Origin of the sequence: Metapseudomonas otitidis, assembly GCF_011397855.1 — a bacterium.
In the GTDB taxonomy this organism is placed as follows: domain Bacteria; phylum Pseudomonadota; class Gammaproteobacteria; order Pseudomonadales; family Pseudomonadaceae; genus Metapseudomonas; species Metapseudomonas otitidis.
Window position 1 is genome coordinate 4,470,093 of sequence record NZ_AP022642.1, and the last position, 56,717, is coordinate 4,526,809.

47 protein-coding genes and 1 tRNA gene (2 of these 48 cut by a window edge) are annotated in these 56,717 nt (G+C 65.0%); 30 read left to right on the top strand and 18 right to left on the bottom strand.

Going from position 1 to position 56,717, the window contains the following annotated elements:
* Positions 1-383, bottom strand: partial view of a DNA-3-methyladenine glycosylase I gene (locus PotMrB4_RS20605; RefSeq protein ID WP_172434353.1) — the 5' portion only. Its footprint begins 289 nt before the window's first position; the window shows 383 of its 672 coding nt (coding positions 1-383); its start codon is at positions 381-383; its stop codon lies beyond the left edge, outside the window.
* A gap of 12 nt (positions 384-395) precedes the next feature.
* Positions 396-1,220 (bottom strand): tRNA 2-thiocytidine(32) synthetase TtcA, encoded by an 825-nt coding sequence (ttcA, locus tag PotMrB4_RS20610; RefSeq protein WP_044412573.1) that lies wholly within the window; start codon positions 1,218-1,220, stop codon positions 396-398.
* A 143-nt stretch (positions 1,221-1,363) separates the two neighbouring features.
* On the opposite strand from ttcA, the gene PotMrB4_RS20615 reads away from it, so the two are divergent.
* The 4 genes from PotMrB4_RS20615 (at position 1,364) to PotMrB4_RS20630 (ending at position 4,032) form a co-directional block, all read left to right on the top strand.
* Entirely contained in the window at positions 1,364-1,957 is a 594-nt protein-coding gene (locus tag PotMrB4_RS20615) for a DNA-J related domain-containing protein (RefSeq protein ID WP_044412576.1), read from the top strand.
* Positions 1,958-2,110: 153 nt separating this feature from the next.
* Complete coding sequence (locus PotMrB4_RS20620; protein ID WP_172434354.1) at positions 2,111-2,710, top strand: Yip1 family protein; 600 nt, start codon at positions 2,111-2,113, stop codon at positions 2,708-2,710.
* A 150-nt stretch (positions 2,711-2,860) separates the two neighbouring features.
* A complete protein-coding gene (locus PotMrB4_RS20625) occupies positions 2,861-3,457 on the top strand; it encodes a Yip1 family protein (protein WP_044412579.1) in 597 nt (198 codons plus the stop codon).
* An 80-nt stretch (positions 3,458-3,537) separates the two neighbouring features.
* Positions 3,538-4,032: a SprT family zinc-dependent metalloprotease gene (locus tag PotMrB4_RS20630; protein WP_074973557.1), complete on the top strand. Its 495-nt coding sequence runs from the start codon at positions 3,538-3,540 to the stop codon at positions 4,030-4,032.
* A gap of 13 nt (positions 4,033-4,045) precedes the next feature.
* Here PotMrB4_RS20630 and PotMrB4_RS20635 read toward each other — a convergent pair whose 3' ends face one another.
* A complete protein-coding gene (locus PotMrB4_RS20635; protein WP_044412584.1) occupies positions 4,046-4,384 on the bottom strand; it encodes a hypothetical protein in 339 nt (112 codons plus the stop codon).
* 93 nt (positions 4,385-4,477) lie between these two features.
* Positions 4,478-19,447, bottom strand: a complete 14,970-nt coding sequence (locus PotMrB4_RS20640) for a retention module-containing protein (RefSeq protein WP_172434355.1) — start codon at positions 19,445-19,447, stop codon at positions 4,478-4,480.
* A 472-nt stretch (positions 19,448-19,919) separates the two neighbouring features.
* Here PotMrB4_RS20640 and PotMrB4_RS20645 point away from each other — a divergent pair, with 472 nt between their 5' ends.
* From PotMrB4_RS20645 to PotMrB4_RS20655, 3 genes are read left to right on the top strand one after another with little or no spacing between them, the layout of a single operon-like run.
* Positions 19,920-21,275: a TolC family outer membrane protein gene (locus PotMrB4_RS20645; RefSeq protein ID WP_142015571.1), complete on the top strand. Its 1,356-nt coding sequence runs from the start codon at positions 19,920-19,922 to the stop codon at positions 21,273-21,275.
* A gap of 19 nt (positions 21,276-21,294) precedes the next feature.
* Positions 21,295-23,454, top strand: a complete 2,160-nt coding sequence (locus PotMrB4_RS20650; RefSeq protein ID WP_044412592.1) for a type I secretion system permease/ATPase — start codon at positions 21,295-21,297, stop codon at positions 23,452-23,454.
* A 9-nt stretch (positions 23,455-23,463) separates the two neighbouring features.
* The gene (locus PotMrB4_RS20655) at positions 23,464-24,822 is read left to right on the top strand and encodes an HlyD family type I secretion periplasmic adaptor subunit (RefSeq protein ID WP_074973563.1); all 1,359 of its coding nucleotides are present in this window, start codon (positions 23,464-23,466) and stop codon (positions 24,820-24,822) included.
* Between the two features lie 587 nt (positions 24,823-25,409).
* Here the strand turns inward: PotMrB4_RS20655 and nahK are convergent.
* The 4 genes from nahK to pqqF all read right to left on the bottom strand — a co-directional run bounded on the left by nahK (position 25,410) and on the right by pqqF (position 33,561).
* Positions 25,410-27,983 carry a hybrid sensor histidine kinase/response regulator NahK/ErcS' gene (nahK, locus tag PotMrB4_RS20660; RefSeq protein WP_172434356.1) on the bottom strand — a complete coding sequence of 858 codons (2,574 nt, stop codon included), beginning with the start codon at positions 27,981-27,983 and terminating at the stop codon, positions 25,410-25,412.
* Complete coding sequence (nosP, locus tag PotMrB4_RS20665; RefSeq protein WP_044411632.1) at positions 27,970-29,133, bottom strand: nitric oxide-sensing protein NosP; 1,164 nt, start codon at positions 29,131-29,133, stop codon at positions 27,970-27,972. Before nosP ends, nahK begins: the two co-directional genes overlap by 14 nt.
* 588 nt (positions 29,134-29,721) lie before the next feature.
* A complete protein-coding gene (locus PotMrB4_RS20670) occupies positions 29,722-30,903 on the bottom strand; it encodes a porin (RefSeq protein ID WP_172434357.1) in 1,182 nt (393 codons plus the stop codon).
* A gap of 243 nt (positions 30,904-31,146) precedes the next feature.
* Positions 31,147-33,561, bottom strand: coding sequence for a pyrroloquinoline quinone biosynthesis protein PqqF (pqqF, locus tag PotMrB4_RS20675; RefSeq protein ID WP_172434358.1), 2,415 nt, complete (start codon positions 33,559-33,561; stop codon positions 31,147-31,149).
* 294 nt (positions 33,562-33,855) lie between these two features.
* Here pqqF and PotMrB4_RS20680 point away from each other — a divergent pair, with 294 nt between their 5' ends.
* Together PotMrB4_RS20680 and PotMrB4_RS20685 are read left to right on the top strand one after the other, a co-directional pair.
* Positions 33,856-34,365 carry a DUF2165 family protein gene (locus PotMrB4_RS20680; RefSeq protein ID WP_142015553.1) on the top strand — a complete coding sequence of 170 codons (510 nt, stop codon included), beginning with the start codon at positions 33,856-33,858 and terminating at the stop codon, positions 34,363-34,365.
* A gap of 229 nt (positions 34,366-34,594) precedes the next feature.
* On the top strand, positions 34,595-35,830 hold the full coding sequence (locus PotMrB4_RS20685) for a site-specific integrase (protein WP_172434359.1): 1,236 nt from the start codon (positions 34,595-34,597) through the stop codon (positions 35,828-35,830).
* On the opposite strand, the gene PotMrB4_RS20690 is transcribed toward PotMrB4_RS20685, so the two are convergent.
* Positions 35,803-36,285: a hypothetical protein gene (locus PotMrB4_RS20690; RefSeq protein WP_197939497.1), complete on the bottom strand. Its 483-nt coding sequence runs from the start codon at positions 36,283-36,285 to the stop codon at positions 35,803-35,805. The two genes, PotMrB4_RS20685 and PotMrB4_RS20690, sit on opposite strands and share 28 nt — an antisense overlap.
* A 193-nt stretch (positions 36,286-36,478) precedes the next feature.
* Between PotMrB4_RS20690 and PotMrB4_RS20695 the strand changes: the two genes are divergently transcribed.
* From PotMrB4_RS20695 to PotMrB4_RS28525, 7 genes are all read left to right on the top strand, one after another.
* Entirely contained in the window at positions 36,479-36,688 is a 210-nt protein-coding gene (locus PotMrB4_RS20695; protein WP_172434360.1) for a helix-turn-helix domain-containing protein, read from the top strand.
* Entirely contained in the window at positions 36,685-36,969 is a 285-nt protein-coding gene (locus PotMrB4_RS20700) for a hypothetical protein (protein WP_172434361.1), read from the top strand. The genes PotMrB4_RS20695 and PotMrB4_RS20700 overlap by 4 nt, the downstream gene beginning before the upstream one ends.
* Positions 36,966-37,235 carry a hypothetical protein gene (locus PotMrB4_RS20705; protein WP_172434362.1) on the top strand — a complete coding sequence of 90 codons (270 nt, stop codon included), beginning with the start codon at positions 36,966-36,968 and terminating at the stop codon, positions 37,233-37,235. Before PotMrB4_RS20700 ends, PotMrB4_RS20705 begins: the two co-directional genes overlap by 4 nt.
* A complete protein-coding gene (locus tag PotMrB4_RS20710; protein WP_172434363.1) occupies positions 37,222-37,614 on the top strand; it encodes a hypothetical protein in 393 nt (130 codons plus the stop codon). Before PotMrB4_RS20705 ends, PotMrB4_RS20710 begins: the two co-directional genes overlap by 14 nt.
* Positions 37,611-37,928 (top strand): DUF3077 domain-containing protein, encoded by a 318-nt coding sequence (locus PotMrB4_RS20715; RefSeq protein WP_172434364.1) that lies wholly within the window; start codon positions 37,611-37,613, stop codon positions 37,926-37,928. The genes PotMrB4_RS20710 and PotMrB4_RS20715 overlap by 4 nt, the downstream gene beginning before the upstream one ends.
* 50 nt (positions 37,929-37,978) lie before the next feature.
* Positions 37,979-38,371: a hypothetical protein gene (locus tag PotMrB4_RS20720; protein ID WP_172434365.1), complete on the top strand. Its 393-nt coding sequence runs from the start codon at positions 37,979-37,981 to the stop codon at positions 38,369-38,371.
* A 373-nt stretch (positions 38,372-38,744) separates the two neighbouring features.
* Positions 38,745-39,017 (top strand): HGGxSTG domain-containing protein, encoded by a 273-nt coding sequence (locus tag PotMrB4_RS28525; protein WP_394354006.1) that lies wholly within the window; start codon positions 38,745-38,747, stop codon positions 39,015-39,017.
* Positions 39,018-39,049: 32 nt separating this feature from the next.
* On the opposite strand, the gene PotMrB4_RS20725 is transcribed toward PotMrB4_RS28525, so the two are convergent.
* Complete coding sequence (locus PotMrB4_RS20725; protein ID WP_172434366.1) at positions 39,050-39,403, bottom strand: hypothetical protein; 354 nt, start codon at positions 39,401-39,403, stop codon at positions 39,050-39,052.
* Positions 39,404-40,179: 776 nt separating this feature from the next.
* Here PotMrB4_RS20725 and PotMrB4_RS20730 point away from each other — a divergent pair.
* The 7 genes from PotMrB4_RS20730 (at position 40,180) to PotMrB4_RS20760 (ending at position 45,876) form a co-directional block, all read left to right on the top strand.
* Positions 40,180-40,431 (top strand): hypothetical protein, encoded by a 252-nt coding sequence (locus tag PotMrB4_RS20730; RefSeq protein ID WP_172434367.1) that lies wholly within the window; start codon positions 40,180-40,182, stop codon positions 40,429-40,431.
* 467 nt (positions 40,432-40,898) lie between these two features.
* Positions 40,899-41,069 (top strand): hypothetical protein, encoded by a 171-nt coding sequence (locus PotMrB4_RS20735; protein ID WP_172434368.1) that lies wholly within the window; start codon positions 40,899-40,901, stop codon positions 41,067-41,069.
* 12 nt (positions 41,070-41,081) lie between these two features.
* Complete coding sequence (locus tag PotMrB4_RS20740) at positions 41,082-41,882, top strand: hypothetical protein (RefSeq protein WP_172434369.1); 801 nt, start codon at positions 41,082-41,084, stop codon at positions 41,880-41,882.
* Positions 41,883-41,885: 3 nt separating this feature from the next.
* On the top strand, positions 41,886-44,528 hold the full coding sequence (locus PotMrB4_RS20745; RefSeq protein WP_172434370.1) for a phage tail tape measure protein: 2,643 nt from the start codon (positions 41,886-41,888) through the stop codon (positions 44,526-44,528).
* The gene (locus PotMrB4_RS20750) at positions 44,529-45,104 is read left to right on the top strand and encodes a hypothetical protein (protein ID WP_172434371.1); all 576 of its coding nucleotides are present in this window, start codon (positions 44,529-44,531) and stop codon (positions 45,102-45,104) included.
* Between the two features lie 178 nt (positions 45,105-45,282).
* Complete coding sequence (locus PotMrB4_RS20755) at positions 45,283-45,474, top strand: hypothetical protein (protein ID WP_172434372.1); 192 nt, start codon at positions 45,283-45,285, stop codon at positions 45,472-45,474.
* A gap of 60 nt (positions 45,475-45,534) precedes the next feature.
* A complete protein-coding gene (locus tag PotMrB4_RS20760) occupies positions 45,535-45,876 on the top strand; it encodes a DUF4224 domain-containing protein (RefSeq protein ID WP_232060746.1) in 342 nt (113 codons plus the stop codon).
* Positions 45,877-45,920: 44 nt separating this feature from the next.
* On the opposite strand, the gene PotMrB4_RS20765 is transcribed toward PotMrB4_RS20760, so the two are convergent.
* The 3 genes from PotMrB4_RS20765 to PotMrB4_RS20775 all read right to left on the bottom strand — a co-directional run bounded on the left by PotMrB4_RS20765 (position 45,921) and on the right by PotMrB4_RS20775 (position 47,263).
* On the bottom strand, positions 45,921-46,403 hold the full coding sequence (locus PotMrB4_RS20765) for a hypothetical protein (protein WP_172434373.1): 483 nt from the start codon (positions 46,401-46,403) through the stop codon (positions 45,921-45,923).
* Positions 46,404-46,405: 2 nt separating this feature from the next.
* Positions 46,406-46,705: a hypothetical protein gene (locus PotMrB4_RS20770; RefSeq protein ID WP_172434374.1), complete on the bottom strand. Its 300-nt coding sequence runs from the start codon at positions 46,703-46,705 to the stop codon at positions 46,406-46,408.
* A gap of 348 nt (positions 46,706-47,053) precedes the next feature.
* Positions 47,054-47,263, bottom strand: coding sequence for a hypothetical protein (locus PotMrB4_RS20775; RefSeq protein WP_172434375.1), 210 nt, complete (start codon positions 47,261-47,263; stop codon positions 47,054-47,056).
* Positions 47,264-47,425: 162 nt separating this feature from the next.
* Here PotMrB4_RS20775 and PotMrB4_RS20780 point away from each other — a divergent pair, with 162 nt between their 5' ends.
* Entirely contained in the window at positions 47,426-48,082 is a 657-nt protein-coding gene (locus PotMrB4_RS20780) for a recombinase family protein (protein ID WP_172434376.1), read from the top strand.
* Positions 48,083-48,165: 83 nt separating this feature from the next.
* On the opposite strand, the gene PotMrB4_RS20785 is transcribed toward PotMrB4_RS20780, so the two are convergent.
* Positions 48,166-48,242: transfer RNA gene (locus PotMrB4_RS20785), tRNA-Arg, on the bottom strand.
* Between the two features lie 93 nt (positions 48,243-48,335).
* Between PotMrB4_RS20785 and PotMrB4_RS20790 the strand changes: the two genes are divergently transcribed.
* Complete coding sequence (locus PotMrB4_RS20790; RefSeq protein WP_044411612.1) at positions 48,336-48,812, top strand: GNAT family N-acetyltransferase; 477 nt, start codon at positions 48,336-48,338, stop codon at positions 48,810-48,812.
* A gap of 15 nt (positions 48,813-48,827) precedes the next feature.
* Here PotMrB4_RS20790 and PotMrB4_RS20795 read toward each other — a convergent pair whose 3' ends face one another.
* Both PotMrB4_RS20795 and PotMrB4_RS20800 read right to left on the bottom strand, forming a co-directional pair.
* Complete coding sequence (locus PotMrB4_RS20795; RefSeq protein ID WP_044411608.1) at positions 48,828-49,883, bottom strand: Leu/Phe/Val dehydrogenase; 1,056 nt, start codon at positions 49,881-49,883, stop codon at positions 48,828-48,830.
* 86 nt (positions 49,884-49,969) lie between these two features.
* Entirely contained in the window at positions 49,970-53,437 is a 3,468-nt protein-coding gene (locus PotMrB4_RS20800; protein WP_172434377.1) for an indolepyruvate ferredoxin oxidoreductase family protein, read from the bottom strand.
* Between the two features lie 198 nt (positions 53,438-53,635).
* Here PotMrB4_RS20800 and PotMrB4_RS20805 point away from each other — a divergent pair, with 198 nt between their 5' ends.
* From PotMrB4_RS20805 to PotMrB4_RS20820, 4 genes are all read left to right on the top strand, one after another.
* On the top strand, positions 53,636-54,103 hold the full coding sequence (locus PotMrB4_RS20805) for an Lrp/AsnC family transcriptional regulator (protein ID WP_044411602.1): 468 nt from the start codon (positions 53,636-53,638) through the stop codon (positions 54,101-54,103).
* A gap of 204 nt (positions 54,104-54,307) precedes the next feature.
* Entirely contained in the window at positions 54,308-54,547 is a 240-nt protein-coding gene (locus tag PotMrB4_RS20810; protein ID WP_074971828.1) for a hypothetical protein, read from the top strand.
* A 10-nt stretch (positions 54,548-54,557) separates the two neighbouring features.
* A complete protein-coding gene (locus PotMrB4_RS20815; RefSeq protein ID WP_044411596.1) occupies positions 54,558-54,737 on the top strand; it encodes a hypothetical protein in 180 nt (59 codons plus the stop codon).
* A gap of 16 nt (positions 54,738-54,753) precedes the next feature.
* Positions 54,754-54,939, top strand: a complete 186-nt coding sequence (locus tag PotMrB4_RS20820; RefSeq protein ID WP_044411593.1) for a PA3371 family protein — start codon at positions 54,754-54,756, stop codon at positions 54,937-54,939.
* Here the strand turns inward: PotMrB4_RS20820 and phnN are convergent.
* Entirely contained in the window at positions 54,936-55,496 is a 561-nt protein-coding gene (gene phnN / locus PotMrB4_RS20825; RefSeq protein ID WP_172435132.1) for a phosphonate metabolism protein/1,5-bisphosphokinase (PRPP-forming) PhnN, read from the bottom strand. The two genes, PotMrB4_RS20820 and phnN, sit on opposite strands and share 4 nt — an antisense overlap.
* Positions 55,497-55,947: 451 nt before the next feature.
* Between phnN and PotMrB4_RS20830 the strand changes: the two genes are divergently transcribed.
* On the top strand, positions 55,948-56,274 hold the full coding sequence (locus PotMrB4_RS20830) for an Arc family DNA-binding protein (RefSeq protein ID WP_044411587.1): 327 nt from the start codon (positions 55,948-55,950) through the stop codon (positions 56,272-56,274).
* Between the two features lie 99 nt (positions 56,275-56,373).
* Here the strand turns inward: PotMrB4_RS20830 and mgtE are convergent, their stop codons facing one another.
* Positions 56,374-56,717: the 3' portion of a magnesium transporter gene (gene mgtE, locus PotMrB4_RS20835; RefSeq protein WP_044411585.1), read on the bottom strand. It continues 1,099 nt past the right edge of the window; the window shows 344 of its 1,443 coding nt (coding positions 1,100-1,443); the start codon falls outside the window, past its right edge; its stop codon occupies positions 56,374-56,376.

Genomic DNA, 56,717 nt, shown 5'->3' on the forward strand with positions numbered 1-56,717 from the left:
GCGATCAGCGCCCCGAAGCTGCCCTTCTCCCGCACCACGTCCAGCACGAACTGGGCGTTGCGCGGCACGCTCTTGAGCTTGCCCAAGTGGCGGATCAGCCGGGTGTCCTGCATCAGCCGCTCCAGGTGCTCGGCGCTCATCAGCACCACCTTCTGCGGGTCGAAGCCGAAGAACACCTCTTCGAAGGCCGGCCACTTGGCATCCACCAGGCTGTGCTTGAGCCCGGCACGGAACACCCGCAGCGCCAGCAGCGACAGGTAGCGGTCATCGGGGATCGAGCGCAGCTCCCCATCGGAGCGGGGCTGCGGCAGGCGCGCCTCCAGCGCCTCGGCGGAGCCGAAGCGGTTCAGGCAGTACTCGTGCAGCCAGCGATAGTCACGCATGCAGGCGCTCCGTCAGAGGTTCACCAGGTCGAGGGTACGGGGCGTGGCGGTCTCGTCGATGCGCAGGTTGACGAAGTCGAACAGGTTGCGGTCCGCCAGCTGCGACGGCACCACGTTCTGCAGGGCGCGGAACATGATCTCGGTACGGCCCGGCGACTTGCGCTCCCACTCGTTGAGCATCTCCTTCACCACCTGGCGCTGCAGGTTCTCCTGGGAGCCGCACAGGTTGCACGGGATGATCGGGAACTCCTTCAGGCGCGAGTAGGCCTCGATGTCCGCTTCGTTGCAGTACGCCAGCGGACGGATCACCACGTTGCGCCCGTCGTCGGCCAGCAGCTTCGGCGGCATCGCCTTCAGGGTGCCGCCGTAGAACATGTTGAGGAAGAAGGTCTCCAGGATGTCGTCGCGGTGGTGCCCCAGCGCCATCTTGGTCGCCCCGATCTCGTCGGCGTACGTATAAAGAGTGCCCCGGCGCAGGCGCGAGCACAGCGAGCAGGTGGTCTTGCCCTCCGGGATCTTCTCCTTCACCACCGAGTAGGTGTCCTTCTCGATGATGTGGTACGGCACGCCGATGGACTCCAGGTACTGCGGCAGCACGTGCTCGGGGAAGCCCGGCTGCTTCTGGTCCATGTTCACGGCGACGATCTCGAACTTGATCGGCGCGACCTTCTGCAGGTACAGCAGCACGTCCAGCATGGTGTAGCTGTCCTTGCCGCCGGACAGGCAGACCATCACCTTGTCGCCGTCCTCGATCATGTTGAAGTCGGCGATGGCCTCGCCGGCCTGGCGACGGATGCGTTTCTGCAGCTTGTTCTGGTTGACCGAAAGGGTGCCCATGGTGCTCTGGAGTCCGGGTGCGATGCGAAAAGCTGGCCATTTTACGCACAAAGCACGCGCCGCCCCAGCCCCTCCAGAGCCCGGGCGACCACCTGCGGCCCGCGTCGCATTCCCCGTGCAGCACAACCTGCTAGGCTCGCCCGATGAATCACGACCTCGACCCCACCCAGGACCTCGCCGACCAGGTGCTCGACCTGCTGCGCGCCGCCCCCGACGGCCTCGGCGAGTTCGAGCTGATCAAGCGCCTCAAGGCCGGCCACAGCACCCACATCCCCCAGCTCGGCCTGAACGACCACCTGGTGCTGTTCCGCACCCACTTCCTGCTGTTCAACGCCCTCTATCGCCTGCGCGACCGCCTGCTGGCCGAGCGCAGCGGCTGGCTGGCCATCGGCGCCCTGCACATCCAGCTGCTGCCCTACCAGGCCGGCGAGGCCGCCCTGGAGGCACCCGACCCGCTGCGCGCCTACTACCTGGACATGAACCAGCTGCGCGACACCACCGAGCGCGACGTCGACCGCCTGCTGGCCAGCTTCTGGACGCGCATGCAGGGCGGCGAAGAGAAGCGCGCCGCCCTGGAGCTGTTCGAGCTGGACACCGAGGCCCCGCTGGACCTCGCCGTGATCCGCCGCCGCTACCGCCAGCTGGTCAGCCTGCACCACCCCGACCGGGGCGGCAGCACCAGCCGCCTGCAGTCGATCAACAAGGCGATGGAAATATTGCAACGCTATTACCACTGAGGATTAAGCGCGATTTGCTCTAAAGCCCCGAGCTGCGTGGCCTCCAGCCTGCCCTATACTGCGACACAAGGTCGCAGGCCCAGCCCACCGGCAGGCCCGCACCCCGCGCCCCGAACAGGGGGCGGTCTCATAAAAAGAGAGGAGGTGTTCAGCATGATCCATCACGTCTGGGGGCTCTTCACCCATCCCGATCAGGAATGGCAGGACATTCGTGGCGAAGAAGAAAGCATCAGCCACATGTACCTCACCCACATCCTGATCCTCGCCGCCATCCCTGCAGTCTCCGCCTACATCGGCACCACCCAGGTCGGCTGGGTGATCGGCAAGGGCGACCCCGTGCTACTCACACCCGCCAGCGCCCTGCAGATGACGGTGCTGTCCTACCTGGCCATGCTCGTCGGCGTCGCCGTCATGGGCGCCTTCATCCACTGGATGGCGCGCACCTACGACGCCTCGCCCAGCCTCACCGAGTGCATCGTGTTCGCTGCCTACACCGCCACCCCGCTGTTCATCGGTGGCCTCGCCGCGCTCTACCCGCACCTGTGGCTGGGCATGGTCATCGGCACCGCTGCCATCTGCTACACGGTGTACCTGCTCTACGTGGGCATACCGACCTTCATGAACATCCCGCAGGACGAAGGCTTCCTCTTCTCCAGCTCCGTGCTGGCAGTGGGCCTGGTGGTGCTGGTGGCGATGATCGCCGCCTCCGTCATCTTCTGGGGCATGGGTGTCGGCCCCGTCTACATCCGCTGACCGTCTTACCGTGAACCGGGCCACCCCACGGGGTGGCCCTTTGCTGTGCGCCATACCATTCGCCGGAAACGTTGAAACCTCCCCCGCCGCCGTCCTCCAACCCTTCGAGACCGGGCCCGTGCCCGACCACCGGAACAGAAGGAGACGGACATGGCCCCGCACCTGCTCACCCTCTTCACCCGCCCCGAACAAGCCTGGCAGGACATCCGCGCCCAGGAGACCCGCAACCCGCTGCACTACCTCGGGCACCTGCTGCTGCTCGCCCTCATCCCTGCCATCAGCCTCTACATCGGCACCACCGTGGTCGGCTGGAGCCTGGCCGAGGACGAAGTGGTGCGCCTCGACACCGCCAGCGCCCTGGAACTGTGCGCCGGCCTGTACCTGGCCGCCGTACTCGGCACCCTGCTGATGGGCGCCTTCGTGCGCTGGATGGCGCGAGCCTTCGAAACCCGCCCCGGCTTCAACGAATGCGTCGGCTTCGTCGCCTACACCGCCACCCCGCTGTTCATCGCCGGGCTCGCCGCGCTCTACCCCACCCGCTGGCTGGCCGTGCTGGTCCTGGGCCTGGCCGGCGCCTACGCCAGCGTCCTGCTCTACCTGGGCACCCCGGTGTTCATGCGCCTGAACCGTGAGCAGGCCTTCCTCTACGCCTCCTCGATCTGGGGCGTCGGGCTGCTGGTGCTGGTGAACGTGCTGGTCTCGGTGATCCTCCACTGGCACCTCTACCTGACCCCGGAATACCGCTGACCCGGTCGCACCACTCGGCAGGAGAACGCAGCGGGCGTCCACCGCTTTGGGCATAATCGCCGCACTCTGGAGTGCCCCTTATGCCCGAGCAGTTACACGCCCGCGTCGAAGCCTGCTACCAGCAGGCAGAAGCCTTCTTCCAACGCCCGTTCACCCGCCCCGAGGTCAGCTTCAAGCTGCGCGGCCAGAAGGCCGGCGTCGCCCACCTGACCGAAAACCGCCTGCGCTTCAACCTGCAGCTGTACCGGGAGAACCGCGAGGACTTCCTGCGCCAGACCGTCGCCCACGAAGTCGCCCACCTGGTCGCCCATCAACTGTTCGGCCCGCGCATCCAGCCCCATGGCGAGGAATGGCAGCTGATCATGCGCGGCGTCTACGAACTGCCGCCCAACCGCTGCCACAGCTACGAAGTGCAGCGCCGCACGGTGAACCGCTTCATCTACCTGTGTGCCTGCCCCGACGGCGAATTCCCCTTCTCACCCCAGCGCCACGCCCTGGTCGGCCGAGGGCGCCGCTACTTCTGCCGGCGCTGCCGGGCCACCCTGCGCTTCAGCGGGGAGCAGCGGCAGGAATAGACCGTTCCTGCCCTCAATACGGCAGTGCCCCATCATCCGGCACCAGCCCCGACAACCCCTCCACCTGCGCCCGGGTGTTGGCCCGGTGCTGCAGCTTGTTGCGCGCGGCCTCGGGCAGGTCGGTGAAGCGCATCACCCCACGGTCCACCAGCACGTTCACCAGGTCCTCGATGACCCGCACCAGCTCCAGGTCCGAATGCTGCAGCGACAGCAGGTGCTCGTGCAGCGAGCGGCTCGCCAGCCAGCTGCGCACCTCCGGGTCGGCTTCCGGCACCCGGTGGGTCATCCCCGGGAAGGCCTCGTGCTCCACCCGCAGCACCCGGCCCCGCTCGTCTCGTTGTACGTAGACCATCGACTTCACCCTCTGTAGCCCAGGAAGGAACAGCCACCGCCCCTCCACACGTGAAAAGGCCCGCCTCCTAAAGGAGGCGGGCCCTGCGCCGCATCAGACCGTATCGGTCTTCAGCGTGCCGTCACCCAGCATCCCGCTGATCACCCCCGCCGCGTCGGCTGCGCCGTAGGCTGCCTGCAGGTTGATGCCATCGAGCACGATGGTCGGCCCGCCCGTACCGCTGCCACTGCCGTTGCTGTCCACCGTGATGGTGGTGTTGGTGCCGAAGCTGAAGGTCAGGTACTGGCTCAGGCTACCCAGATTGGCCTGTTCCCCGGTCAGCAGCTGCGACAGGTCCAGCGCATCCACACCCTTGGTGAAGTCGGTGATGTGGGTGGTACCGGTGTCGCCCAACAGCCACTTGAAGGTGTCGGCGCCGTCGCCGCCGGTGAGGGTGTCGTTGCCGCCCGCGCCGATCAGCGTGTCATTGCCGGCCAGCCCGCTGAGCACGTTGGCCCCGCTGTTGCCAGTGAGGGTGTCGTTGAAGTTCGAGCCCGTCAGGTTCTCGATGTTCACCAGGGTGTCCAGCCCTGCCCCGCCGGTGTTTTGCTGCCCGGTGATGCCCAGGCTGACGTTGACCCCGGCCGTGGCGTCCTGGTAGCCGGCGGTGTCGGTGCCACTGCCGCCGTCCAGGTAGTCATTGCCGGAACCGCCCACCAGCAGGTCGTTGCCGGCCCCGCCGTTGAGGGTGTCATCGCCGTCGTTGCCCAGCAGCACGTCGTTGCCGCCGTTGCCGTTGAGGGTGTGCCCACCCGCCAGGCCGTCCACCAGCAGGTTGTCGCTGCTGGTGCCATCGAGGATCCCGTCGGTGTCACGGGTCAGGCTGACCGAGGCAGTCGTCGACTCGGCGATGTAGCTGAAGGAGCCCCCCAGCGTGCCGGTGTCGGTGACGCTCACCACCCCGGCCGCCAAGGTCGCGGTCATGCCGCTGGCACTGCCCACGGTACTGATGTGCAAGGTGCTGGTGTCCGGGTCGGTGTCGTTGTACAGCAGTGCCCATTCCGGCACCGGCACCGTGACCCCCGAGGCCACGTTGGTGATCAGCGAATCACTGGTCAGCGTCGGTGCATCGTTCACCAGGGTGACGTTGATGGTCGCCGTGTCCACCGCCGTCAGCGCGCCACCTCCGATGGCGCCGGCGTCGTTGATCATCAGCATCAGCGCCACCGCAGCCGCCGTGTTGGTGCTGGCCAGGAAGGAAATGCTCCCCGCCGAGCCGGCCCCTGTATCGATCCCTCCCAGCAGGTTGTTCAGCTGGGTCAGGGTTCCGCGGAAGGTCACCTGCGACGTGCCGTTGCCGGTGATGTTGGTCACCCCGCTGTTCCCCGCCGAGACGGTCAGCGCGCCCTGGGCCACCGCCAGGGTCACGGTGCGCAGGTCGCTGCCGCCGTCCACGTCACCCACGCTCATGCCGGTGCCGCTGAGGGTCAGGCTGCTCTTCTCGCCGATGCTGTAGGTGAGCCGGCTGATGTCGGCGGTCGGCGCATCGTTCACCGGGGTGACGTTGAAGGTGATGGTGTTCGGGTTCGGGTCGAGGTTGACCCCGCCGTTGGCCGTCCCACCGTTGTCCTGCACCTGGAAGGTGAACGTCGCATAGCCGTTGCCATTGGCGTTGGCCGCCGGGCTGAACACCAGCTTGCCGGCTGCCAGGTCGGCGGCCGAGACGAAGGTCCCGGCGCTGATGGCGCTGCCGTTGAGCAGCAGCGTACCGGCCGTGGGCAGCGTGGTGATCTTCACCGCCGCCAGGCTGTTGCCGTCGCTGTCGGAGAAGCCGAAGTTGGCCGCCGTCAGCACATGGCTGGTGTCCTCCAGCAGGCTCAGGGTGGCGTCGGCACCAGCCGGCGGGCTGTTGGCGTCGATCACGTTGATGGTCAGGTTGGCGCTGTCAGGGGTGCCGTCACTGTCCACCAGGGTGTAGCTGAAGTGCTCGGTGACGTTGGCGGTGAGCCCTTCCGGCGCCACGTAGCTCCAGGCCCCGGTGGCGAAGTTGAAGGTCAGCTTGCCGTGCAGCGGCGTGTCGATCCCGGTGAGCTGGTTGCCGCTGATGGGCGAACCGCTGCTCGGGGTGATGGTGCTGCTGCCGTTCCAGGTGTAGGTGATGCTGCCGATGGTGATGGACTTGATGTAGCCCGCGCCGTCCGGCCCGTAGCTGTCGTCGTCGGCGGTGCCGGCCGCGCCATCGGAGCCCTTGAGCACGTTGCCGGTCACATCGCCGCCAACCACCTGCCCCAGCAGCGCATCCACCAGTTGGCCGAAGCCGGAGACGCTCAGCGGCGAGCCCTGGCCGTCGAGGTCGACGTCCTGCAGGCGCGCGGTGTTGATGCCGTCGCCGATGCCCACCGTGGTGACGTTGATGCCGTTGTTGTCGACGAAATTGTTCCAGGCCGTCGACGTGGCATCGGTCAGCGAGTTGCCACCGCTGCCGGTCTGCTCGTTGGGGTTGCCGTCACTGATGAACACCACCTGGTTGCTCCAGCCGGCAATCGGCTGGTACACGCCCATGGTTTCCTGGATGCCCGCGGTGAAGTCGGTGCCGTCGGCGAACGGCCGGGTGCCGCCCTCGGCGGGGTTGAGGCTGGCGATCAGCGCCGAGAACGCCTCCACGCTGGTGACCGGCGCATAGGAGGTGGCCGTCGAGGAGAAGGCCACGATCTGCAGTTGCACATGCCCGCTGGTGCCGTCGAACAGCTCGCTGCCGGCCTGGCGCACCGCACTGAGCATCTGGTTCAGCTCGGTGTTGTCGATGCTGCCGCTGAAGTCCAGCACGAAGACCACGTTGAAGTCCTGGCCGTGCCCTTCCACCACGCTGGCCACGTCGTCCTTCGCATCCGGCCCGTTGTCCACGGCCACCACGTTGATGGTGGTGTGGGCGGTGTTGGAGTCGGTGGCGCCGTCGTTCACCGTCACCGTCACGTCACGCGGGGTGGTGCTCGGCGTGTTGCTGGTGTTGGAGAAGCGGATCGCCTCCAGCGCCGTCTCGTAGGTGGCCTGGCTGGCCACGCCGGTGAGGGTGACGGTGATCTTGCCGGCCACGCTGGTGTCCACCACCGCCGTAATGCCGGCCGGCATGCCGGTGGCACTGAGCACATCGCCCGCCTGGGCGTTGGTCAGCACCACCTTGGCCGAGGCGATGGTACTGCCGTCGACGTCGGTGATCTGACTGTCCAGGTCGGCGATGGCCACCGCCGGCTGGCCTTCGGTGAAGGTGGTGCGGTAGTCGGCCCCGGTGGCGCCGCTGCTGTTGTTGGCGTCCAGGTCCAGCACGGGGGCGTCGTTCACCGCCGCCACATTGATGGTCACGGTGGCGGTGTTGCTGTAGAGGCTGCCGTCGCTCACCTGGTACTGGAAGGTGGCATAGGGCGCGCCGTTCTCGTTGCCATCGGGCACGAACACCAGCTTGCCGGCGGCGATGTCGGCGATGGTGATCACCTGGTTCAGGGTCACCGCCACGCCATCGAGCTTCAGCACACCGTCGGTGGCCAGCTGGGTCACCTTGATGTTGGCGAAGCTGCCGGAATCGACGTCGCTGTCGTTCAGCGGGCCGGTGCCGTCACTGCCGAACAGCCCGGCACTGGTGATGGTCACGGCGTTGTCTTCAGTGGTGCTGAAGGTGTCGTTGACCGCCACCGGCGCATCGTTCACCGCCGCCACATTGATGGTCACCGTGGCCACGTTGCTGTAGGCGCTGCCATCGCTGACCTGGTACTGGAAGGTCGCGTAGGGCGTGCCGTTCTCGTTGCCATCGGGCACGAACACCAGCTTGCCGGCGTCGATGTCCGCCGCGCTGATCACCTGGTTCAGGGTCACCGCCACACCGTTGAGCTTCAGCACGCCGTCGCTGGCCAGCTGGGTGATGCGGATGGCGGTGAAGCTGCCCGAATCGATGTCACTGTCGTTCACCGGGCCGGTGCCATCGCTGCCGAAGAGGCCGGCGCTGGTGATGGTCACCGCCGTGTCCTCGTTGGTGCTGAAGGTGTCGTTGACCGCCACCGGCGCATCGTTCACCGGGGTCACGGCGATGGTCACCGTGGCGATGTTGCTGTACAGGCTGCCGTCGCTCACCTGGTACTGGAAGGTGGCATAGGGCGAGCCGTTCTCGTTGCCGTCCGGCACGAACACCAGCTTGCCGGCGGTGATGTCCGCCAGGCTGATCACCTGGTTCAGGGTCACCGCCACGCCGTTGAGCTTCAGCACGCCGTCGCTGGCCAGCTGGGTGATGCGGATGGTGGTGAAACTGGCCGAATCCACATCGCTGTCGTTCAGCGGGCCGGTGCCATCCGCGCCGAACAGGGCCGTGGTGGTGATGGTCAGCGAGGTGTCCTCGGCAGTGGTGAGGTTGTCATCCACGGCCACCGGCGCATCGTTCACCGCCGTCACGTTGATGGTCACCGTGGCCGCGTTGCTGAAGGTGGCGCCGTCGCTCACCTGGTACTTGAAGGTGGCGTAGGGCGCACCGCTCTCATCGCCATCAGGGACGAACACCAGCTTGTTGGCGTTGATGTCGGACAGCGAGATCACCTGGTTCAGGGTCACGGCCACGCCATTGAGGGTAAGCACGCCGTTGCTCGCCAGCTGGGTCACCTTGATGGCGGTGAAGCTGCCGGAGTCGCCGTCGCGGTCGTTCACCGGCCCGGTGCCGTCGCTGCCGAACAGGCCATCGGCGGTGATGGTCAGCGGGCTGTCCTCGGCGGTGGTGAAGGTGTCGTTCACCGCCACCGGGGCATCGTTGGTGGCCGTCACGTTGATGGTCAGTTGGCCGTTGGTGCCGTCCTTGTCAGCGTCGCTGATGCTGTAGCCGACCACTTCCGAAACATTGCCGGTCAAGCCCGAGGGCGCGGTGTAGCTCCAGTCGCCGGTCTTGAAGTTGAACTGCAGCTTGCCGCCCAGGGCGGTGTTCACCGACAGCTGGGCGGTAGCATCACTGCCGTTCCAGGTGTAGGTCACGCCGCTCACGGTCACCGAGTTGATGCCGCCCTTGCCGTCGGCGCCGAAGCTGTCGTCATCGGCGGTGCCGGCCACGCCATCGGAGCCCTTGAGCACGTTGCCGCTCACCTGGCCGGCACTGACGCCGGTCAGCAGCGCATCCACCAACTGGTCGAAGGTGCCGACGCGGATCGGCGAACCGCTGCCGTCGAGGTCGACGTTCTGCAGCTTGCTATCGTCGATGCCGTTACCCACGCCCACGGTGGTGACGTTGAGGCCGTTGTTGGCGATGAACTGCGCCCAGGCGGTGGCCGTGGCATCGGCCAGGGCGTTGCCGCTCGTGCCGGTCTGCTCGTTGGGGTTGCCATCGCTGACGAACACCACCTGGTTGCTCCACCCCGCCTGCGGCACGTAGTTGGCGATGGTGGCCTTGATGGCATCGGTGAAGTCGGTGCCACCGTCGAACGGCCGGGTGCCGCCATCCAGCGGGTTGAGCGAGTTGACCAGCGACTCGAAGGCCGCATAGGAGGTGACCGGTGCATAGGCCTGGGCGGTAGAGGAGAAGGCCACCACCTGCATCTGCACATCACCCGGGGTGCCCTGGAACAGCGCCTGGGCGGCGGCTTTCACGGCATCCAGCATCTGGTTCAGCTCGGTGTTGTCGATGCTGCCGCTGAAGTCCAGCACGAACACCATGTTGATGTCCGGCGCGTTGGACTCGGCCACCGTGGCCACGTCGTTGCGTGCCACCGGGGTGTCGTCGTCCACGCTCAGGCTCAGGGTGCCGTTGGCGCTGTCGCCGTCCTTGTCGGTGACCTTGTAGGTCAGCTGGAACTGGACGTTGTTCTCATCCTGCCCGTCCGGGTGGCGGATGGGCGCGTTCTGCACCACCTGGTAGGCGCCGCTGGTGCTGTTGAGGGTGACGGTCAGCACCGTGGTGGCGCCCTGCTTGACCAGCAGGTTGCTGCCCGAGGTCTCGTAGGTGAAACCGCTGGGCGCACCGCTGGTGAGCCAGGTGATCGAGCCCGCGCCGTCGGCGCCGAAGCTGTGGGCCACCGTGCCGCTGGTGTTCTGTGCATCCACGTCGTCGCCCACGCCACCGGGGTTGCCGTTGGCCAGGGTGTCGTCGTCCAGCTTCACGTCGATGTTGCCGGCGGTGGGCGCGTCATCCTTGAAGCTGATGGCATTGCCCAGGTTGAGGCTGGTGCTGGTGGAATCGCCGTCCTTGTCGGTGATCGTCGCCACCAGTTTCACCAGGTCCGCCGCCGACAGGCCAGTGGCCTGGTCTGGCCCGCTGTCCGGGCTGTGCAGGAGGGCCAGTTTCTGGTCGAGGGTGACCTTGCCGACGCTGTCCACGGTGACGGTGAAGGCCACTGCCCCACCGCTGCCGCCCACGCGGCCGACCACCTGCCCGCTTTCCAGATAGAGCTTGATGTCGCCGCCGCTGGCGCTGTCCTTCAGGCCGCTGCTGGCACCGCTGGCGCTGATGGCCAGGCTGTAGGCGAGGCTGCCGGAACCATCGGCACCGTAGTTGCCGCTGAAGGCATTGCTGTAGTCGGTGGTGGCGTCGACGGACAGGTTGGTTTCATCCACCTGCAGGCTGGCGACACCGGCCTGACCAGCGTTGATGCTCGGCGCGTCGTCCTTGAAGCTGATGGCGTTGCCCAGGTTGAGGCTGGCGCTGCTGCTGTCGCCGTCCTTGTCGGTGATGGTCGCCACCAGTTTCACCAGATCCGCCGCTGACAGGCCGGTGGCCTGGTCCGGCCCGGTGTTGGGGGTGTGCTGGATGGCGATGCGCTGGTCGAGGGTGACTTTGCCCGTGCTGTCGACCGTGACGGTGAAGGCCACCGCCCCACCGCTGCCTCCGACGCGGCCGACCACCTGCCCACCTTCCAGATAGAGCTTGATGTCGCTGCCGCTGGCAGTGTCCTTCAGGCCACTGCTGGCACCGCTGGCGCTGATAGCCAGGCTGTAGGCGAGGCTGCCGGAACCATCGGCACCGTAGCTGCCGCTGAAGGCACCACTGAAATCAGTGGTGGCGTCGAGGGTCAGGTTGGTTTCATCCACCTGCAGGCTGGCGACGCCGGCCTGGCCGGCGCTGATGGTGGGCGCATCGTCCTTGAAGCTGATGGCATTACCCAGGTTGAGGGTGGCGCTCGTGCTGTCGCCATCCTTGTCGGTGATGGTGGCCACCAGTTTCACCAGATCCGCCGCTGAAAGGCCGGTGGCCTGATCCGGCCCGGCGTCCGGGCTGTGCTGGATGGCGATGCGCTGGTCGAGGGTGACCTTGCCGGCGTTGTCGACGGTGACAGTGAAGGCCACCGCCCCGCCGCTGCCGCCCACACGGCCCACCACCTGGCCGCCTTCCAGATAGAGCTTGATGTCGCTGCCGCTGGCGGTGTCCTTCAACCCGCTGCTGGCACCGCTGGCGCTGATGGCCAGGCTGTAGGCGAGGCTGCCCGCACCGTCGGCACCGTAGTTGCCGCTGAAGGCACCACTGAAATCAGTGGTGGCGTCGATCGCCAGGTTGGTTTCATCCACCTGCAGGCTGGCGACGCCGGCCTGGCCGGCGCTAATGGTGGGCGCGTCGTCCTTGAAGCTGATGGCGTTACCCAGGTTGAGGCTGGCGCTGGTGCTGTCGCCGTCCTTGTCGGTGATGGTCGCCACCAGTTTCACCAGGTCCGCACCGGCCAGGCTCACTTCCTGGTCCGGTCCGGCGTCCGGGCTGTGCTGGATGGCGAGTTTCTGGTCGAGGGTCACCTTGCCGCTGCTGTCCACGGTCAGGGTAAAGGCCACGGCCCCGCCGCTGCCGCCGACACGGCCGACCACCTGGCCGCCTTCCAGGTAGAGCTTGATGTCACCGCCGCTGGCCGTGTCCTTCAGCCCGCTGCTGGCGCCCTCGGCGCTCACCGCCAGGCTGTAGGCGAGGCTGCCGGCGCCGTCGGCACCGTAGTTGCCGGTAAAGGCGCCACTGAAGTCGGTGGTGGCATCGGTGGCCAGGGTGGTTTCGTCCACCTGCAGGCTGTCGGCCACGGCCTGGCCGGCGTTGATGGTGGGCGCGTCGTCCTTGAAGCTGATGGCGTTGCCCAGGTTAAGGGTCGCGCTGGTGCTGTCGCCGTCCTTGTCGGTGATGGTCGCTACCAGTTTCACCAGGTCGACGCTGCCCAGGCTCACCTCCTGGTCCGGCCCGCTGTCCGGGGTGTGCTGCAGGGCGATGCGCTGGTCGAGGGTGACCTTGCCCGTACTGTCGACACTGACGGTGAAGGCGATGGCGCCCGAGGGGCCACCCACGCGGCCAATCACCTGGCCGCTCTCCAGGTAGACCTTGATGTCACTGCCGGTGGCCGTGTCCTTCAGTCCGCTGGAAGCACCGTCGGCGCTGACCTGCAGGGCATAGGTGGTGGTACCGGGGCCGTCGGCGCCGTAGTTGCGGATGAACGCGCCACTGAAGTCGGTGGTGGCGTCCCCGGCCAGGTTGGTCTCGTCCACCTGGAGGATGTCCGCCGGGATGGAGACCGCGCGAATAGCCGGTGCGTCATCGCGGAAGCTGATGGCATTACCCAGGTTGAGGCTGGCGCTGCTGCTGTCACCATCCTTGTCGCTGATCGTCGCCACCAGTTTCACCAGGTCCGCTGCCGACAGGCCGGTGGCCTGGTCCGGCCCGGCGTCCGGGCTGTGCTGGATGGCGATGCGCTGGTCGAGGGTGACCTTGCCGCTGCTGTCCACGGTCAGGGTGAAGGCCACGGCGCCGCCGCTGCCGCCCACGCGGCCCACTACTTGCCCACCTTCCAGGTAGAGCTTGATGTCGCTGCCGCTGGCGGTGTCCTTCAGGCCACTGCTGGCGCCCTCGGCACTCACCGCCAGGCTGTAGGCGATGCTGCCGGAACCGTCGGCGCCGTAATTGCCGGTGAAGGCGCCGCTGTAGTCAGTGGTGGCGTCGATGGCCAGGTTGGTTTCATCCACCTCCAGGCTGGCGACGCCGGCCTGACCAGCACTGATGGTCGGCGCGTCGTCCTTGAAGCTGATGGCGTTGCCCAGGTTGAGGGTCGCGCTGCTGCTGTCGCCGTCCTTGTCGGTGATGGTGGCCACCAGTTTCACCAGGTCCACGCTGCCCAGGCTCACTTCCTGGTCCGGCCCGCTGTCCGGGCTGTGTTGCAGGGCGATGCGCTGGTCGAGGGTGACCTTGCCGGTGCTGTCCACACTGACGGTGAAGGCGATGGCGCCCGAAGGGCCGCCCACGCGGCCGACCACTTCGCCACCTTCCAGGTAGACCTTGATGTCGCTGCCGGTGGCGGTGTCCTTCAGCCCGCTGCTGGCGCCGTCGGCGCTGACCTGCAGGGCATAGGTGGTGGTGCCGGGGCCATCGGCGCCGTAGTTGCGGATGAACGCGCCGCTGAAATCAGCGGTGGCATCGCCGGCCAGGTTGGTCTCGTCCACCTGGAGGATGTCCGAGGGGATCTCCACCGCGCGGATGCCGGGCGCATCGTCCTTGAAGCTGATGGCGTCGCCCAGGTTCAGGCTGGCACTGCTGGAGTCGCCGTCCTTGTCGGTGATGGTCGCCACCAGTTTCACCAGGTCGGCGCTGCCCAGGCTCACCTCCTGGTCCGGCCCGCTGTCCGGGCTGTGCTGCAGGGCGATGCGCTGGTCGAGGGTGACCTTGCCGGTGCTGTCCACGCTGACGGTGAAGGCGATGGCGCCCGAAGGGCCACCCACGCGGCCGATCACCTGGCCGCCTTCCAGGTAGACCTTGATGTCGGTGCCGCTGGCGGTGTCCTTCAGCCCGCTGCTGGCGCCGTCAGCGCTGACCTGCAGGGCGTAGGTGGTGGTGCCGGGGCCATCGGCGCCGTAGTTGCGGATGAAGGCGCCGCTGAAGTCGGTGGTGGCATCGCCGGCCAGGTTGGTTTCGTCCACCTGGAGGATGTCCGCCGGGATGGAGACCGCACGAATGGCCGGGGCGTCATCGCGGAAGCTGATGGCATCGCCCAGGTTGAGGCTGGCCTTGCTGAAGTCACCGTCCTTGTCGGTGATGGTGGCCACCAGTTTCACCAGGTCCGCTGCCGACAGGCCGGTGGCCTGGTCCGGCCCGGCATCCGGGCTGTGCTGGATGGCCAGTTTCTGGTCGAGGGTGACCTTGCCTTCGCTGTCCACGGTCAGGGTGAAGGCCACGGCGCCACCGCTGCCGCCCACGCGCCCGACCACCTGGTTGCCTTCCAGGTAGACCTTGATGTCGCTGCCGCTGGCGCTGTCCTTCAGGCCGCTGGAGGCACCGTTGGCGCTCACCGCCAGGCTGTAGGCGATGCTGCCGGCACCGTCGGCGCCGTAGCTGCTGGTGAAGGCACCGCTGAAGTCGGTGGTGGCGTCGATGCCCAGGCTGGTTTCGTCCACCTCCAAGCTGGCGACGCCGGCCTGGCCGGCGCTGATGCTCGGGCCATCGTCCTTGAAGCTGATGACCTTGCCGATGTCCACCGCACCGCTGGCGCTGTCGCCGTCCTTGTCCACCACGGTGAGGGTCAGGCTGACATGCCCGGCGCCCAGGTACTTGGCCTCGTCGGCGTCGCTGGTGGGGTGCACCACGGCGCGCTGCTGGTCGAGGGTGACGGTGCCGGCCGCGTTCACGCTGAGGGTGAACACCAGCTCGCCGGTGCCGGCGGTGCGGCCTTCGATCACCGAGCCGTTGAGGCTCAGCAGCACCGCCTCGCCGGTGGCGGTGTCCACCAGGCCGGAGTTGGCGTTCTGCACGCTCAGGCTGTAGGTCTGGCTGCCCACGCCGTCGGCGCCGGGTTGCACGTTGAACACGCCGCTGAAGTTGGCGGTGGCGTCCTGGGCGAAGTTGGATTCATCAACCTGCAGGGCGATCGCCGAGCCCCAGGTGACGTTGGCGCTGACGTCGTTGTAGTCGTAGTCGGAGGTGGCGGTCTTGTCTTCCCAGTTCTGGTTGCCGGCGCTGCCGGTGTCCTGCAGGTGGGAACCGCCGGGGTTCAGGGCGGCGTCGCTGAACAGCACGTTGGCGCCGTCGGCCCCCACCAGCGGGGTGCTACCGATGAAGGCCTGCCACTTGCCACCCACCAGCTGGAAGGTGACTTCCGCGCCATTGCTCAGGCCGCCGTTGGCGGCGCCGTCGGGGATGATGAAGAAGCCGGTGTGGGCCGGGTCCAGGCCATCGAGGCTGGCCTGGTCGCCCACGCTCTGGTCGTGCACGTTGGCCCAGATGATCTTGCCGCCCTGGGGCGTGCCGTCATCGCCCTTGATGTAGTAGCCGTAGGTGTTGGAGTAGCCGGCATTGGTGCCGAGGAAGGTCACCGAGGAATTCAGGTCCAGCTCGCTGGCCTGCACGCTGGGCGAGTCGTCGTTGATCACCACGGCGAGGGAACCGTTGGCGCTGTCGCCGTCACCGTCGGTGACCTTGTAGCCGACGTTGAGGGTGATGTTGTCCTCGGTGCCGCCCTGCGGGTGCATCAACGGTTGCAGCAGGTTGACCGTGTAGGCGCCGGTGGCCGGGTCGGTGAGCACCACGGTCATCAGCGCGCCCCGGGCGGAGCTGATGGTCAGGGTGTTGGTGCTGGCATCCCAGGTGGAGGTGACGCTCTCGCTGCCCAGGCTGCTGGGGCCGGTGAGTTCCACGCTCTTCACGCCGTCGGCGCCGCCGTCGTAGCCGAGGCTGCCGCTGGTGCTGGTGTTGGCGCCGGCAGCATCGCCGGGGCCGCCGTTGATGCCACCGGCCAGGCCTTCGTCGTCCAGCACGGTTTCGGCACGCACGTCGCTGGCGGTGGGGCCGTCGTCTTCGAAGCGCACGGCATCGCCGATGCCGGTGGAGGCCACGGACACGTCGCCGTCACCATCAGTCACGGTGACCACGGCGTTGATCTTGCCGGAGAGGCTCAGGGCGTCGTCGGCGTTGCTGCCGTCCAGGTGCTGCAGCGGCAGGTACTGGGCCACGCTGAGGGTGCCGTCCTGGCCGATGGCCACGGCGAACGCGGCTTGCCCGTCGAGGGCGCCACCGGACACGCGGCCGACCACCAGGCCGTTCTCGACGCTGAGCAGGATGGACGAGCCGTCGAGGGTCTTCAGGCCCGAGTCGCTGTCCTGCACGGACAGGCTGAGCACCGTGGTGGCGCCTTCCTGGTCCTGGCCAACGTTGCTGGATGAGGTGTCCACCACCGCGCCGGTGCTCTGGGCATAGCCCGCCGCCAGGCCGGTACCGGCGTTGGCCACGCTGGCGAACAGCGCCGCCACGGCCGGGTTGCTGGTGTCATGGTTGGCCGCATCGCCGGGGATGCCGGGGGTGGCACTGGCGTTCTGCAGGCCGGGGGTTTCGTCGTGGATCACCACACGGCCTTCCACGGCCTGGATGGCCGCGCTGGGCGCGTCGTCCTCGAAGCGCACGACACCGCCGATGTCCACTTCGCTCCGGGCCACGTCGCCGTCGCCATCGGTCACGGTGACCACGGCCTTGATCAGGCCGGCCAGGTCCACCGACTCGTCACCGCTGCCGGTGTCGGGGTGATGCAGGGACATGTACTGGGCCACGCTCACCGTGCCATCCGCCCCGAGGACGATGGCGAAGGCCGCCTGGCCGGGGCCGTCGATGCCTTCGACACGGCCGACGATCAGGCCGTTCTCCACGTACAGGCGGATCACCTGGCCGTCGGTGGTGGTCAGGCCCGAATCGGTGCCGTTGCCATCGGTGATGGCCAGGCTGAGTTCCAGGGTGGCGTCCTCCTGGTCCTCGCCGAAGCTGCTGCCGGCGGTGCTCACCAGCGGGCCTTCGCTCTGGGCGAAGCCGAGCAGGTCGGTGCCGGCGTTGGCCACGCTGTCGAACAGCGAAGCGACCGCCTTGCCGCCCACGTCGTTGTCGTCGGCATCGCCGGCCGGGGTCGGGGTGGTGGTGCCGTTCTGCAGTTCGGGGCTTTCGTCGTGGGTCACGCTGCGGCCTTCCACCAGCTGGATGCTGGCGGTGGGGGCGTCGTCCTCGAAGCGCACGGCTCCGCCGACGCCGACCTGGTCGACGGCCACGTCACCATCGCCATCGGTGATGGTGACCACGGCGTTGATCTTGCCGGCGAGGCTGACGCTGTCATCGCCGCTGCTGGTGTCCGGGTGGAACAGCGACACGTACTGGGCGACCTGGAGGGTGCCGTCCTGGCCGATGGCCACGGCGAACGCGGCCTGGCCGTCGAAGCTGCCGCCGACGATACGCCCCACCACCAGCCCGCCTTCCAGGCTGAGGACGATGGCGCGCCCGTCGGTGGTGGTCAGGCCGGAATCGGCGCCGTCACCGCCGACAATGGACAGGCTCAGCACCGTGGTGGCGCCCTCCTCGTCCTCGCCAGTGCTGCTGCCGGAAACATCCACCACCGGGCCGTTGCTCTGGGCATAGCCGGGGCTGGAGAGGTCGGTGCCGGCATTGGCCACGCCACTGAACAGGGCGGCCACGGCCGGGTCGCTGGTGTCCTGGTTGCCGGCATCGCCGGGGACACCGGGCGTGGCCGTGCCGTTCTGCAGGCCGGCGCTTTCATCGAGGGTCACGCTGCCGCCCTCGGTCACGCGGATCAGCGCGGTGGGGCCGTCGTCCTCGAAGCGGATGGCACTGCCGATGTCGGCACTGGCGGTGGCCTTGTCACCGTCGCCGTCGGTGACGGTGAACACCGCCCGCACCAGGCCGGACAGGTTCAGCCCCTCGTCATCACTGCCGCTGTCGGGATGGCGCAGGGATTCGTACTGCACCACGCTGAGCTGCCCGGAATCCGGGTCGATGGCAATGGCGAACACCGCATTGCCGCTGCCATCACGGCCCACCACCAGGCCGTTCTCCAGGGCCAGGGTGATGGGGCTGCCGGCGGTGGTGAACAGGCCGCTGCCGCCCTCCCCGTCGCCCTCGCCCAGGGCCAGGGAAAACACCGCGGAGGAGCCGGCTTCGTCAGCCCCCGTGTCAAAGGCCCCCACGACGACCGGGCCACTGCCCTGGGCGAAGGCCAGCATGTCAGCAGAGGCATTGGCCACCGAGGCGAACACCGCCAGCGGGCCGGGCACTTCCTGGCTGTCCGGCTGCAGGCCGGCGGTCTCGTCCAGCACCACGAAGCCGCCTTCCTGATTGAATTGCAGCCCGGCCGTGGGGCCGTCGTCGTTGATGGCCACGGTCAGGGGCACGGTGGGCGACACGTCGCCGTCCAGGTCGAAGACCCGCACGCTGAAGTTGTCGAAGATCTGGTCGTCGGCGCCGGTGGCGTTGGGGTTGCCGTGGTCGAGGCTGTTGTCGGTGAGGGTGTAGGTCCAATTGCCGGCGCCATCGAACACCAGCACGCCAAAGGCGCCCTGCACGGTGCCGCCGCCGGTGACGTTGATCCAGTTGCCATTGACGTCCAGCACCTCGACGCGGTCGATGCCGTCCGGCGAGGTGATCACCAGGCTGCCAGAGGTGCTCTCGGCAGTGCTGCCGGCATTGCTGCCGGCCTTGCCGCCCCCGCCTTCGCCGCCGTTGAGGGCCTCTTCATCCACCACACCGGGGCCGGTCACCACGGTGCCGGACTGGTCGAGGAACACCACCGTCAGCGAGGGGGTGGAATCGTCCGGCAGCGGGGGGATGTCGCCCTCGGGGAACAGCGGGGTGAAGTCGATGGGCCCGGTGGGGAAGCCGATGGTCGGGTCCACCGCACCGGCGGTTTCCGACAGCAGCACGAAGGAGTGGCCGCCGCCCACACCGCCCGCGCCACCGGCACCGCCAGCGCCCGGGCCGGCTGCGGTGGCCTCGGCGGCCAGGGTCGGGTCCACGCCGGCCTCGATGGCGGCCTGCAGCTGCTCGACGTCGGTCAGCTCCTGCTGGCTCGGGGGCTGCGGCTGGGCGTCGGCAGTGGGATCGACCGGCGCCGCGTTGTCGCCTCCAGCACTGAGCATCTGGGTGCTCAGGGTGGTGCTGCTGTCGCGCCCCAGGGTCAGCTCGCCGCCGCTGGCCAGGTTGATGGCCACCGCGCCTTCGGCGCCGGTAACCAGTTGTTCACCGGCAAACACCCGGTCCCCTTCCACCAACGGCCGGCGCGTTCCATCGCCTGCTACCGCGAACACCTCGCCTACGACCTGCCTGACGACACCGATTACCGTAGCCATGAATCCTTCCTCCAGCGCACACCTGCCGACCACTGCCGACAACCCTTCTCGAATAGGGCCAGCGCTGCGTAGGAGCGGTGCTCAAGGGGGGAAAAATGCGTGGGGCGGGGCGACAATTTTTTGGTCAAAAAATTCGCGACAGAAAAACGTCACTTATTTTCCGTGTCGAACTGCTCCAGCAAAAACCGCGTCTCCCCAGGGCTCGAATCGCGCAACTGACCACCTGAAACCAGACCGCGAATGCCTGAAAGGCCCGAATTCCGCGGCTGACAGGAAAACAAGATGTGCCGGTTTGCCGCACCTGCATAAGATTTTTTCGGCATATCCGTTGTGAAAAAAATTTCTTAGCTCCGTCAAAAGTTGTTCTTAGCTCTGATGTTACAAGCCTGAAACGGTTGAACAGGCGATTTCGCCAAAAAAATGGCGACCCAGAAGAAAGCAGCAAGAAGCATCGGACAAGGAGACACCCCTCATGCGAGCACTCACCCCACTCTGGAGCGCCATGTTGCTGGCCTTCGCCAGCACCCAGGTCCAGGCGATGAATCTCACGGAAGCGATTCAGAGCACCCTCGACACCCACCCCGAACTGCGCGCCGCCTCCAACGCCCGGCTGGTCGCCGACGAGCAGGTGAAGGTGGCCAAGGGCGGCTACCTGCCGACCGTCGACCTGATCGCCGGCTACGGCCGGCAGATGACCGACAACCCCAGCACCCGCGCCCAGGGCAACCACAACACCGAGACCCTCAACTACAGCAACGCCGAGCTGCGCCTGCGGCAGATGCTGTTCGACGGCTTCAACACCCCCAACGAGGTAGGCCGCACCCAATCGGTGGTGAACTCCCGCGCCTACTACACCCTGGCCACCGCCGAGAGCCTGGCGCTGCGCACCATCGAGGTGTACCTGGAAGTGCTCAAGCGCCGTGAAATGGTGGCCCTGGCCCGCAACAACCTGCAGTCGCACCAGCGCGTCGGTGACCAGATCAACCTGCGCAGCCAGCGCGGCGTGGGCAGCACCGCCGACTCCGACCAGTCCGCCGCCCGCCTGGCCCTGGCCGAGAACAACCTCTACACCGAGGAAGTGAACCTGGCCGATGCCGAGGCCAACTTCTTCAGCGCCGTCGGCCGCCCGGCGGACGAACTGGAAGCCCCCTCCAGCGTCCGTGGCGAGATGCCCGCCGACCTGCTGGCGGCCCGCCAGACCATGATGGAAAACAACCCCTACCTGAAATCCGCCCAGGCCGACGTGCAGGCCGCCGAGAGCCAGTACGAGTCGGCCAAGTCGCCGTTCTACCCGCGCTTCGACGGCGAGCTGGCCACCAACGCCGACAACGACGTGCAGGGTGACGAGGGCCACGTGAAGGGTTGGCGCGCCGCCGTGGTGATGAACTACAACCTGTTCAACGGCATGCGCGACAAGGCCCGCCTGCAGGCCGCCGCCCACTCCATCAACCAGTCGATGGACATCCGCAACAACGCCCTGCGCACCCTCAACGAGAACCTCGCCCTGGCCTGGAACGCCATGGAGAACGCCCGCCTGCAAACCCCCAAGGCGCGTGAATACGCCGACTACACCCAGCGCGTGCGCGAGGCGTACCAGCAGCAGTTCGGTCTCGGTCAGCGCACCCTGCTGGACCTGCTGGACAGCGACAACGAGCTGTTCACCGCCAACCGCCGCTACGTCGAAGTCCGCTACACCGAGGAGTTCGCCATGTACCGCGTGTTCGCGGCCATGGGCGGCCTGCTGCAGCGCCAGCGGGTGGTGGTACCGGCCGAAGCCGTGGCCGCCACCGAGGTGAAGAGCGAGGCCCACCTGCCGGACCTGAAGTAACCCGGATCGGGAGCAGTCGATGACCACCATGGAACTGGCGGGCCCTGCAGTCGACCCGCGGCAGAGCCACGATGACCCCTTGCTCGACGGCCTGCTGATCCTCTGCAGGCTGCACGAGAGCCCCGCCAGCCGGGGCAGCCTCACCGCCGGCCTGCCGCTGGCCGAACAGCGCCTGACCCCGGAGCTGCTGCCCCGTGCAGCCGCCCGGGCCGGGTTGCAGAGCCGCCTGCTGCGCCGCGAGCTGCACGCCATCTCGCCGCTCAACCTGCCGGTGCTGCTGCTGCTGCGCAACGGCCGCAGCGCGGTGCTGCACCAGTGGGGCAAGGATGGTCGCGCGCTGATCCTGCCCAGCGAGTCCGACGGTGGTCAGCAATGGATCGACCGCGAGGCCCTGGCCGCCGAGTACAGCGGCCAGGCGCTGTTCGCCCGCCCCCGCCACGAGTTGGAGGAGACCCGCAAGCCGCTGATGCCCCGGGTCAAGTCCTGGTTCCGCGACACCTTGCGGCTGTCGCGCTGGCTCTACACCGACGCGGTGCTGGCCAGCCTGCTGATCAACCTGCTGGGCATGCTGGTGCCGCTGTTCGTGATGCAGACCTACGACCGCGTGGTGCCCAACCAGGCCACCTCCACCCTCTGGGTGCTGACCATCGGCCTGCTCATCGGCACCGGCTTCGACCTGCTGCTGCGGGTGCTGCGGGCGCACCTGCTGGACACCGCCGGGAAGAAGACCGACGTGGTGCTCTCGGCCACCCTCTTCGAGCGCATCACCGGCATGTCGATGAAGGCCAAGCCGGCCACCATCGGCGGCTTCGCCCAGAGCATCCATGACTTCCAGGGCCTGCGGGAATTCCTCACCGCCGTCACCCTCACCAGCCTCATCGACCTGCCCTTCTCCGTCCTCATGCTGGTGGTAATCGGGCTGCTCGGCGGCTGGCTGGTGGTGATCCCGATCCTCGCCTTCCCCATCACCGCGATCTTCGCCTGGATCATCCAGGCCCGCCTGCGCGACACCGTGCAGCGCAGCCTGGCCCTGGGCGCGGAACGCCAGGCACTGCTGATCGAAACCCTCTCCGGCCTGGAAACCCTCAAGGCCTGCGGCGCCGAGAGCGAGCGCCAGCACCGCTGGGAGCGCACCCACGGCGCCCTCACCCGCCTGGACAGCCATGCCCGCTTCCTCTCCGCGCTGGTCACCAACGGCACCCTGTTCCTGCAGCAGTTCGCCGGGCTGGCGATGATCGTCGCCGGGGTCTACAGCATCATCGGCGGCAACCTCAGCGTCGGCGCCCTGGTGGCCAGCTATATGCTCAACGGCCGCGTGCTCGGGCCGCTCGGGCAGATCGCCGGGCTCATCACCCGCTACCAGCAGGCCCAGCTGACGATGAAGAGCACCGACTCGCTGATGGGCCTGCCCCAGGAGCGGGAGAACACCCAGCAGCCCCTGGAACGCACCCACATCCGCGGCGCCATCGACGTGCGCGGGGTGAGCTTCCGCTACCCCGAGCAGAACGCCCCGGCGCTGCACAACGTCAGCCTGCGCATGGCCGCCGGCGAGCGGGTCGGCATCATCGGCCGCAGCGGCTCGGGCAAGAGCACCCTGGCGCGGCTGCTGATGAACTTCTACAGCCCCGAGGAAGGCCAGGTGCTGCTGGACGGCATCGACCTGCGCCAGCTGGACGTGGCCGACCTGCGCCACCAGATCGGCTTCGTCACCCATGACATGCCGCTGATCTCCGGCAGCCTGCGCGACAACCTCACCCTCGGCGCCCGCTACGTGAACGACGCGCGGATGCTGGAGGTGGCCGAGCTGACCGGCGTCACCGAACTGGCCCGGCAGCATCCCCAGGGCTTCGACCGCCCGGTGGGCGAGCGCGGCCAGCTGCTTTCCGGCGGCCAGCGCCAGGCCGTGCTGCTGGCCCGTGCGCTGCTGCTGGACCCGCCCATCCTGCTGCTGGACGAGCCCACCAGCGCCATGGACAACACCAGCGAAGACCTGCTGCGCAACCGCCTGCACGCCTGGGCCCAGGGCAAGACGGTGGTGCTCATCACCCACCGCGCCTCCATGCTCAGCCTGGTGGAACGCCTGGTGGTGCTGGACGCCGGACACATCGTCGCCGACGGGCCGAAAGAGGCCGTCATCGATGCCTTGCGCAAGGGCCGTGTCGGCCCGGCGGCTGTCTAGGAGGGCTCCATGGCCAACGCTCAAACCCCCGCCCAGTACTTCGGCGGCCGCGCCCCGGCCCGTGCCGACACCGAATTCATGCCCGAGGTGGACGGCGCCATCCTCGAAGACTCCCCCACCGGCACCCGCATCACCGTGTGGGTGGCCTGCAGCCTGCTGATCGTCGCCCTGGTGTGGGCCAAGCTCGCCGTGCTGGAGGAAGTCACCACCGGCGAAGGCAAGGCCATCCCCTCCAGCAAGGTGCAGGTGATCCAGAACCTGGAGGGCGGCATCGTCTCGGAGATCTTCGTCCGCGAAGGCCAGGTGGTGAACAAGGGCGATGTGCTGCTGCGCCTGGACGACACCCGCTTCCTCTCCAACAAGGGCGAGACCGAGGCCGACCGCCTGGCGCTGATGGCGCGGGTCGAACGCCTGGCCTCCGAGGCCGAGGGCCGGCCCTTCGAGGTGCCCGACGAGATCGCCAAGGGCGCGCCGCAGCTGGCCGAGGACGAACGCGCGCTGAACCGCACGCGCCTGCAGCGGCTGGAAAGCGAGCAGCACATCCTCAAGGAACAGCTGCGGCAGAAGGAGCAGGAACTGGCCGAGTTCCGCTCCAAGTCCCAGCAGTACGCCTCCAGCCTGGCGCTGCTGCAGCAGGAGCTGAACATGTCCCAGCCGCTGGTGGGCACCGGCGCCATTTCCGAGGTGGAGATCCTCCGCCTGCGGCGCAGCGCGGTGGAGATGCGCGGCGAGCTGAACGGCACCAACCTGGCCATCCCCCGGGCCGAGGCAGCGGTGAAGGAGATCGAACGGAAGATGGAGGAGAGCCAGCTGTCGTTCCGCTCCGACGCCTTCAAGGAACTCAACGAAGCCCGAACCGAACTGCAGAAGATCACCTCCACCGGCCGCGCCATCGACGACCGCGTCTCGCGCACCACCGTGCTCTCGCCGGTGCACGGCATCGTCAAGCAGCTCAAGGTCAACACCATCGGCGGCGTGGTCCAGCCGGGCAGCGACATGGTGGAAGTGGTGCCGCTGGAGGACAACCTGCTGATCGAAGCACGCATCCGCCCGCAGGACGTCGCCTTCCTCCACCCCGGGCAGAAGGCCATGGTGAAGTTCAGCGCGTACGACTACACCATCTACGGCGGGCTCAAGGCCAAGCTGGAACTGATCGGCGCCGACACCATCACCGACGACAAGGGCAACAGCTTCTACCTGATCCAGGTCCGCACCGACAAAAGCCACCTCGGCAGCGACGCCAAACCGCTGCTGATCATCCCCGGCATGGTCGCCACCGTGGACATCATCACCGGCGAGAAGAGCGTGCTCGACTACCTCCTCAAACCCGTCCTCAAGGCCCGCTCCGAAGCCATGCGCGAACGCTAGTGCAGGGTGGCGGATGGTGCTCGCCGGCAATCATGTACCAGGGTGCGATGGGTTTCGCACAGCTCAGCCCATCCTACGGGTGCCACCGGTTCTACCGGTTCGGTTCGTAGGATGCGCTGAGGCACGAAGCGCATCACGCCGGGGCTTCGGGCGTTTGCACAGCGTCATCCCCAACGCATCGAAGGTGGCCACCGCGTGGGGTGGATGGCGCTCTTTCCATCCACCCATGGCCTTCGGCATGGCCACGATTGGTGGATCGGTGAAGCGTGATCCACCCACGGCGCTCGTCGGTAATCGTGTGCCAGGGTGCGATGGGCTTCGCACAGCTCAGCCCATCCTACGGGTGCCACCGGTTCTACCGGTTCGGTTCGTAGGATGCGCTGAGGCACGAAGCGCATCACGCCGGGGTCAGGCACTTGCACGGCGTCATCCACAACGTATCGAGGGTGAGCATCGCATTGGGTGTATGGCGCTCTTTCCATCCACCCATGGTGTTCGGCATGGCCGCGAATGGTGGATCGGTAAAGCGTGATCAACCCACGGCGCTCGGCGGCAATTGTGTGCCAGGGCGCGGGGCGGTTCGGGAGCTAGCCGCCCAGCAGGTGGCTCATGGCGGCCTTGAGCTTCATGGGGCGGACGGGTTTGTGCATGAGGGTGTGGCCGAGTTCGCGCAGGTGCTGGCGCAGTTCGTGGCTGTAGTTGGCGGTGATCATCAGCGCCGGGAGGGCGTGGTCGCGGCGGGCGTTGATGTGGGCAACGGCGTCGACGCCGTTGTGGTCGTTGTCCAGGTGGTAGTCGGCGATCAGCAGGTCGGCGTCGGCCTGGTAGTCGTCCACCTGGCGGGCCAGGTCCTGTTCGGAGAGGGCGGTGACCACGCGGCAGCCCCAGCCTTCCAGCAGGGTGCGCATGCCGGCGCAGATGGCGGCGTCGTTGTCCAGCACCCAGACCCGCGCGCCCTGCAGGCGCTCCAGGGGCGCCACCGGCAGTTCCACCTCGGGCCGGGCACGGGGAGCGCGGCGGGCCAGGGGCACTTCCAGGGCGAAGCAGGAGCCACGCCCCGGCTGGGAGCTGACGCGGATGCGGTGGCCGAGCATGCCGGCGATCTTCTCGACGATGGCCAGGCCCAGGCCGAGCCCACGGTCCTGCTGCGGTCGCTGGGAGTCGCCGCGCTTGAACTCCTGGAAGATCTCCTTGAGCTTGTCCGCCGGGATGCCGATGCCGCTGTCCCAGACCTCGATGGACAGGCTGCGGCGACGCCGCCGGCAGCCCAGCAGCACACGGCCGCTGGGGGTGTAGCGGATGGCGTTGCTGAGCAGGTTGCGCAGGATGCGGGCGAGCAGTTGCACGTCGCTGCGCACCAGCGCCGAGCAGGGCACGTAGTGCAGCGCCAGCCCTTCGCTGGCGGCCTGCTGGCGGAACTCGGTGGCGAGGTTGTCCAGCAGCTCGCCGAGGGCGAAGGGCGCCACTTCGGGGCGGATCACCCCGGCGTCCAGCTTGGAGATGTCCACCAGGGTGCCGAGCAGGTTCTCCACGTCATCCAGCGAGTTGCTGATGTTGCGCACCAGGGTGTCGCCCCGGGCGGGTTCGCGCAGCTCCTGCAGGGCGCTGGTGAACAGCCGGGCGGCGTTCAGCGGTTGCAGCAGGTCGTGGCTGACGGCGGCGAGGAACTTGGTCTTGGACAGGTTGGCCTGCTCGGCTTCGCGCTTGGCCTCGCGCAGGCGCTGTTCGGCCTGGCGCCGCTCGCCCACTTCGCGCAGCAGCTGTTCGTTGAGCTGGGTGAGTTCGGCGGTGCGCTCGCGCACCCGCTGCTCCAGGTTCTGGTAGGCCAGGTGCAGGGCTTCGGCGGTGCGGCGGCGTTCGGTGATGTCGCGGATCAGCACGAAGATGCCCACCACTTCGCCGCCCGGCAGGCGGTTGGGCACGTAGGAGCGCAGCATGTAGCGCTCCTGCCCAGCGAGATTGACCTCGGCCACTTCGAAGGTGACGTTCTCGCCGGACAGGGCGCGCTCGACGTAGGGCTCCAGGCGCTCCCAGTGGGTTTCGCTGTGGACGTCGCGCAGGCGCTGGCCGAGCAGCCCGCCCCGGGGCCAGCGGTACCACTCTTCGTAGACCTTGTTGGTGAACTCGTAGACCAGGTCGGCATTGAGGTAGGCGATCAGCGCGGGCACCTGGTCGGTGATCAGGCGGATCCAGCGCTCGCTCTCGGCCAGGGTCTCGGCGTGGCGGTAGCGCTCGGTGATGTCGGTGAAGGTGTTGACGAAGCCGCCGGTGGGCAACGGGTGGGTGCGCACCTCCAGCATCCGGCCATCGAACAGGCGCTGCTCCATCTGCCGCTGGGGGCGCCCTTCGGCGTCGCGGCTGGCGGGGGTGAGCAGCGCCAGCTCGCTGTCGGCCATGACCTCGGCGAAGGGCCGGTGGGCCTGGATCGGCGCCAGGCCGCAGAGTTCGAGGAAGCGGTGGTTCCACAGCTCCAGGGTGCCTTCGGCGCTGACCATGGCCATGCCCTGGGACAGGTTGTCCACGGCGCGCTGCAGCAGGCGCGACTTCTGCGCCAGGGCCTGCTCACGGCGCATGGTTTCGCTGACCTTCAGCTCGGTGATGTCGGTGTAGAGGATCACCAGCCCGCCTTCACGAGTGGGCCGTTCGCTGACCTGCACCCAGCGCCCGTCGTGCAGGCGGTAGAGGCTGTGCTCGTTGTCGCTGCTGCGCTGCTCTTCGACGATCAGCCCGGTGCTCTGGGCCAGGCGTCGGATCTCGTCGAGACGGGTGCCGCTGATGATGCGGGCGCGGCTGCGGGCCCAGAAGGATTTGAAGCGGCTGTTGAACAGGACGATGCGCTGCTGGGCGTCGAACAGGACGAAGGCGTCGGAGATGCTCTCGATGGCGTCCACCAGGTGCTGGTGGGCGGTCTCGGCACGCAGCCGGGCATCGCTGAGCAGGCGGTTGCTGGCCTTGAGTTCGGACATGGCCTGGTTCAGTGCGTCGGTGCGTTCGCGCACCTGTTCGGCCAGCACCACGGAGTGCTCGAAGGCGGCATAGGCCCCTTCGCGACGGGCTCCGCCGGACTCCACCCGTTCGATCAGGGCGGCGTTGATGCGCCGCAGCTTGGCGTTCTCCCGCTCCAGCTCGGCGAGCCGGGCGCCCTGTTCAGCGTCCGCCATGGCGACTGCGGCGGCCAATGGCGACGCCGGTGAAGGTCTGGTTGACGTGCATGCCGTTGTACTGCTCGCCGTAGGTGTTGAAGCCGATCACCCGCTGGCGCCGCAGGTAGTCGCCGATCTCGGCGTCGCGGCCGTTGCATTCGGCCTCCAGGCGCCGCAGGAAGCAGTCGCAGCCAATGGTCAGCAGTGGCGGGCCGAGGCGCGCTTCCAGGCGCCGGAACAGGGCCTGGAGGTTGGGCAGCAGCGGGCCGGGGCGCATGCCGGTGAGGACGATGCCGGTCTCGACGGCGCAGTAGAAGCTGAGGCTGAGGTCGTCATGGACCTGCTGGATGGAGCGCACGTAGTACTGGTCGTTGACCCGCACGGCGAGGGGGTGGGCGGCGAACAGCGGGTGGTCGAGGGCGGAGACGGGTACGCCGACCCACTGGGCGTAGGCCAGGGCGGCGGGCTCGGCGTCCAGTTCGTAGACGCGGCGGCTGTGGCTGTCGGCCTGGGTGACCACCAGTTTCTGGCCGTTGGGCTCGATGTGGTGGGTGCTGAAGACTTCGAAGTCCAGCGCGGTGTTGACCAGCAGCACCACGGCGGCGCCGGTGTGGAACTGGCCGCCGTGGTAGACGTGGGTGTGGGTGAGGTGGTTGTCGTCGCCGGCCGATCCGCCGAAGTGGGGGATGCTGCCGAAGGCGGCGCTGAGGGCGGCGAGCACCACTTCCTCGCGGCTGGAGAGGCCGTCGAGCAGGGTCAGGGCGAAGCTGTGGTCCTTGATCGGGGCGAGGTCGTGGCCCCGGCAATCCCCCACCAGGCGCTCCACCAGTTGCTGGGCGTCGATCAGGCTGAAGCGCTCCATCTCGTCCACCAGGGCGCTGGCGATGGAGAAGCTGCGGTAGTCGAAGCCCACGGCGCTGACGCAGCCCCGGCCGTAGCCCTGGGGGGTGATTTCGCCAGCGCTGGTGCAGCCCACCAGCTCGATGCCGCCGAAGTACTGGGCCAGGGCGTCGCCCAGGGCCTGGAGGTCGTATTCGGCGGAGCAGAAGAACAGCACGAAGCCCAGGTGCGGGTGCACCAGCTGGCGTGCCAGGTCCTGGGCGACGACCTCCGCGTCGGCAGCGGCGGACATGGCGGTGACCACGCCTTCGGCCTGTAGCTCTTGCATGACGCGCCTCGCGTGTCGAACAGCAGTTGGCGCGATTCTACGGAGCCCCCGAGGCCGGCCCCATCCTTCTTGGGTAGCGGGCGGGCTCGTTCGAAGGGAGGAGGCGCCGGGGCGCATGGGGTTGTGGGGTGGATGGCGTGCTTTCCATCCGCCCAGGCGCTCGGCCTGACGCCGCTGGTGGATCGCCTACTGGGACGCGATGGGCTTCGCACAGCTCAGCCCATCCTACGGGTGCCACCGGTTCGTAGGATGTGCTGAGGCCACGAAGCGCATCACGCCGAGGCTCGGGGCGGATCGCGTTCCGTCCATCCGCCCAGGCGCTCGACCTGACGCTGCAGGTGGATCGCCGGGAGTCGCCTGCCGGGACGCGATGGGCTTCGCACAGCTCAGCCCATCCTACGGGTGCCGCCGGTTCGTAGGATGCGCTGAGGCCACGAAGCGCATCACGCCGGGGCTCGGGTTGGGTGGCGTTTTTCCATCCAGCAACGGCTCCCGGGCTGAAGCCCGGGCTACGTGCCACGGTGCCATGAAAAAAGGCGGGAGGCCGAGGCCGTCCCGCCAATCCAAGGGAGAAACGAGAGGTGGGGCTTACCAGTTGAGCACCACGCCCAGGGCGAGGGTGTCGGTGTCTTCGTTCTGGGTGCTGCCGGCGTGGCCGTCGATCTCGAACTGGTTGTATTCGGCGACCAGCTTGAGGTTGTCGTTGACGTCGTGGAACAGGGCGACGCCGCGGGTCTGGTAGTCGGCTCCGGCGTTGACCGCGCCGTTGCCGTCGTCCTTGGTCTTGCCGTAGGACAGCGCCAGGCGGTTCTTGCCGAAGCGGTAGGAGCCCTGCAACAGGTAGCCATCGCTGTCCACTTCGCGCAGGGTGGCTTCACCGGCGTTGTTGGTGAAGAAGGGGTTGATGCCCTTGGCCTGGAAGCCGGAGGCGACAACGGAGAAGGCGCCCATCTTGGCCTGCACGCCGTAGCCCAGGCCCTTGGAGGTGACGCTGTCCACGGCCGGGTCGGTGTTGTCGGAGGTCTGGTAGCCGCCGTTGAGCCAGGAGTAGATCTGCGCGCCGCCCAGTTCGAATTCGTAGGTGAGTTCGGACTCGAAACGCGGGTTCTCCTGGTAGGCCTTGCCGGTGGCGCTGCTGTCGTTGGTGTCCACCGGGTCCATGATGCCGACCGCCAGGCGCAGGCCGTCGGACTTGGGGGTGCGGTAGGTGATCTGCGAGGTGGGGAAGGGATAGGGGTAGCCGCTGCCGATGTTGCCGAAGGACACGCCGCCGCCATCCACCAGGCCGAGGGTGTCGCTGACCTGGCCGTACCCGGCGAGCAGTTCGTCGAGGAGGATGTTGGAGCGGGCGAACAGGCCGAAGTCCTTGCCCACCAGCACTTCGCCCCAGTCGCTGGCGACGGTGCCGTAGAACTGGCGCACGTCGATGGCGGTGTCGGTGCCGTTGGTCTCGCTGTCGTTGATGGTCACCCAGAAGGAGGCGCGGCCGCCGAGCTTAAGGTCATCCACCTGCTTGCCCATGTTGAAACCGATCCAGTTGGGCAGGAACCCCATCTTCACGCGGGACTGCCGGCGGTCGTAGCGCTCGCCTTCGCGGTCGACGTCGCTGTTGACGTAGAAGGCGTTGACGTAGCCGTCGGTGGCGAAGGTGGTGCCGTCCTTCTCGTAGAGGACGATCTCAGCCTTGGCCTGCTCCATGGCGACCAGGGCCAGGCCAGTGGTGAGGGCGAGGGGGAGGAATCCGATGACGGCGTTCTTGTTGTTGTGCATGGCGCTCTCCGCGGTGTGGGACGACCCGTCCGGGCCGTGTCGGAGGCGATTATCGAAACGCCGGAACCCCCGCCATATGCGGCCTTGGCGCTGTTGTGCCGGTTCCTTGGCGGGGCGCGGGCGGGCCTGGCGGAAGGTCGCGGGACGGGCCCGGGGCGGAGGTCGCGGACGGCGGACGACCGAAGGCCCGCCCCCTTGGACTGGGGGCGGGTCGCTGCGGAAGGAGTAGGACGGAGGGAGGGGTCAGCGCCAGGGCAGGCCGGGCGACGGGGCGTTGGCCAGCAGGTGCCAGCCGCCCTCCCCGGCCACCAGCCGCGCCAAGGCGCGGTGCAGGTCGTCAGGGCCGAGGGTGGCGAGGGCCAGAGCGAGTTGCAGGTGCCAGTCCGCCGGCCGGGCGCCGAGGTGCAGAGGGCTGGCGTTGCCGGGCAGGTCCTCCGCCGCTTGCCGCCATGCCTGCAGGAGCGCCTCGCGCAGGGGCTCGGCCTGCGCCAGCAAGGGCGGCGCCTGGTCGAGGAAGGCCTGGACCTGCACCAGCACTTCGAGCACCGGCGTGTCGGCAGCCTGCACGGCGAAGACCAGCCCGGACTGGCCGGCCACATGGCGCAGGCCGGCGAATACCGCGTAGCCCAGGTTCAGCTCGGTGCGCAGGCGCTGGTAGAAGGGCGATTCCAGGCTGCGGCCCAGCCAGTGCCAGAGCGCTTCGCTGCGGGCGCTGCGATCCGGCACCGGACAGAACAGCACCAGCGCCGGTTCGCCCTGGCCCGGCAGGTGATGCCAGTAGTGACCGGGGGCCAGAGCCGGCGGCGCGAGGCTGCGGGGCATTGCCTCGCCGGGCAGGGCGTCGAGCAGGGCCTGGACGCTGGGCAGGTCGTCGTCGGCCAGGCCGAGGGCGATCACGTCCCAGCGGCTGGCGTCGAGGCTGCGGCGGATGCTGGCGGGGCTGACGACGGCCTGCGCCGGAGCGGCCCCTCGCGGGGTGGCGAGCACTTCGGGCAGCCGCTGCAGCAACTGCCGGATCGGCAGCTCGGCAGCCAGCCGGTTGCGCCCGGCCTGCAGCAGCCGGGGCCCTTGTTCGCAGGCGGCCAGCGGCGGTGCCAGCACGGTTCGCAAGGCGGCGGCGAGCATGGCCGGGAGGTCACCGGAACGGCCTTTGACCTGCAGTTGCCAATCCAGCCCCTGCTCCAGCAGCAGCAGGTCGCCGCCCTGCTGTTGGGCCTGGCTGCGCAACCCGCGCAAGGCGCGCTGCAGCGCCGGGTAGTGGGCGGGGTCGCGGACGCCGGGGTTCAGCCGCCAGCGCAGGAGCAGCTGGGCGTGCCCGGGGTCCCCCGGCCAGCGCACCAGCGGAGGGGCCGCGCGGGGCGCCTGGGGCGGCGCGACGAAGGCCTGGAAGGCTGGTGCGGGGCCGAAGCGCCAGCGCACCTCCGGGCGCAGGGGCGGCGCCAGGGGCGCGGGCTCCAGCGCCAGTTCGAAACCGGCCGACAGGCAGCGGGCCGACACCGGGCGCGCCTCGCCCAGCAGGCGTACGAGGCGGGCCGGCTGCAGCTGGGCCAGCAGGGCCGCCAGGGCACTGGCGGGCAAGGTGCCGTGGCGCTGTGCCTGGTCGCGGATGAAGTCCAGGGGCGCCTGCCGGGGCGCGGCGGGCCGCTCGTGCAGGAGGCGCGCCCAGGGCTCCCGCTCGCGCAGGGCGGCGAGCCAGGCGAACAGGCCGCCTTCGATGCGGGCGCGGGTGTCGGCACTGGCATCCGCCAGGGCCAGCTCCAGCACCAGCAGGGCCTGGCCCTGGTGGTGGTAGGTCAGGTGCAGGTCGAGGCCGTCGCACAGGCCCTGTTCGCACAGCCAGCCCTGGAAGCTGCCGGGGCTTTCGTCCCGCAGCAGTTCGCTGAGCAGGGCCACGGCGTCGGGCAGCGTCTCGGGCTGGCGCTCCAGGGCGAAGGCCAGCCACTGGCGCGGAGCGCCGGGCAGTTGCAGGCGCAGGCTGTGGCAGGCCAACGGCAGCAGGGGCGGCGCTGCCCGGTGTGGCAGCGCCTGGCCCGGCGGGCAGCCGGCGAAGGCCTGCTGGACGAACGCCTGCACCTGCTCCGCCGGCTGCGGCGCGACCACCCACAGCTGGCGCTCGCCGGCCTCGGCGAACCGGCCAAGGGCGGCCTGGAAGGCGGGCGCGTCGATGGCCAGGCTGTCGCGGTGGCCGGCATGGAAGTCGGCCAGGGGGTGACCCGGCGCCAGCACGGCGGCCAGGGCGGATTGAGCTTGGGTCCAGGGGTCGCGCCCCCGGTTGAGGTATTCGATCTGCAGGATTTCCCGCTCGCGGCGCTGCAGGTCGAGCCTGGGCAGCGGCGCCTGGAGCAGGTCGGCGAGACGCTCCAGGCCGGCCTGGAGGCGATCGGCGGGCAGCTCGAAGAAGAAGTCGGTGTGGTGGGCCTGGGTGCTGGCGTTGAGGCGGCCGCCACAGGCCTGGACGAAGGGCATCAGCCGCTCGCCCTGGATGAAGAGCTGGCCGCCGAGAAAGCGCAGGTGTTCGAGGAAGTGCGCAAGCCCCGGCCACTCGCGGGGCGCGTCATGGCTGCCGGCGTGGACCCGCAGCAGCACGGCGGCGAGGGGGCCCGGCTGCTGCCAGGTGCGCAGGGGGAGCGGGCTGGAGGGGGCAGGCGTCTCGGACATGGGCAGCACCGTCGACAAATGCGCACAGCATCCTCAACCCATGCCCACAGGGCAATGCTTCTTTGGACGTCAGCGGTGCCTTGACGCTCCGACCTGGCCTGCCGAGAATCCGCGCGCCTCCCGGTGCGGCCGTTCCATCCAGCCGAGCCGCCGTGCTTCCCCGCGCGGCGCCGGCCTCAGGTCTTCCAGTCCCGATGTCCGCACCCGCGCGCCCTGCGCCCCCCTTCGACCCGACCCGGTGCCCGGCTGCCTTGCCTCGGGCGCGCGGTCCCCCCTACCCAAAAGGAAAACGACATGACCCTGATCCGCCTGTCCAAGGCCGCCATGGTGCTGGCCATGGCCTTCTTCGCCACCTTGGTCGCCTTCGGCAACATCACCGACTACGGCACCAACTTCGCCTTCGTGCGCCATGTGTTCCTGATGGACACGCTGTTCCCCGACAACCAGATCATGTACCGCTCCATCACCACGCCCTGGCTGCACCACGCGGGCTACATCTTCATCATCGCGCTGGAAAGCCTGACCGCCCTGCTCTGCTGGATCGGCGGCGTGCGCCTGCTGCGGGCGATCAAGGCGCCGGCCGAGACGTTCCGCGCGGCCAAGGGCTGGGCAGTGGCCGGCCTGACCCTGGGCTTCCTGACCTGGCAGGTGGGCTTCATGTCGGTGGGCGGGGAATGGTTCGGGATGTGGATGTCGAAGCAGTGGAACGGCGTGCCGGATGCCTTCCGCTTCTTCATCACGCTGCTGGTGGTGCTGATCTACCTGACTATGCCCAACGACGGCGGCGAAACCGGCAATGCCTGAGTGAGCGGTCGGTCGTAACTAAAAAGCCCCGCCAGTGCGAGCTGTGCGGGGCTTTGTCATTCATGGTGTCCCAGAGTGGGTTCGAACCACCAACCTTCCCCTTAGGAGGGGGATTAACTAGCCAACGCTATTGGCCTTTCCCCTGTATCTATGCGACTTACGGCCTCCATTGAGTTCAACGGAACGCAACCGTATATTCTTTTCTGCTGGTAGGCTGCTGGTAGAAGGAATGAAAACGAAGATCACGCAGAAGTTACTGAACGGCCTTGAGCCTCAGGAGAAACCTTACCGGATCCACGATACCGAGCAGCCTGGTTTATTCCTTCGCGTACAGCCCACCGGACACGTCTCGTATATGGTCACCTGGGGCAGGAACCGGGAAAAATCTCTGGGCCGTGTCGGCAGGCTCACTCTGGCCCAAGCTCGAGCCGAGGCAGCGCGCTACTTGGCCGACGCGTACGAGCACGGCGAGCCCCTTGCGGTGATTGAGGGACGTACCGCAGCCACCTCCCCCACCCTTCGCGCCTTCATCAATGACACGTACCTCCCGTGGTTCAAGGCCCACCATCGCGGCTATCAGAAGACGGAGCACACCCTAACTACCTGCTTTGGGCCGATCATGAATCAGCGCTTAGTAGACATCACCAGTCGAGACTTAGAGCAGATCCGCACGGACTGGCTCAATTCAGGCAACAAACCATCGACGGTAAACCGCAAGATGGGCAGCATCAGCGGCGTCTTCAGCCGAGCCGTGGATTGGAACTACCTGGACGCCTCGCCACTGGATAAGGTTAAGGCGCTGAAGGTCGACGCTAAGGGGCGCATCCGCTACCTGTTGAAAGACGAAGCCAAAGCCCTCTGGGATGCCCTGGACGCGCGCGAGGAAAGGATGCGGGCCGAGCGTGATACTGCCAACCAATGGCGCGCAGAGCGCAAGCAGGAGCCCATGGCGGACCTGCGCGCGGTCGCTTTCACCGATCACCTCAAGCCCATGGTCACCCTGTCGCTGAACACCGGGCTACGCCGAGGCGAGTTGTTCAACCTGCGATGGGCCCATGTAAACCTGACAGGGAAGACCATCACCGTCTCGGGCGAAGGTGCCAAGACCGCTGATACGCGGCATATCCCGCTGAACTCTGGTGCCCTGGCCACTCTGGAAGCCTGGAAGAAGCAGAATGAGGCTAGCGGTTACGTCTTCCCTGGCAAGAACGGCGAGCGCATGACGGACGTGAAAACAGCTTGGGTGGAGCTGCTGAAGAATGCTGGCGTGAAAGGCTTCCGCTGGCACGATATGCGTCACGACTTCGCCTCACGCTTGGTGATGGCTGGCGTTCCGCTCAACACTGTTCGTGACCTGTTGGGGCACAGCGATATCAAGATGACGCTTCGCTACGCCCACCTCGCTCCCGATAGCAAGGCAAGAGCAGTTGAGCTGCTTCAGAACACGATATTGTCTTCGTCATAGGGGTCATAAGGCTTAATGGAGGGCAGGTTTTTATACCTCTCAACATGAACCTTTAAACAATCCCAATTACTCCTAAAAATGCTCATATTGAAGTATTCAGGAATAGTCGGCGCATCTGGGAACGTCCAGAAATACTCCGTCAGAGTAACTGTTTCCCATAAGCGCAATTCGTCATAAGTAAGAACCGAAGGCATGTAAAAAGCCATATTGGCAAGACGCGTTGGCTCGTCAGTTGACCAAACCTTATCGATCAACGCAGCGAATGTGTCATCTGAGCCGGGGGCTTTCTGTTGGCTAATCGCATTTCCGATAGCCCATTCGATCACCGCTGTTAGGGAGCGTTTTTGCTCCCTCCCCATAATGTCCAGCGCAAATTTGACCTTTGGGTCTATGCGTATCCCCACACTTACCGTCGTTGCGGTTTCGCCAACCCGCTTCGTTGTCTTCGTAGCCAATTCAACCACTCCTTACCTCTGGATGGTCGCAATCTTGCCTCGCTAGCAAAGGCAGGTCAATTCCATTCTGTGCCGCTGTGTAAAGCAAAAGTCAGTTGTGTTTAGCAAATGCTTGCACACACCACAAAACGCGTTGTAGTCTCATATCAGCTGGCGCGAACCAATTCACACCTACGGCCAGCAGGAGAGAGACATGACGAATGCGGCAGTGGCTTTGGAGCACTCCAAAATGGCGGTTGGACCCGAGGAGGCAGCACGGCTCACCGGAACAACTCGCCAGGCGATTTACAAGGCTTTTTCGGGCGGACAGCTGGCTAGCTTCAAATTGGGAAAGCGCCGCTTGATTTTGGTAGGCGAGTTGGAGGCCTGGCTGAAGCGCATGGCAAAGGAGAACCGCAAATGAGCCACGTAATCAGCCAGGTGGAGCGCGCACGGCTGACAAATAGCGCTGAGGCGATCGTTGCTATCGGGTGCGCTATCGACGCGATGCTAGCGGTGATCGAAGAGAACGAAATGCGCAAGGACGAGGGAGAGCGGGAGTTTGTAACCCCCTACCAGCGCGGCGCCATGCTCTCAGGCGTGCGAGTGCTAGCCGGAACCCTGGCCGGCCACGCCGAGCCGCTGGGGCGCTTCGTCGAGCGAGCGGCAGTTGCTCGCGAATCGCTGGAGGTACAGCCGCGATGACCAAGCGCAGCAACGTCAGGAAGTTTAAGACGCGACAGCAGATGCTTGCCGAGGCGACGGCCATCGCGTGGCGCAACGACCTTGCCAGGAAGTCGATTGACGGCATGAACACGATTACTGGGATTCTGGCCAACAGCGATGCGCACAGCATCACGGACGAGCAGAAAGCCGGCCTGCTGGATGCGTGCGTTTCAATCGACGCGATGCTTTCAGTGATTGCGCTGAAGGTCGCTGAAGACGAGGAAAACAGCCATGAGAAAAGCTGAAGAGACAGCCAAGGCAGTGCTGCAACACTGCCAGGGCTCAGAGGTCACGGGCGTGACGGTCGAGAGTGTGGCAGAGGTAAAGAACGGTGTCGAGTCGAAGCCGCTGACAAAAATCATGCGCATCCTTGGGCACTTCGCAAGCGGGGGCTCGCTCAATCGGTTTGAGGCTGAGCACCTGGGCGACCACTGCCTAAACACCACAATCGCGACGCTTGTTCGTGACTACAGCATTGATTTTGTACGCATCCCCGAGCGCGTCCGCAGCCGTTTTGGCGCAGATGCGAGGGTCATTCGCTACCACCTTAGCGAGACCAGCCGCGAGGCCGCTGCGCGCGTCCTGCGGAAGCTGATAGGCAAACGCCAAGGGGGCGCGAAATGAGCACTCAACTCAAAACCAGCAGATACAGCTTTTGCGCATTCGCGGGCGATTCGACTGACTCCCCGCTGTTCTCTGTAAACGCAGGCGTGCCCGTCGAGTCGGCACTTGCCTCGGCATCCTGCCTGCTCGAAATCGCGCAGAAGATCTTGATGGCTGGCGCCGACGGTGAAGGCCTGGACGCAACGCAGATAACCGCCGCCCTCGTCATCATCGATCAGTCAAAGGCAAGCATTGACGCCGCATGGAACGGTGTAGAGAAGGCCGAAAACCTGGCTGTCTCTTCCCTCGAAGAGCAACTAGATAAAGCGGGGTAGGCATGGCCGCCAGAAAGGACAGGCGGGCCAAATCGGCCGGGCGTAGCAGCATGCCCGGCCCTTACTCGGCCATCCCTCATGCGCTACAGGACACCGATGATTTCCGGCTTCTGTCTGGTGGAGCAATCAAGGTGCTGCTCGGCCTGATTCGCCAGTATCGAGGCCAGAACAACGGCGACCTAAGCGCGTCTTTCACTCAGGCCAAGCTGTGGGGCATCAACAGCAAAACGACGCTGGCAAAGGCTTTAGACGAGCTGCAGACGAGAAACCTCATCGTACGCACTCGCGAAGGTCGCTTTATCAAGCCAGGCGGATGCTGCGCGCTGTATGCCCTGACCTGGCAACCAATAAACGAATGCGACGGCAAGCTAGAAGTCGCAGCAACCGTGACGGCGCCGCGAAAGCTCTCGCTAGAGCGCGCCATCGGGAAGAGTGCCGCATGATGAAGATTGCGACCACCTCGCTCCCTGCCGTAGGGGCGCCATTGCTTGGCGGCTTCTACGCGGGGCGCTATCAAAGGCTCTTAACAACAGAAAACCCGGTCCAGAAAGTGTACCCACTCAGTACAGTTTCTGGACGCATGGGCATAAGCAGCACCAGCGAAAACGCCCCTCATCGGTACAGAAAGTGTACCCACAAGGCATGTTCACTTAGTCCAGTTTCTGGACTCCTTTATATATTACCAAGGGCAACGCCCCTTCCTTGTTCTGCTCTTAAGCCTTGTTTCTACGCTTTGAGAGGCGCGAGGCCTTCGCAGGCGCAGCCGAAACAGACCAAGTGGTCCGACTCGGACATTTCTATGCGAGGTATTTGCATATGGGCCTGACTGAAGAAGAGCGGCGCGCCCTTCATCGGCGCTATTGGACCGCAAGCACTGTTTGGAGCAAGGCCTGGGAAGAACAAGGCTATTTTGGCGAGCCGCCGCCCCGCCCAGCCTTCCCCGAAGAAATACGAGGCCTCACTTGTGGCGCCAAGACCAGGCAAGGCCCCCCCTGCAAGCGAACGGACCTCTTCGTTTCCGGGCGCTGCAAGTTCCATGGGGGTATGTCTACCGGGCCTCGAAAGACTCGACGCCATATCATAAAATGAAAAGCGCCGCATTTTCATGCGGCACAGGTCAATCAGTTCTTGTAGTTAGGGTACTGAAGCTCAAGTATTTCCATATAATTGGCTGCTCTTACCACCCATACAGTTTTCCCATCCGCATTTGGTATTTGGGCATCTTTACCCCCAAGTGCCGCGAGAAAATCAGGCGTTCCAGGCTCCGGCTCCCTCATTGATGCCTGCTCGGGGAGATAGCCCAAGCTAATCAGCAGCTCTTTAGCAGCCTGGCGCTGTGCCTGAGCATGATCGCGCTCACGCTGGCTAAATTTTTCAGGTGCAGAAGCCACAAACGACGCAGCAACGAACTGCCCTGCTGCCTGATCTACTATCTTCCGTACCTGCTCGGTAGAGAGCTTTTTCTCATCGGACATTTTCTGGATCCTTAAATTTCCGTTTCCTTAACTGGCTCGCTCATTGCAAGCTCACACGGTTATGACAGCCATTTGCCATCAATTCAAGTAAACCCCATGGTTGTCAAACCCAGAGGCTCTTGATCCCCTACAAAGGACAGTCGGCAGGTTTTTGGAGCCCCTAAAGGATTCGCCGCTCCTTTTGGCGGAAACACCCCATGCAATCCCCCTTATGCGAAACCAACCCCATGCAATCCATGCAAAAGCCGGGTTCGCGAAACAAACCCCATGAAGGGTTGAGGAAAGTTGACTTTCTAGAGTCCTAAAGAGACGACCCGCAGTGCTTACAGATTCGGGCCGCCCTCTTCACTCGCTCTGCACATGCCGGACAGGCCTTTGACTGAAGGCGCCCCACAACGAACCCCGCGATGGCAAGAATTGGGGTTGCAATAAGCAGAAATCCAGCCTCAAGCTCACGATGAGACCCAGGCACAGCGCCAGAGGCGTCAAATAGGCCCACCACAAGACAAAACAGCGCAAGCAAGTATAGACCCACACGCATAACTAAAACCCTCTCCTATGCCCCCTGCAGGGGCTTTAAATCAATTTCAGCGGAAGCCGCTCCAGCGTGGTGAGAGTGCCACTATGGATATCAGCTTTCTGGTTTTCCGCATGCTAACTTGCTTCTTTCGAGAACCCCTAATGGATGACCCCACCTCAAAGTGAGGTACCACAAAGGTACTCTGGAACCCCTACGAACCTAAAATGTGATCAGAGATGCTTTCAGGAGTTTTTCAATGGGCGTCAAAAGAGAGAAGTTGATTGCTGATGCGTGGAATGCTCACACACATGGTGTGCTTGAAGGAAAACCCGAAACATACGTGAAGCTAAATCTCCGAGAAGCAATTCAGGAAGCGCTACATGGCAACTGCGATCCTGAAGAGATTGCAGATATCAAGAATCAGATTGTCCCTCTTGCCGTAGGAGCAGATGTAGATATGGACGCCCTAGATGAACTGCAGAGCCGCGCCTCCCAAGCCCCTGATTAAGGAACCCAGCCGGTTAGGCCTGGGTTGTCTAGCCTGATATTTGACAGGCATTTGACGGATTTATCTTGACGGCACCTTTACGAATCAAGGCGCGAAAAGGTCATAGAGCCGCGCCACACCTGGCCTCGCAGAAAGTTGCAGCGGCTTACTGTCAAACAATCCGTCTAGGGCCTGTCTAGTTTTCTGCGCACATCTCTAGGCGTCTCAGTGAGACCAAAACGTCACACTCGCCGCATATGCGCGCGTATCAATTAAAGCCAGCTCCGATTTGTGCAACGAAATCGACCATCGCTGGATATCCACGCGGAGCGCAAACCCGCGAATACAGGGCATAAGAGTTTCATCAAAGTTACACATTGATGGCAACTTTCGTTGCACCTTGGGCGCACTCATAAAGTACTGTACAAATATACAGATAAGGTCTAATTTGAGTTTATTGCGAAGTTCCATTAGCTCAGAGGCAGACCATGGACACCAAACCCCGCGCCAAACAAACAAGGCCCGTCCGCGCCGAAGTTAAAGCCGCATGGGAGCGAATCCGGTTAGCGGCTGGCTCCGGCGATATTCAGGCATCCGCCCTGCTCATCGCCCTTACAGAACATCGCCCGTTAATCCGCGCTGACATCGCGCAACTGTAAGGGATTCATCACATGCCTTTAGAAATCACCTTCAACGACAGCGGCGCCGAAGTACACATCGGCAAGTTTGGGCGCTTCGATGTTCCTGGCCTCACGGAATACGAATACAAGGAAACCGAGACAGGCCGAATTCTTAGTCAAAGCCTCAACACCTTCGACGTTCAAGCCGAAACCATCAGCTATGTAAGAAACAACAAATCCCTTTCGAGTTACGGGATTGAAGAGCAGTCGGCGCCGATTATCGAGAACATGGTTAACCATCTCGCGATTCATGCCGGCCAGCTTGAGCAAAAGGCCCAAGCCTTCAATGCCCTTGAGGCGGACTTGTACCGGGTGCCGCAACTTGAGCAGACACACACCGCTATGGCTATTGAGGATCGCGAGATCCGCGACTGGTGGCGCGCTATGAGCGCGGCACAGCGAACCAAACACATGCAACGAGCCCAGGAAGACCCCGGCAGTGAATCAACCCAGCGCCTTTGCATCGCCCTGCTCCGCTCGCCTGCTCCATTGGCCCTAATGGATCTTGAGACAGACCACTTCCGCAACATTTGGCAGTCTCATCGCCGGGCCGTTGAGCCCGACAAAGCGGCGGATATCGACATCGGGCGCAGCGTGCTGGAAAAGGCAAATCGCGGCATGGCGCACCTGATCGGCATTCACGGCAGGGTCACCGGCTGGACCGCCGACAAGGTGCTAGCAACGATCCTCAAATGCCCGGACCCTAGCGCGCAGAGCGGCCTTGTGGCCTTCCAGTTCTCTCCCAGAGATATCGCGGAGATGCGCAAGCGAATCCAGCAAGGGAGGGCGTAACGCATGGATATTGCTTCCCTTGGCATCGAGGTCAGGGCAGACGGCGTAAACCGTGCCACACAGGACCTTAACCGGCTTAGCCAGGCGTGCGACGAGGTGGACAGCGCCGCTGAAGGGGTTGGCCAGTCATTCCGGCAGACCTCACAGGGGCTCGGTAGCGCCAACGCACAGACGCGACAGGCAGCTATCAACCTCCGCGACGTGGGCGTTAGCGCTCGCCAGACACAAGCCGCACTGCGCCAGCTCCCGGCGCAGTTTTCTGACATTGTCATTTCTCTCCAGGGCGGCCAAAACCCGCTTTCCGTCTTCCTGCAGCAAGGCAGCCAGATCAAGGATAGCTTTGGCGGAGTTGGCCCGGCCCTTCGGGAAACGGCGCGCTATGCGGCTGGCCTCATCAACCCGTTTACGGTTGGCGCCAGTGTCGTTGGCGCCCTTGGCATCGCCGCGTACAAGGGCAGCCAAGAAATCACAGCCTTCAACAAGTCGCTAATCCTGACCAACAGCTATGCCACTTCGACTGGCGAGCAGTTGCAATACCTATCGAAGCAATATGCCGATTTGCTAGGCGTCACCCAAGGGAGCGCATCTAGCGCATTGGCGGGCGTAGCGGGATCCGGCTTCTTCACTGGAACCCAGTTCGAAGACGTGTCGCGCGCTGCAATCGCCATGCAAGACACGGTTGGCAAGTCCATAGACGACACGGTGAGCGAATTCCGCAAACTGGCGGACGACCCTGTAAACGCTGCAATCAAACTCAATGACCAGTACCACGTTCTAACCGCAACCACGTACGAGCAGATCGCGGCCATGGCTGAACAGGGGGACCAGGCTGGTGCCGCCTCCCTGGCAATCTCCACGTTCGCAGACGCACAAGTCAAAATGAGCATGGACGTTAAGGAGAACCTGGGGATCCTTGAATCAGCCTGGCGCTCTCTGGGTAAGACCGCGGACGAGGCGTGGGACTCCATGAAAGGGATTGGGCGTGAGCAGACCCTTGAAGATCAATTAGCCGTCCAGCAGGAAAAACTACAGCGTCTTCGTCAGATCGGTGGAGGCGTCGGAATCTTCGATAACTCCTTCGACGTGAAGCGCACTCAAGAGGAAGTAACGCGCCTCTTTGGTCTCATCACCGAGCGAGACAGCAAAGCATTCCAGACCACTATCGAAACAGCAAACCGCGAAGAGGGACTAAGAGCGCAGCAGTTCGTAAACGGCGTCAGTGACCTTGTGAAGTCCAACAAGGACAAGCGCAAGGAGATGACCGAAAAGCTCGACAAGGCCATTGTCGTGCTTCAGCGCGAGAACCCGGAAAGCGAGTTCCTGAAGGCTGAGAACCTTGCCGCGTTGCGCGCCGGCATTGATGAAAAATACAAAGATCCCAAGACCCGCACGCCGCGACAAAAAGCCTTTCAGGATGACGCGGCAACCCGAATGCTGCTTTCGCTCAAAGAGCAACAAGGCGCCCTTGAGTCTCAATTGCTGGTCAATGAAAAGCTCACTGCCGAGCAGAAGAAGCGCGCCGAGTTTGAGGCTCTAATTGCACAGCTCAAGAGCAAGGATGTTCTCACTACCGAGCAAAAATCCTTGCTCGCAAGCCAGGACGCAATCAAAGCCCAGCTCGACCGCAACGTCGCCATCTCCGAAGAGGTGCGGCTGCGGCAAGAATCCATCAAGTTTCAGGAACGCGCGGCGCAGATTGAAGCGCGCATCAAGAGCGCAAGCGAGGGCCGGAAAGAACGATACCAGCGACTACTTGAGGGGGCGGGGCTTGGAGCTAGAGAACGCCAACGGCTAAACGAGCAGAACGACCTATCACGCGAGTACACCAAAGCCCGCAGCCTTCTCGCTGAAAGCGCATCGGAAAACAAAATAAGTGGCAGCCAGTACGAAAGCGAACTAGCAAAAATAAATAGTATTTACAAAAGCGAACTGGCGAGTATCGATAACTTTTATCGAGAAGACGACAAGAAGCGAGCAAATTGGGTCAACGGCGCAAACGACGCCTTTGCGGACTACATCGATTCGGCCAAGAACGTTTCCGGCCAGACCTACGACCTCTTCAATAAAGCATTCGGCGGCATCGAAGACTCAATCGTAGATTTCGTGATGACCGGCAAGCTGTCGTTCTCCGACCTGGCGAATTCCATCATCGCCGACCTCGTACGGATTGAGGCGCGCAAGGCCATTGCCTTTGCCATCGGCGGCAGCGAGAGCGGCGGTGGGAGCGGCTTTGGCGGCCTTTTGAAGCTCGGATTTACTGCTGCCTCCGCTTACTTCGGCGGCGGCTTGTCAGCTTCCGCAGCCGGCTCCCTGGCTGCCGGATCGAGCCAGCTAGGGTATGCGCAAGACCTCTCCAATTTCGTCGCAGGCGCGCGCGCAGGTGGCGGCCCGGTATCGGCAGGCAGCATGTATCAGGTTGGCGAGAACAACCGTCCTGAGCTGCTCACGCAGGGCGGGCGCTCGTACTTGATCCCCGGCGACGGCGGAAACGTGACCCCGATCCGTGGAAATAGCGGCGGCGGTGGCCCTGTAACCAACGTCTTCAACCTGCCCAACGTCACCAACGCACGCGAAGCCAAGGAGGCGGCGGGCATATTGCAACGCTCGGTTGGCCGCGCCGTCCAGGGCTCCGGGAGATATATGTAAATGAGCCGCTTCAGCCTGGACATAGCGGCCTTTGTAGAGCGCACGCAAGCCGACCTTGAGACGGTGGTTAAGAAGGCCACAATCCACCTTTTGAACGAGGTGGTTAACCGCTCACCAGTCGGCAACCCCGAGTTGTGGGCCGCGAACGCAATCGCTACCGAGTACAACAACGAGGTGGCGCGCTACAACGCAGAGCTGCGCAACGATCCGGCGAACCTGACCAGCAGCGGGCGCCTTAAACGCGGGCTAGCAGTTAACGACTCGATGCCTCTGACATCTGGCGCCGGCTACGTTGGCGGGCGCTTCCGTGGCAACTGGCAAGTGTCTTTTGACGCCCCAGCGCCTACCGCCCTGGACCTGATCGACCCGCAAGGCGCCTCAACTATCCGGCGAGGTCTGGACGTGATTGTCGGCTTCGACGCCAACGTGTCCAGCGTCTGGCTAACCAACAATGTCCGCTATGCCTCACGCCTTGAGTACGGATGGTCAAAGCAGGCCCCTAGCGGCGTCGTCCGGGTCAGCCTGGCCGGCATTCAGAGCTATATCAATCAAATCGTTAGAGAGCTGCAGAGATGAGCGAAAAGGTTAAGCCTGGGCGCCCTGCCGGCGCCCGCCAGACCCTACCCACAAAGGCAGAAATCAAAGCGGCATGGGACCGCTTGAAGGCGGCAGCAAATGCCGGCGATGTACAGGCTTGCGCGCTGATGATCGCTCTTGGTGGATGCTCAGAGGCAGTAAGCGAGGTGAACAAGCCATGATTGATCTCTCGCAAAAAAGCGCAGTTGACCGCCTCAGAGAGCCGCACCGCCGCGAGGTTAGGCGCCTTGCTGAAAACCTCGGCTATAGCATTGAAGCAGTGCCAGGCGGCTTCAAGCTATCCAGGGGCGGCTATTGGCTGAAGGTGTGCGACCTTTACTACGTGCAGGCGGTTGATTTGATTCTCTGAGTTGGCTCCTTGGAGATCTTTAGCCGGCTCTGCCGGCTTTTTTATCCAAGGGAGACAGCAATGCCAGATCAACGAATTGCAGACCTGCTAGAGCGCCTGTGCGAAAGCGTGGAGTCGCTGAGTAAGGCCATCAGAAGCACCGGTAAACAGGCAGCCCCTTTCGATGGCGAAATTTTCAGGGAGATCCTGACAGAGGAAGAAGTGGCAAGCCTTACCGGACTCAAATCACGCTCGCGTCAGATCCGGTGGCTTCGGGAAAACGGTTGGATACACGAGTCAGCAGCAGGGGGCAGGCCTCTTGTAGGACGTTTATACCTGAAGCAAAAATTGGGAGGCAGAGTGGGGCCAGATCAGAAAGCACCAGCACCAACCTGGACGCTAGACCTATCCAAGATCAAGTGACTTCCTGCGGGCATGAAAAAGCCCCGCACTAGGCGGGGCTTCGATCATTTGGACTCGAGCCTTCCAATCGTTCGCTGGAGCTGCTCAAGCTTGTCGCGAGTGCTATCACCTTCACTCTTGATCTGAGCCTGAACGGACTTCAGCTGCATATCCATATGACGACGTGTCGCAGCTGCCTCCTGGCTAACCTGAAGCACTAGAGCCTCGCTGGATTTTCCATCCATGGCTTGCTGAAGCTCTCTACGCGTATCGTTAATGGATGAATTCAGATACAGGAAGCTTCCAGCTAAGGCGAGCAAAATCGCTCCGGCCAGCCAGATAAGGATGTTCAACCTCAACTCAACGTTGCTGTTCACGGTTGTTGTATTCACGACTTGCGCCTTTAGAGCCGCAGGCTCAGATACATCTGTGTTTTCTAGTATAGCGAATCGACCGATCTTCTGAGCGACCTGGGCGACGAGTAGCTGAGCTCCTTTCAGGTCAAACGTATCGTACGCCTCGTTCTGGAATTCTATCACCCTTGCCATCGTCAGCTCTCTTCGATCTGCTTCGCAACAAAGGCCGAATGAAAGAAAGCAACGAATCCGCAGTTGTTGCAGGTGGCGAAGTAGAGCCATACGCCGAGATTCTGAATGTGGGGAACCGGCGTAGCTACAGCGCCAATCGTCTTGCCGTCGGGGCCGGGACTCACCTCAAAATCGCCATTGCGACAGTAAGGACACCTGGCTTCAGGAGCGCGCACATTCAGGAAATCAACGAACTGCTGAGGCCTTATTTTCAGATATCGCTCTTTCGGATCTACTGGCTGGTTGGGGTCTTCTTCGTTCATTGCTCGTCCTTGATCTGCTGTAAGCGCATTCTGACATCACCAGCAGCGGCTTTGGAATAAGCCCCTTGAAGGTCCCCGTCGGTATCTAGACTGCTGACACTTATGACTATACCCCTACAGAACACTAAGGAGACGGGATTACGTCATCTGACGAGTCAGGCGACGGAATCGTGACGGCCTTTGCAATCGATTTGCACACGCGCCTGATCGAGCCTACCTCTGCACAAACCTAGTAACCCCCAGCATCTGCTCCACAACTATCCCTTCCCAAGCCATGCCTGCATATGCGGTAGTGAGGATGTGGAAGGCCATGGCCTGCTTCTGGCTCTAGAGCTCATAGATATCGTTTCATGGCCTTACCGATTTGTGTTCACCGTCGCGGTATTCCCGCAGGAACCTCATCACGTCTTCTCGCAGCCAGGCATGCTGGCCAGCGATCTTGAATCCTTTCGGCAGCCAATCGGCCTGCCGACGAATCCCGTCACGTATCGATGCCTCCGTCTTGCCGAGCATCCTGGCCATCCCGGCGACGTAGATCACTTCGCTATCTTCTGACACCTCTACCTCCTCGCTCCGCTTGCCCGGACCACGTGTTATCCCGAGTAGACCCTAATTAAAACGGCCTGATTCGAGCAAATCCAAGTTTTTTGGTTGATGTGCAACACCCAAAGTGCAACACTTATTAAAAAGCACCCTAAGTGATACAGGAGCGCATCAGCCATGTTCATCCGCACCTATCTCCGAGCCTCTACCCAAGAGCAGGACGCCAGTCGAGCCAGGGAGTCGCTTGAGTCCTTCGCTGCTACCCACGGCCTGGCCATTGCTGCCGAGTATCTGGAGAACGAGAGCGGTGCCAAGGCGGATCGCCCCGAGCTGCTGCGACTCTTGAAGGACTCCCGCAAAGGCGACGTACTTCTGGTGGAATCTATCGACAGGCTTTCTCGCCTACCTGCGGATGATTGGCAGAAGCTCAAAGCAGCGATTGACTCAAAAGGGCTGCGGATCGTTGCGCTCGATCTACCGACCAGCCACCAGGGCATGGCCGACACTAAGGGTGACGAATTCACAAGCCGGATGCTTGGGGCTATCAACTCGATGCTCGTGGAGATGATGGCGGCGATAGCCAGAAAGGACTATGAGCAGCGTCGCGAGCGACAAGCCCAAGGGATCAGCAAGGCCAAGGCCGAAGGTAAGTACAAGGGTCGTCCAGTTGATGAGGACTTGCATAAGCGTGTCACTGAGCTGCTAAAGGCGGGCCTTGGCATCCGCGCCACGGCGCGCCATGCGGATTGCAGCACCACCACCGTACTGCGTATTCGTGATGCAATCGAAGGTGGGGACGGCTTTGCTGAGCTGCTACAACCTACCAGATCGTGAAGGTCTGGCGACTTCGCGCTGGTAGGCTGCTGTTAAGGTGTCGTACAGATTGGCGGCCTGCCTTGCGCAGGCCGCATAAATACTGGTGTCCCAGAGTGGGTTCGAACCACCAACCTTCCCCTTAGGAGGGGGATGCTCTATCCAATTGAGCTACTGGGACATCGGAACGGGCGGCATGTTAGCGGCGCTCGGCGTTTTTGTCATGCCACTGCCACCGGCTAGGCTCAGACTTCCGGAAAAAAGGAGCGACACCATGCAACCGAGCCGCCTTGATCCCCTCCCCGACTCCCCCTTCATGACCCTTGAGCTGCGCGCTGCCAGCCCGGCCGATGCCCCGGCGCTGGCGCTGCTGCTGCACCAGCTGGGGCCGGACGAGCCGCAGCCGGACCCGACGCTGCTGGCGCTGCGCCTGGAGAACCTGCCGGCCGGGCGGGAGGTGCTGGTGGCGGAGCGGGAGGGCCAGTTGCTGGGCACCTGCACGGTGATCCTGGTGGAGCACCTGGCCCACAACTTCGCCCGCTCGGCCATCGTCGAGGACGTGGTGGTGGACGCCGAGGCCCGTGGCCTGGGGGTGGGCAAGGCGCTGATGGAGAAGGCGGCGGAGCGCGGCCGGGCGCTGGGCTGCTACAAGCTGGTGCTTTCCAGCGGGCTGGGCCGCGAGGCGGCCCATGCCTTCTACGAGTCCCTGGGGTACCGGCGCCACGGGGTCAGTTTCTACCTGGACCTGTAGCGCCGGCGTCGCGCTTCAGGTCCGCCCGAAGCGCTCTTCGGCCAGGCGGTCGGCCACCTCGGTGGTGGTGCGGCCCTCCTGGTCGGCGCGCTGGAAGATGGTCTTGAGGGTGGCGCCGATGCCTTCGATGTGGGCCTTGAGGGCGGCGGTGCTGCCGCCGCTGCGCTCGTAGTGCACGTCGATGATGCCGCCGGCGTTGATGGCGTAGTCCGGGGCGTAGAGGCAGCCGTTGCGGCGCAGTTCCTCGGCCAGTTGCGCGTCGGCCAGCTGGTTGTTGGCGGCGCCGGCGACCACGGGGGCGCGCAGGGCTTCGAGGGTCTGCAGGTTGAGGATGCCGCCCATGGCGCAGGGGGCGAACACGTCCACGTCCAGGCCGTAGATCTCGTGCTGGCCGACGGCCTTGGCGCCCAGTTGCTCGACGGCGCGGCGCACGTTGGCCTCGACGATGTCGGTCACCCACAGTTCGGCCCCGGCGTCATGCAGCAGGCGGGCGAGGTGGAAGCCCACCTGGCCGACGCCTTGGATGGCGACGCGCAGGCCCTTGAGGTCATCCCGGCGCAGGCGGTGCTGCACGGCGACCTTGAGGCCGATGAACACGCCGTAGGCGGTGGACGGCGACGGGTCGCCGCTGCGGGTGCCGCCGTCGAAGGCTTCGCGGGTGTTGGCGCCGGCCACGTGGCGGGTGCGCTCGGCCATGATCTGCATTTCCGTCGGGCCGGTGCCGGAGTCGGCGGCGGTGATGTAGCGCCCGCCGAGGCTGTCGACGAAGTCGCCCATGGCCTGGAACAGCGCTTCGGTCTTGTCCTTGCGCGGATCGCCGAAGATGACGGCCTTGCCGCCGCCCAGCGGCAGGTTGGCCAGGGCGGACTTGTAGGTCATGCCACGGGACAGCCGCAGCACGTCACGCAGGGCCTGCTCGTCGTCGGCGTAGGGGAACATGCGGCAGCCGCCGAGGGCGGGGCCGAGGTTGCGGTTGTGGATGGCGATGATGGCCTTGAGGCCGCTGGCCTTGTCATGGCCGTAGACGACCTGTTCGTGGTGGTCGAATTCGACGTGGCTGAAGACGGACATGGGGGTTCCTCGATTCGGGTTGGGCGTGTTTCAAGTCGATGGGGCGCCCTCCCCCATGGACCGGGAGAGGGGCCTCTGATCGGGCGTCAGGCTGCCGGGTCGAACAGGTGCAAGACCTGCACGTCGCTGGCGGTGAGGCGCGCGCGCAGCTGCTGCTCCTGCTGGCGGACCTTGGCCAGGGCGCGTTCCTTCACCGGGCCGTAGCCGCGGATCTGCTCGGGCAGTTCGGCCAGGGCGACGGCAGCGGCGTAGTTACCGGGGCGCAGCTCCTTGAGGATGAGCGCCACCTGGGCTTCGTACTCGTCGATCAGCTGGCGTTCGAGCTTGCGCTCGTGGCTGTAGCCGAAGGGGTCGAGGGCGCTGCCACGCAGGAAGCGGAAGCGCGCGAGGACGTCGAAGGCCTTGAGCATCCAGGGGCCGAAGCGACGCTTGCGCGGCTCGCCGGTGGCCGGGTCGGGCTTGGCCAGCCAGGACGGGGCGAGGTGGAATTCGAGGCTGTAGTCGCCCTCGAACTGCGCCTCCAGCTGCTTGCGGAAGCTGGCGTCGCTGTAGAGCCGGGCCACTTCGTATTCGTCCTTGTAGGCCAGCAGCTTGGCGTAGTAGCGGGCCACGGCGCGGGTCAGGGCCTTGTCTTCGCCGATGTCGGCCTGGCGCACGCGCTCCACCAGGGCGCGGTAGCGCTCGGCGTAGGCGGCGTCCTGGTAGGCGCGCAGGTGGTCGGCGCGGTACTGGACGATCTCTTCCAGGGTTTCGCAGCGCGGGGCTTCGATCTCGGCCGGGCGGGCGAGCTTCTCCACCGCCGGCAGGTCGTGGGCGGCGCGGCGGCCCCAGAGGAAAGCCTGCTGGTTGAGGGTGACGGCGACGCCGTTGAGTTCGATGGCCTTGTCAATGGCGGCGGCGGAGATGGGCACCAGGCCCTTCTGGTAGGCGTAGCCGAGCATGAACAGGTTGGTGGCGATGCTGTCGCCCAGCAGGCGGGTGGCCAGGCGGGTGGCGTCGACGAAGTGGGTCTTGGCTTCGCCCACCGCCTCCACCAGGGCGTCACGCATGGCGGCGCCGGGCACCTGGGCGTCGGGGTTGCGGGTGAACTCGGCGGTGGCGGCCTCGTGGCTGTTGACCACCGCGGTGGCGATGCGGTCGTTGAGCTTGGCCAGGGCCTCTTCGCTGGCGGCCACCACCAGGTCGCAGCCCAGCAGCAGGTCGGTCTCGCCGGCGGCGATGCGCACGGCGTAGATGTCGTCCTGCTTGGCGGCGATGCGGATGTGGGTGATGACCGGGCCGAACTTCTGCGCCAGGCCGGCCTGGTCGAGCACGGTGCAGCCCTTGCCTTCGATGTGGGCAGCCATGCCCAGCAGGGCGCCGACGGTGGTGACGCCGCTGCCGCCGACGCCGGGCAGGAGGATGTTCCAGGGCCGGGCGAGGCTCGGCTGGCGCGGCTCGGGCAGGGCGACGAAGAGTGCCTTGGCTCCGGCGGCCTCGGGCTTGCGCAGGCTGCCGCCGTGGACGGTGACGAAGCTGGGGCAGAAGCCTTCGACGCAGGAGAAGTCCTTGTTGCAGGCGTTCTGGTCGATCTGCCGCTTGCGGCCCAGTTCGGTTTCCAGGGGCAGCACGGAGAGGCAGTTGGACTTGACGCTGCAGTCACCGCAGCCCTCGCACACGGCGGGGTTGATGAAGGCGCGCTTGGCCGGGTCGGCGAGCTTGCCGCGCTTGCGGCGGCGGCGTTTCTCGGTGGCGCAGGTCTGGTCGTAGATGATCACCGAGACGCCCTTGAACTCGCGCAGTTCGCGCTGCACGGCGTCCAGCTCGCGGCGGTGGTGGAAGGTGACGATGGGCGCGAAGGTGGCGCGGGTGGGGTACTTCTCGGGTTCGTCGGTGACCAGGGCGATGCGTTTGACGCCTTCGGCGAAGACCTGCTGGCTGAGCTGGTCGACCCGCAGTTCGCCGTCGATGGGCTGGCCGCCGGTCATGGCGACGGCGTCGTTGTAGAGGATCTTGTAGGTGATGTTGACGCCGGCGGCGACGGCGGCGCGCAGGGCCAGCTGGCCGGAGTGGAAGTAGGTGCCGTCACCCAGGTTCTGGAAGATGTGCGGGGTGTCGGTGAAGGGGGCCTGGCCGATCCAGGTGGCGCCCTCCCCGCCCATCTGGGTGAAGGTGTCGGTGTTGCGGTCCATCCACTGGGTCATGTAGTGGCAGCCGATGCCGCCCTGGGCGCGGCTGCCTTCGGGCAGCTTGGTGGAGGTGTTGTGCGGGCAGCCGGAGCAGAAGTGCGGGGTGCGCACGGTGGTGTGCTTGGGTGCGGCGAGGGCCTTCTCCTTGGCGGCAAGGAAGGCCAGGCGCGATTCGATCTGCTCGCTGGTGTAGATGGGGGCGAGGCGCTTGGCGATGACGCGGGCGATCATCGCCGGGGTCAGTTCGCTGAGGTTGGGCAGCAGGGAGTTGCCGTGCTCGTCGAATTCGCCGACGACGCGCGGGCGCTTGTCCACGGGCCAGTTGTAGAGCTGGCCGGTGAGCTGGTCCTCGATGATGCTGCGCTTCTCTTCCACCACGAGGATTTCGTCCAGGCCCTGGGCGAATTCGTGCACGGAGACCGGCTCCAGCGGCCAGCTCATGCCGACCTTGAGCACCCGCAGGCCGACCTGGGCGCAGAGCGCTTCGTCCATGCCGAGGTCGTTGAGGGCCTGGCGCACGTCGAGGTAGGACTTGCCGGTGGTGATGATGCCGAGGCGCGGGTTGGGCGAGTCGAGCTTGACCTGGTTGAGGTTGTTGGCCAGGGCGAAGGCGCGGGCGGCGTAGATCTTGTACATGTTCAGGCGCTTTTCCTGCGCCAGGGGCGGGTCGGGCCAGCGGATGTGCACGCCGTCCTCGGGCAGGACGAAGTCCTTGGGCACCTGCACCTGGACCCGCAGCGGGTCGACGTCCACCACGGCGGAGGAGTCGACGTTCTCGGCGATGGTCTTGAGGGCCACCCAGCAGCCGCTGTAGCGCGAGAGTTCCCAGCCGATGATCCCGTAGTCGAGGATCTCCTGGACGTTGGCGGGGTTGAGCACGGGGATGGAGGCGGCGATGAAGGCGTGCTCGCTCTGGTTGGCGATGCTGGAGGACTTGCAGCCGTGGTCGTCGCCGGCCAGCAGCAGGACGCCGCCATGGGCGGACACGCCGGCGGAGTTGCCGTGCTTGAAGACGTCGCCGCAGCGGTCCACACCCGGGCCCTTGCCGTACCACATGGCGAACACGCCGTCGTAGCGGGCGCCGGGGAACAGGCTGGTCTGCTGGCTGCCCCAGACGGCGGTGGCGGCCAGTTCTTCGTTGACGCCGGGCTGGAAGTGGATGTGGTTGTCCTTGAGGAAGGACTTGGCTTCCCAGAGGCTCTTGTCGAGGTTGCCGAGCGGCGAGCCCCGGTAGCCGGAGATGAAGCAGGCGGTGTTGAGGCCGTGGGCCTTGTCCCGCTGCTTCTGCAGCATGGGCAGGCGGGTAAGGGCTTGGGTGCCGGTCAGGTAGAGGTGACCGGTTTCGAGGCGGTATTTGTCATCCAGGCGGATCTCGGCCAGTGACATGCGGGCGCTCCTTTTATTTTTATGGCGACCAGGATGACCACGGTTGGGGCCATCGTCCCGTCCCTGGGCAGGATTGCTGCCCGGAACGCATGCCCAATAATCTGACCGAAGGGTTCTGCTTTTTTCTTTCTATTTTCGGGTACCAAGGCCAGACTTGCGCATGATCCATCCAACAAGAACAAGATTACGGACTGATTCATGCACACCCTTCTCAGCCCCATCGATCGCAAGATCCTCCGCCTGTTGCAGCACAACGCCGACCTCTCCGCCGCCGAAGTGGCGGAACGGGTGGAGCTGTCCCAGTCGCCCTGCTGGCGACGCATCCACCGCCTGCAGGAGGAAGGGCTGATCGAGCGCAAGGTCGCCCTGCTCAATCCCCAGCGCCTGGGGTTTTCCATCACGGTGTTCGTCAACGTGAAGCTGTCGGCCCACGGCCGCAACAACCTGACGGAGTTCGAGGAAGCCATCGTCGGCTACCCGGAGGTGCTGGAGTGCTACACCATGGCCGGCGGCTCGGACTACCTGTTGAAGGTGGTGGCCAAGGACATCGCGGGCTATGAACGCTTCCTGCGGGACCATCTGCTGCAGCGCCCTCACGTGCAGGAGGCGCATTCGAACATCGCCATGAGCGAAGTGAAGCGGACCACCGAACTGCCCCTCGATTGAGCCGGCGACAGGCCCGTTCCAGAGCGCCTGCGCGTCACCGTGCAATTTGCAATGCCGGGAATACCCCACCTTGCAAAGTGCACGGAACGAGCGTTTTGTTTTGTATTTAAATATCTGATTTATATGGGTTTTTTATAAAATCCAGCTTGGCACGACACCTGCTCTTATCCATGGCAAAAGGACCTATGGATGCAGGACCCTCCCATGAACAGCCTCTTCACCCTGTTCGTCGCCATCGCCGCCACCCTGCTCGTGGCTTCTGGTTTCGCTGCCCTGCACGGGCAGTACCAGCAGTACGCCACCCGCCAGGCGATCGCCGATATCCGCATCGCACCGATGGAGTTCGTGCACGCACGGCAACCCGCTACCAGCCAGCCTGCAGCCAAGGCGCTGCGCATGACCGAGCAGCAGGTGCCCGCGCCGGTCGAACGCCTGTCGTTCTGAGGGCGGTGCGATGCAGCTCGACTACGCCCTCTGGAGCCTGGCGCTCCCGGTCTCGGTCCTGGTGCTGGCCGGTTCGGCCTGCCTGGCGTTCTGGGTGATCGACTGCGTCACCTCACCGGACCAGCAGGCCAAGCAACGACGTGCCGAGCGCCCCAATGGGGATGACTCGGAATACGACCCTTTCTTTTGAGTGCAAGGAGCCCGAAATGTCGAAGTCGGCCTTGATCTGCCTGATGGTGTGCGTGCTGTGCGCGTTCGGGCTGTGGCTGGAGCCGGGTGAAACCGCGTGGCTGGCGCAGGCCCTGAAGATCGGGCTGGCCACCAGCGGCGTGCTGCTGGTGCTGGCGCTGCTGGTGGGGAAGCGGGTCAAGTTCGACCCGGTGCTGCGTTAGTCCGCGCTGCCGAGGATCGTCAGCAGGCGTTCGAGGGTGGTTTGCAGGTCGCCGGAGTTGTCGAGTATCACCAGCCCTTCACTTTCTTCGGCCAGCAGGGCCTGGGTGAAGGCAGCGTTACGGGCCAGGCGGGCTTCGATCTCGTCTGCGGTCTCCCGTCCCCGGCGCAGCAGGCGCTGGCGCAGAACGTCCGGCGCTACGTCGAGCAAAATGGCCTGGAGCTGGGGGTAGCGCCTACGCGCTTCGGGAAGATAGCCACGGGAACCATTCACCAGGACATTCAGTCCATTACCCATCCAGTCATCGATTTCCCTGGGAATGCCGTAGGAAAGACCGTTGGCATGCCAGCTCATGGCGAAGGCGCCTTGGGCTTCCAGTTCATTGAAACGCTGGGGTGTAACCGCTTCGGCCGCCTCCCCCACCGCTTCGGCGGAACGGGTGATGACCCGCCGGACCACCCGGCAACCGCACTCGGCCAACTGCGGCCGGGCGGCGTCAAGCAGGCTGTCCTTGCCCGAGCCTGAAGGTCCGATGAGATAGAAGAGCCTGCCGTTCATGGGGTTTTCGCTCGCGCTACCGAGGGGCCTGGAAACGGCCGCCACGATACCGGGATCGGGCTTGTTTTGGCAGCCTCGGCCGCCTGGAATCACCGAACGTCGAACAGTATCAAAACGCCAGCGCAGCGGCGTTATCATGGCAACCGTTCGGCAGCCTTACGGAACGATGCGGCTGTCTGACGGTCGATTCACCGGCAAGCGCTCTGCCCAGGGCTCCGAATTGCACAGTGACTCGCATTTCGGACAATTGGTGCTGGCAAAAAGCCTGCACCCAGACCAGAATTTACGACACAGTTTTGACGTCAAGGAAACGTTGCACTGACCCGCCGGGTCGCTCCTGACGCCAAATGCGATGTCGGGCGGAACGCCTGATGCGAAGGATTGTCAAACCGGTGACAATCACGTAGCTCATTGCCAGCATCGCTCCCTGAACTAACCGGTTTATGAATGTATGCGCCCTATGAAACAGGCTATCTACTCCAGCCGTACCGCTGACAAGTTCGTCGTCCGTCTGCCCGAAGGCATGCGTGAACGCATCGCCGATGTGGCTCGCAACCACCACCGCAGCATGAACTCCGAAATCATCGCGCGACTGGAGCAGAGCATGCTCCAGGAAGGCGCGCTGGATGAAGGGTTGAGCATGCGGATCGACAGCCCGGAGCTTTCCCTTCATGAGCGCGAGCTGCTTCAGCGCTTCCGTCAACTCTCCCGCCGCCAGCAGAACGCCCTGGTCGCGCTGATCGCCCACGACGTGGAACTCGCCGCCGAAGAAGCGTGAGTCCGTTGCGACATTCAAGAGCCGCCCTCGAGGCGGCTTTTTATTGCCTGGGATTTTCAGACTGGAAGAAAAAGGCCCCGCTGGTGCGGGGCCTTGTGATCAGAGCAGGAAGATGGTCGCCAGCCCGAGGAAGATGAAGAAGCCGCCGCTGTCGGTCATGGCGGTGATCATCACGCTGGAGCCCATGGCCGGATCACGGCCGACGCGGGCAAGCGTCATGGGGATCAGCACGCCCATCAAGGCAGCGAGCAGCAGGTTGAGCGTCATCGCGGCGGTCATCACCACCCCCAGCGACCAGCTGCCGTAGAGGTAGAAGGCGACGACGCCGATCACCCCGCCCCACACCAGGCCGTTCACCAGGCCCACGCCCAGCTCCTTGCGCAGCAGGCGCGAGGTGTTGCCGGGGCTCAGCTGATCCAGCGCCATGGCGCGCACGATCATGG

Bases quoted from the DNA above. Each gene is read 5' to 3' on its own strand.
- PotMrB4_RS20755 (WP_172434372.1), top strand. From the start codon at position 45,283: ATGATTGATCTCTCGCAAAAAAGCGCAGTTGACCGCCTCAGAGAGCCG.
- PotMrB4_RS20735 (WP_172434368.1), top strand. From the start codon at position 40,899: ATGGACACCAAACCCCGCGCCAAACAAACAAGGCCCGTCCGCGCCGAA.
- PotMrB4_RS20650 (WP_044412592.1), top strand. From the start codon at position 21,295: ATGACCACCATGGAACTGGCGGGCCCTGCAGTCGACCCGCGGCAGAGC.
- PotMrB4_RS20770 (WP_172434374.1), bottom strand. From the start codon at position 46,705: ATGAACGAAGAAGACCCCAACCAGCCAGTAGATCCGAAAGAGCGATAT.
- PotMrB4_RS20645 (WP_142015571.1), top strand. From the start codon at position 19,920: ATGCGAGCACTCACCCCACTCTGGAGCGCCATGTTGCTGGCCTTCGCC.
- PotMrB4_RS20720 (WP_172434365.1), top strand. From the start codon at position 37,979: ATGCCCGGCCCTTACTCGGCCATCCCTCATGCGCTACAGGACACCGAT.
- PotMrB4_RS20750 (WP_172434371.1), top strand. From the start codon at position 44,529: ATGAGCCGCTTCAGCCTGGACATAGCGGCCTTTGTAGAGCGCACGCAA.
- PotMrB4_RS20810 (WP_074971828.1), top strand. From the start codon at position 54,308: ATGAACAGCCTCTTCACCCTGTTCGTCGCCATCGCCGCCACCCTGCTC.
- PotMrB4_RS20790 (WP_044411612.1), top strand. From the start codon at position 48,336: ATGCAACCGAGCCGCCTTGATCCCCTCCCCGACTCCCCCTTCATGACC.
- PotMrB4_RS20760 (WP_232060746.1), top strand. From the start codon at position 45,535: ATGCCAGATCAACGAATTGCAGACCTGCTAGAGCGCCTGTGCGAAAGC.
- PotMrB4_RS20830 (WP_044411587.1), top strand. From the start codon at position 55,948: ATGCGCCCTATGAAACAGGCTATCTACTCCAGCCGTACCGCTGACAAG.
- PotMrB4_RS20695 (WP_172434360.1), top strand. From the start codon at position 36,479: ATGACGAATGCGGCAGTGGCTTTGGAGCACTCCAAAATGGCGGTTGGA.
- PotMrB4_RS20725 (WP_172434366.1), bottom strand. From the start codon at position 39,403: ATGTCCGATGAGAAAAAGCTCTCTACCGAGCAGGTACGGAAGATAGTA.
- phnN (WP_172435132.1), bottom strand. From the start codon at position 55,496: ATGAACGGCAGGCTCTTCTATCTCATCGGACCTTCAGGCTCGGGCAAG.
- PotMrB4_RS20625 (WP_044412579.1), top strand. From the start codon at position 2,861: ATGGCCCCGCACCTGCTCACCCTCTTCACCCGCCCCGAACAAGCCTGG.
- PotMrB4_RS20710 (WP_172434363.1), top strand. From the start codon at position 37,222: ATGAGAAAAGCTGAAGAGACAGCCAAGGCAGTGCTGCAACACTGCCAG.
- PotMrB4_RS20815 (WP_044411596.1), top strand. From the start codon at position 54,558: ATGCAGCTCGACTACGCCCTCTGGAGCCTGGCGCTCCCGGTCTCGGTC.
- PotMrB4_RS20780 (WP_172434376.1), top strand. From the start codon at position 47,426: ATGTTCATCCGCACCTATCTCCGAGCCTCTACCCAAGAGCAGGACGCC.
- PotMrB4_RS28525 (WP_394354006.1), top strand. From the start codon at position 38,745: ATGGGCCTGACTGAAGAAGAGCGGCGCGCCCTTCATCGGCGCTATTGG.
- PotMrB4_RS20680 (WP_142015553.1), top strand. From the start codon at position 33,856: ATGACCCTGATCCGCCTGTCCAAGGCCGCCATGGTGCTGGCCATGGCC.
- PotMrB4_RS20685 (WP_172434359.1), top strand. From the start codon at position 34,595: ATGAAAACGAAGATCACGCAGAAGTTACTGAACGGCCTTGAGCCTCAG.
- PotMrB4_RS20740 (WP_172434369.1), top strand. From the start codon at position 41,082: ATGCCTTTAGAAATCACCTTCAACGACAGCGGCGCCGAAGTACACATC.
- PotMrB4_RS20630 (WP_074973557.1), top strand. From the start codon at position 3,538: ATGCCCGAGCAGTTACACGCCCGCGTCGAAGCCTGCTACCAGCAGGCA.
- PotMrB4_RS20640 (WP_172434355.1), bottom strand. From the start codon at position 19,447: ATGGCTACGGTAATCGGTGTCGTCAGGCAGGTCGTAGGCGAGGTGTTC.
- PotMrB4_RS20795 (WP_044411608.1), bottom strand. From the start codon at position 49,883: ATGTCCGTCTTCAGCCACGTCGAATTCGACCACCACGAACAGGTCGTC.
- PotMrB4_RS20620 (WP_172434354.1), top strand. From the start codon at position 2,111: ATGATCCATCACGTCTGGGGGCTCTTCACCCATCCCGATCAGGAATGG.
- PotMrB4_RS20730 (WP_172434367.1), top strand. From the start codon at position 40,180: ATGGGCGTCAAAAGAGAGAAGTTGATTGCTGATGCGTGGAATGCTCAC.
- PotMrB4_RS20820 (WP_044411593.1), top strand. From the start codon at position 54,754: ATGTCGAAGTCGGCCTTGATCTGCCTGATGGTGTGCGTGCTGTGCGCG.
- nosP (WP_044411632.1), bottom strand. From the start codon at position 29,133: ATGCAAGAGCTACAGGCCGAAGGCGTGGTCACCGCCATGTCCGCCGCT.
- PotMrB4_RS20765 (WP_172434373.1), bottom strand. From the start codon at position 46,403: ATGGCAAGGGTGATAGAATTCCAGAACGAGGCGTACGATACGTTTGAC.
- PotMrB4_RS20670 (WP_172434357.1), bottom strand. From the start codon at position 30,903: ATGCACAACAACAAGAACGCCGTCATCGGATTCCTCCCCCTCGCCCTC.
- pqqF (WP_172434358.1), bottom strand. From the start codon at position 33,561: ATGTCCGAGACGCCTGCCCCCTCCAGCCCGCTCCCCCTGCGCACCTGG.
- PotMrB4_RS20635 (WP_044412584.1), bottom strand. From the start codon at position 4,384: ATGGTCTACGTACAACGAGACGAGCGGGGCCGGGTGCTGCGGGTGGAG.
- PotMrB4_RS20705 (WP_172434362.1), top strand. From the start codon at position 36,966: ATGACCAAGCGCAGCAACGTCAGGAAGTTTAAGACGCGACAGCAGATG.
- PotMrB4_RS20700 (WP_172434361.1), top strand. From the start codon at position 36,685: ATGAGCCACGTAATCAGCCAGGTGGAGCGCGCACGGCTGACAAATAGC.
- PotMrB4_RS20715 (WP_172434364.1), top strand. From the start codon at position 37,611: ATGAGCACTCAACTCAAAACCAGCAGATACAGCTTTTGCGCATTCGCG.
- PotMrB4_RS20800 (WP_172434377.1), bottom strand. From the start codon at position 53,437: ATGTCACTGGCCGAGATCCGCCTGGATGACAAATACCGCCTCGAAACC.
- PotMrB4_RS20745 (WP_172434370.1), top strand. From the start codon at position 41,886: ATGGATATTGCTTCCCTTGGCATCGAGGTCAGGGCAGACGGCGTAAAC.
- PotMrB4_RS20805 (WP_044411602.1), top strand. From the start codon at position 53,636: ATGCACACCCTTCTCAGCCCCATCGATCGCAAGATCCTCCGCCTGTTG.
- nahK (WP_172434356.1), bottom strand. From the start codon at position 27,983: ATGGCGGACGCTGAACAGGGCGCCCGGCTCGCCGAGCTGGAGCGGGAG.
- ttcA (WP_044412573.1), bottom strand. From the start codon at position 1,220: ATGGGCACCCTTTCGGTCAACCAGAACAAGCTGCAGAAACGCATCCGT.
- PotMrB4_RS20655 (WP_074973563.1), top strand. From the start codon at position 23,464: ATGGCCAACGCTCAAACCCCCGCCCAGTACTTCGGCGGCCGCGCCCCG.
- PotMrB4_RS20615 (WP_044412576.1), top strand. From the start codon at position 1,364: ATGAATCACGACCTCGACCCCACCCAGGACCTCGCCGACCAGGTGCTC.